The sequence below is a fragment of the Pedococcus sp. P2_A3 genome (assembly GCF_056405035.1).
In genome coordinates, this window is record NZ_JBFUCW010000009.1 from 57,098 (window position 1) to 114,349 (window position 57,252).

Below are 57,252 nucleotides of genomic sequence, written 5' to 3' on the forward strand. Positions count from 1 at the left end.
CTGTCCTCGAAATCGTGAGAGAACTGTATCGAGAGAACCCTCTCACAATTCCTGTGGCGCGTCATCCTCGAAAACCACGTGCACCGGGACCCTGCGCCCCGGCACGATTTCCGCCATGGAGCTTCCCGCCGGGCTGGTGGCCCGCCCCCTCTCCCCTGCCGACGCCCGTGCCGTCTTCGAGATCGTCGCCGCCGCAGAGACCCATGACGTGGGCGCGGCCGCCATCGAGGTCGAGGACATCGAGGGCGACTGGGCCCGCGGCAGCTTCGACCTCGCCACCGAGGCCATCGGCGTCTGGGACGGTGCGCGGCTCGTCGCCTCCGGAGAGGTCTTCAAAGGCCGTCGCGCCGACGCCTCGGTGCACCCGGAGTTCAGGGGTCGGGGCATCGGCACGTGGCTGGCCGACTGGCTCGAGGACTGTGCCCGCGCCCGCGGCTCCCGGCTCGTGGGGCAGACGGTGCCGGCCGACACGAACCCCGAGGCCTTCTTCCAGGCCCGCGGCTACCGGCTGGGGTGGACGTCCTGGGTGCTGCAGGTGCCGGCGGACCGGCCCATCGAGCCCCAGCCGCTGCCTGAGGGCTACTCCCTCCGGGAGTTCGCGGGACCTGCCGATGGCCGAGTCGCCTTCCAGCTCATCGAGGACGCCTTCAACGAGTGGCCGGACCGCGACCCGTCGACGTTCGAGGACTGGGCGCCTCGTGGCCCGCTGCGCCCCGGCTTCGAGCCCTGGCAGATCCGGTTCGTCGTTGACTCGCAGGGCACCGACGTGGGCGTCTGCTACACGATCCTGGCCGGTGGCACCGGGTACGTCGACGCCATCGCGGTCCGTCGCGACCAGCGCGGGCTCGGGTTGGCCAGGGCTCTGCTCGTCGACGCGTTCGAACGCGCCCGGGAGCACGGTGCCACGGTCAGCGAGCTCTCGACCGACTCACGGACCGGCGCCCTCGGCCTCTACGAGCACGTCGGCATGGGCGTCACGCAGACCTGGCGGCACTGGATGACCGACCTCTGAGCCGGTGACGGTCGGACGAACGTGCACGACACGCTGGTGACGAACGCGCGCCGTCAGCATGTCGTGCACTCTCGACCTGATCGGGTCAGGAGCAGGTGACGCTCATCTTGTCGAAGGACACGATCGGGTGCAGCGGATCAACCGCGTTGAACCCGACGTGGGCGACTTCGTGACCCACCTCCAGGTGCTGAACCCCAGCCGCGTCGGTCGCCGACAGGGTGAAGGTGGCCGTGAACGTGTCGTTGCTGTTCTTCTCGTTCACGTTGAAGTTCCCCCACACCGTCACGCGCCCGCTGAAGGTGAGACCACTGGAGGGCTGGACGAAGGACCCTGTGCCCTCGCTCGTGAAGGTCCCCCAGACCTCGTCGCCAGCCGGGAAGTAGGTCACGTGCTGGACCGAGTTCCCGGTGATGGTCGGCGAGATGAGCTCACCGGTGCAGAAGTCGTTGTCACCCGTCTCGGTCCAGGTCCCGTGCTGGTGCAGGGTCTCGGTGACGGTGTGCCCCGTCCCTCCCGTTGTCGCGAGCGCAGGCAGCGCCTGTACCCCCCACACGGCCACTCCGGCCGCGACCCCCGCCGCCGTGATCCGCCAGATTCGTCCCACCAGAACCTCCTCGTGTCCGACGGCGGCGCACCGAGCGTGCGCCCGTCCCGTTGCTCCACGGAACACCCGGTCGACACCAGGAGACACCCCCACAAGGGTCAGGAGCAGGGACGACACATCACGTAGGCCCGGGGTGCCATTTGTCATGGTCACGGGGTCGCGCCCCACCGGTCACCGACCCGGGCTACCGACGCTTGAGCAGCTCCTCGGCGATCTGCACCGCGTTGAGGGCCGCGCCCTTGCGCAGGTTGTCGCCGACGACGAACAGCACCAGGCCCTTGCCCGCCGGTGCCGACTGGTCCACGCGCACCCGGCCGACGTAGACCTCGTCGCGACCGGCTGCCTCGAGGGGGTTGGGCACGTCGGTCACGACGACACCCGGAGCCTTGCCCAACAGCTCGAGCGCACGCTCCGGCGTGATGTCGTCGGCGAACTCGGCGTGGATGGCCAGCGAGTGACCGGTGAAGACCGGCACCCGCACGCAGGTGCCTGACACCAGCAGGTCGGGGATGTGCAGGATCTTGCGCGACTCGTTGCGGAGCTTCTGCTCCTCGTCGGTCTCGAGCGAGCCGTCGTCGACGATCGAGCCGGCGAGGGGGATGACGTTGAAGCCCACCGGGACGGCGTAGACGGTCGGGACGGGGATCTCCACCGCGCGCCCGTCGAGCGCGAGTGCGGCAGGCTCGCCCGCGGCATACCCGCCACGCAGCTGGCCGTCGAGCTCCTGGACGCCCTTGCCTCCCGAGCCGGACACGGCCTGGTAGGACGCGACCGTGAGCCGGACGAGGCCGGCCTCGTCGTGCAGCGGCTTGAGCACCGGCATCGCAGCCATCGTGGTGCAGTTGGGGTTGGCGACGATGCCCTTGGGGATGGTGTCGAGGTCGTCGGCGTTGACCTCGCTGACCACCAGCGGCACGTCCGGGTCCTTGCGCCAGGCCGACGAGTTGTCCACCACGATCGCGCCGGCGGCGGCGACCTTGGGAGCCAGCTCCTTGGAGGCCGCTCCCCCGTTGGAGAACAGCGCGATGTCGAGGCCGGAGAAGTCAGCCGTGGCCGAGTCCTCGACGGTGACCTCGCCACCAGCCCACGGGAGCGTCGTGCCGGCAGACCGCGCCGACGCGAAGTAGCGGATCTCGTCGACCGGGAAGCCCCGCTCGGCGAGGAGTGCGCGCATGACCGAGCCGACCTGCCCGGTGGCCCCGAAGACACCAATTCTCATGGGACCAAGGATAGGTCGGCTCGGTCGTGCACCGGTTCAGCGGCTCACGATGTGGCAGGAGGGATGGGCTCGAGGGCTCGCGGAGTGTCAGAAGCCCAGGCGTTGGAGCTGCTTGGGGTCGCGCTGCCAGTCCTTGGCGATCTTCACGTGCAGGTCGAGGTAGACCTTCTGTCCGAGCAGCTTCTCGATGCCGATGCGGGCATTCGTGCCGACCTCACGCAGCCGCGAGCCGCCGCGCCCGATGATGATGGCCTTCTGGGACGAGCGCTCCACGAAGACGTTGACGCGGATGTCCAGCAACGGCTTGTCCGCGGGCCGGTCAGGACGCTGGACCATCTCCTCGACCACGACGGCCAGGGAGTGCGGCAGCTCGTCGCGGACGCCCTCGAGGGCGGCTTCGCGAACCAGCTCGGCGATCATGACGACGTCAGGCTCGTCGGTGAGCTGCCCCTCGGGGTAGAGCGGTCCGGGCGACGTCGGCAGGTAGGTGGCCAGCACCTGGGCGACGTCCTGCACCTGGCGGCCGTCGACGGCGGAGCAGGGCACGATCGCGTCCCAGTTGCCGAGCTGGTCGATGGCGATGAGGTGCTCGGCCAGGCGTTCGCGGTCGACCGTGTCGATCTTCGTCGCGATGGCGACGACGGGCCGTCGCCGGTCCTGCTGGATCTCCTTGAGCTCCCGGGCGATGAACCCGTCACCGGGTCCGATCCGCTGGTCCGCGGGCAGGCAGAACCCGATGACGTCGACCTCGAGGAGCGTCTCGCGCACGACGTCGTTGAGCCGCTCGCCCAGCAGGGTGCGGGGCTTGTGCAGCCCCGGGGTGTCGACCAGCACCAGCTGGGAGGTCGGGGTCGTGACGATGCCCCGGATCGTGTGCCGGGTGGTCTGCGGCTTCGACGAGGTGATCGCCACCTTGTGCCCCACGAGGGCGTTGGTCAGCGTCGACTTCCCGGCGTTGGGCCGGCCCACCAAGCAGGCGAACCCGGCCACGTAGCCGTCGGACGGGCCCGAACCACTCGCAGTCATGACACTCCCTCGCGCTCGGGCTCCACCGTAGTGCGCTCGCGGCTGTGGCCGCCCACCGCGGGTTCGGAGTCCCGCTCGGAGTCCCGCTCGGAGTCCCGCTCGGAGTCCCGCTCGGAGTCCCGCTCGTCGGCGGCAAGACGCTGCACGATGACGCTGGCGATGCGGTGGCGCCGTCCCGCCATGCGCTCGGCCACCAGGGAGAGGCCGGCGACCTCACACCTCGACCCGACGATCGGCACCCGGCCGATCGACTTGCCGATCAGGCCCCCGACGGTGTCGACCTCGTCCTCCTCGATGTCGACGTCGAAGAGGTCGGCGAGGTCGTCGATGTCCATCGTGGCGGGGACGCGGAAGGTGCCGTCCCCGAGGTCCTCCACGCCGGGCGCCTCACGGTCGTACTCGTCGGCGATCTCCCCCACGATCTCCTCGATGATGTCCTCGATCGTCACGAGCCCCGCAGTGCCGCCGTACTCGTCGACGACGACGGCGAAGTGGCTCTGGTCGCGCTGCATCTCGCGCAGGAGGTCGTCCACGGGCTTGCTCTCCGGGACATAGTGCATGGGACGCATCTGCGCGGTCACGGGCAGCGTGCCGGACTCCTGGTCGGCGTTGACCCGCCGCACGACGTCCTTGAAGTACAGCAGCCCGAGGATGTCGTCGGAGCCGTCACCCACGACGGGGATGCGCGAGAACCCGGACCGGAGGAACAACGACATCGCGGAGCGCAGCGACTTCTCGCTGTCGATGGTCACCATGTCGGTGCGGGGCACCATGACCTCGCGGGCCACGGTGTCACCGAGCTCGAAGACGGAGTGGATCATCTCCCGCTCGCCGTCCTCGATCACCGCGCTCTCGCCGGCGAGGTCGACGAGGTCGCGCAGCTCGGACTCGCTCTGGAACGGACCGTCACGGAAGCCGCGGCCCGGGGTGACGGCGTTGCCGAGGGCGATGAGCACCCGCGCCACGGGCCCGAGGAAGGTGCGCAGCCCGACGATGAGCGGAGAGGCGAACAGGGCCACGGAGTCCGAGTGCTGGCGTCCCAGCGTGCGCGGCGAGACGCCCACGACCACGAACGACACCAGGGCCATCACGCCGATCGCGAGCAGCAGCCGACTCCACAGGCCGTCGACCAGGTGGATGGCGCCGAGGGTGATGAGGACGGCCGTCGTCGACTCCGCGACGACCCGCAGGAACGCCGTCACCGACAGGTATGCCGCGCTGTCGGCGACGATGCGCGACAGCGCGTTGGCGCCGGGGCGCCGCTCCTCGAGCAGCTCCTGGGCCCGGATGCGGGACATCCGCCAGAGCGCGGCCTCGGCAGCCGACAGCAGGAACGCGGCGGCGATGCTGACGAGGGCGGCGAAGACGAGTCCGGTCATGACGACGCCATCAGGTCGTGGGACGCCCGCGACCCGCGAGGAAAGTCAGCAGCAGCTGACGCTGGAGCTCGAACATCTCGCGCTCCTCCTCGGGTTCCGCGTGGTCGTACCCGAGGAGGTGCAGGATCCCGTGCGTCGTCAGCAGCAGGAGCTCCTCCTCGGTCGCGTGACCCGCGTCGGACGCCTGCCGGGCTGCCACGGACGGGCAGAGCACGATGTCGCCGAGCACGCCCTCCTCGGGCTCCTCGCCCTCGCGGCCGGGCCGCAGCTCGTCCATCGGGAAGCTCATGACGTCGGTGGGACCCGGCAGGTCCATCCACTGCACGTGGAGGACCTCCATGGCGGCCTCGTCGACGAGCCGCAGGCACAGGTCAGCACCGGGGTGGACCCGCATCTCGCCCATGACGTAGCGGCTCAGCGCCACCAGCTCGAGCTCGTCGAGCTCGTAGTCGGTCTCATTGAGAACGTCGACGCTCACGCTGTCCTCGCCCTCCCTGCACCTGGTCGACCTGCGGGCGCTGGCCCTGGTCGTCCCACCGGCCGTAGGCATCGACGATGGCGCCGACGAGGCGGTGCCTCACGACGTCCTGCGGGGTCAGCACCGAGAAGTGGATGTCGTCGACGTCGGCGAGGATGTCGCGGACCACCCGCAACCCCGACTTGGTGCCGTCGGGCAGGTCGACCTGGGTGATGTCGCCGGTGACGACCATCTTGGACCCGAAGCCGAGCCGCGTGAGGAACATCTTCATCTGCTCGGGCGAGGTGTTCTGGGCCTCGTCGAGGATGATGAACGCGTCGTTGAGGGAGCGGCCACGCATGTAGGCCAAGGGCGCCACCTCGATGGTGCCGGCCGCCATCAGCCGGGGGATCGACTCGGGGTCGACCATGTCGTGCAGCGCGTCGTAGAGCGGCCGCAGGTAGGGGTCGATCTTGTCGTTGAGCGTGCCGGGCAGGAAGCCCAGGCGCTCGCCGGCCTCCACCGCAGGGCGGGTCAGGATGATCCGGTTGACCTGCTTGGCCTGCAGCGCAGCCACGGCCTTGGCCATCGCGAGGTAGGTCTTGCCGGTGCCGGCCGGGCCGATGCCGAAGACGATGGTGTGGGCGTCGATGGCGTCGACGTAGTGCTTCTGGTTCAGGGTCTTCGGGCGGATCGTGCGGCCCCGGTTGCTGACGATGTTCATCGTCAGCACGTCGGCGGGGCGCTCGGTCGTCTGCGCACGCAGCATGCTGATCGAGCGCTCGACGGCGTCGCGGTTCAGCGGCTGGCCGCCCTCGATGACCAGCAGGAGCTCGTCGATCGTGCGCTCGGCCAGGGCCACCTCGGCGCTCGGGCCGGACAGGTGGAACTCGTTGCCGCGGACGTGGATCTCCAGCTGCGGGAAGGCCCGCTCCATCGTGCGGAGCAGCTCGTCCCGCGGCCCGAGGAGCGTCACCATCTGCACCTGCGCCGGGATCTCGACGGTGTGGATGGGCACCGGGAGAGCACCCTCGGGCGCGCCCCCCAGCGTGGTCGGATGTTCAGGATCTGGCATGGTCTGCCCAGTCTACGGTGCCGCTCAGCCGGGAGGCCACGTCATTGACCGGCCCCCGAGCACGTGGACGTGGGCGTGGAAGACCGACTGCTGGGCGTCGACGCCGGTGTTGAAGACGGTCCGGTAACCGCCGCGTGCGATGCCCTCCTGCTCGGCCACCGCCTGCACTGCCTCGAGGAGGGAGACGGCGTCCTCGGGTCGCTCGACGGCCAGGCCCGCGACGTCGGCCACGTGGTGGCGTGGGATGACCAGCACGTGGGTCGGGGCCTGCGGGTCGATGTCGCGGAACGCCACCGTCGCCTCGTCCTCCCGCATCACCTCGGCCGGGACGGAACCGCTGACGATCTTGCAGAACAGGCAGTCAGGATCCATGGACCGAGGGTATCGGCGCGTCAACCGCCGGGTGGGGTTGCGCGTCAAGGTGGCGTGAGACTGTTGAGTGTGGCCGAGCGTGACCGTGGTGCTGAGGTGCGACCCAGCGCCGATGACGCCATCGCCGAGCTGTATGCCGCGCACTGGACGGGACTGGTGCGGCTCGCCTGGCTGCTGCTGCGCGACGACCTGGCCGCCGAGGAGGTGGTCCAGGACGCCTTCATCGCGGTGCACCGCCGCTGGGACACCCTCCGCGACCACCAGGCCGCAGCCGCATACCTGCGCCGGGCGGTGGTCAACGGAGCACGCTCCGGGCTCCGTCACCGTGGCGTCGAGGAGCGCTACGTGGCGCGCGAGCAGGGCGAGCCCACGGCATACGCACGGCACACCGAGGCGAGCGCCGAGGACCGCGCCCTCCAGTCCGAGAGCACCACCTCGATGATCGGCGCCTTGAGCCGACTCCCCCAACGCCAGAAAGAGGTCCTCACGATGCGCTACTACCTCGACCTGAGCGAGGCCGAGATCGCCGACGCGCTCGGCATCTCACCCGGCTCGGTCAAGGCCCACGCACACCGAGGGCTCGCCACCCTGCGCGACCGGATGGAGGCAGCGTCATGAGCGACCGCAGCGACTTCCTGCACCCGGACTACGAGCCGGGCGAGTTCGACCAGGTGGAGCGACGGCTGCGCCAGGCCCTGACCCGCGATGCGGAGCAGGTGCGGCCCTCCCCGCGGCTCGACACGATCCTGCACGAGGCCCACGAGCTCGGTCCGGTCACCGCCGCCGGTGGCTCGGGCGCGCGGCGCTGGCTCCTGCCCCTCGCGGCGGCAGCCGCTGTGGCCGCCATCATCGGCGGCGCCTGGTGGTCCGGGCAGGACGACCGCCACACCGTGACCCCGCCCCAGACGAACGGCCCCACGCTCTCGCCGTCACCCTCCCCGCCCGCGACGAGCTCGCCCACCACCAGCGCGCCGTCGGCGACGGAGTCGGTGACCCTGCCGGTGTACTTCGTCGGTCCCGTCGGGGGCGAGACGGCGAAGTACAAGCTGTTCCGCGAGTTCCTCCGCGGGAGCATCCCCACCGGCGGGGGCGAGGCCAACCGGGTCGAGGCCGCGCTTGGCCTGGCCATGAACGCCCAGCCGTTCAGCAACACCGACGGCTACCTGCAGCCCTGGAGCGGCACCCGCGTCCAGTCGGCGGCCATCACCCCCGAGGCCATCGAGGTGCAGCTGAGTGGCCCGGGCGCCGGTGGTTTCGACGCCGAGACCCAGCGGCTCGCGGTGCAGGAGCTCGTCTGGACGGCCCAGGCCGCGGCCCAGAAGACCCTCCCCGTGCGCTTCGTCGTCGCCGACGGGTCGACCACGCTCTTCGGGTCGATCTCCACGGACCAGGACTTCACCCGCCCGCCTGCGGACCGCACGTACGAGGACCTCGCGCCGATCTGGGTCTCCTCGCCGACCCGCGACCAGGTGCTGCCGTCGGCCAAGCCCGTGGTCGTCAAGGGCCTGGCCATCGTCTTCGAGGCCACCGTCAACTGGCAGCTCGAGCGCGGCACCACCGCGGTGGCGACGGGTCACGCCATGGCCTCGATCGGGGCGCCGATGCAGGGTTCCTACTCGTTCTCGCTCGGCACGCTCGCCCCTGGTGACTACACGATCCGCGTGCGCGAGCTCAGCGCCAAGGACGGCTCGGTGAGCGCCGAGAAGGTGGTGTCGTTCACGGTGAAGTGACCGCTCAGCGCCAGCGGCCGGCTGCACTCAGCACGGCGAGTGCTGCGGGCCCGGCGCTGGAGGACCGCAGCACGGTGGCACCCAGCCGGACAGGCACGGCGCCGGCCGCCTCGAAGGCCGCCACCTCCTCGGGGGTGATGCCGCCCTCCGGCCCGACCACGACGAGCACGTCGCCGGAGTCCGGGAGGACCTGCGTGGCCAGGCTCAGGGTCGCGTCCTCGTGGAGCACGTATGCCGCAGCGGCGCCACCGATGCGCCCGACCAGCCCCTTGGTGGTGGCGAGCTCCGCCACGACCGGGACACGGGCCCGGCGGGACTGCTTGGCGGCCGCCACCACGGTGGACTCCCACTTGCGGCGGGCCTTGTCGGCCCGCTCGCCACGCCACTGGACGATGCTGCGGGTCGCCTGCCAGGGCACCACCTCGTCGACGCCGAGCTCGGTCGCCGACTCGATCGCCTGGTCGTCGCGGTCCCCCTTCGCCAGCGCCTGGACGAGGACGAACCGGGGCTGACCCTCCGCCTCGTGGGCGACCTCGACGACGGCCAGGTCGAGCTCGGCCTTGCTGGCCGCGAGGACGTCACAGGTGAGCCGGAGGCCGGCGCCGTCCGCGAGGAGCAGCTGCTCCCCCACGCCGATCCGGCGAACGGTCGCGGCGTGCCGACCCTCGGGGCCGTCGAGCACCACCCGGCTGCCCACGGTGGCGCCGGCGACGACCGCAGGGTCGACGAGGAACAGGGGCAGGGTCACGACGGTCGGCTGCTACTTGGCCTTGAAGGCGTCGCGGAGCTTGCCGAACAGCCCCGGGTGAGCCGGGGACAACCGGCCCTCCGGCCGCTCCTCGCCACGCAGCGTCGCGAGCTCGCGGAGCAGGGCCTCCTGCTGCTCGTCGAGCCGGGTCGGGGTCTGCACGTTGGCGTGGATGATGAGGTCGCCGCGCCCGGTGCCCCGCAGGTGGGTGACCCCGAGGCCCCGCAGGGTCATCGCGTCACCGGCCTGTGTGCCCGCCTTGATCTCGAGCTCGTTGGTGCCGTCGAACGTCTCGAGCTTGACGGTCGTCCCGAGGGCCGCGGCCGTCATCGGCAGCTCGACGGTGCAGTGCAGGTCGTCACCACGGCGCTGGAACGTCTGGTGGGGACGGACCGCGACCTCGACGTAGAGGTCTCCGGCCGGGCCGCCACCCTGGCCGACCTCGCCCTCTCCGGCGAGCTGGATGCGGGTGCCCGTGTCGACGCCCGCGGGGACCTTGATCTTGAGCGTGCGACGGGTGCGCACGCGGCCGTCCCCGGAGCACTCGAAGCAGGGGCTCACGAGGACCTCGCCGTAGCCCTGGCAGGTCGCGCAGGGACGGGTCGTCATGACCTGCCCGAGGAACGACCGCTGGACCTGCTGGATCTCGCCGCGGCCTCCGCAGACGTCACACGTGCGTCGTGAGGTGCCCGGCTGGGCCCCGTCGCCGTGGCAGGTGGAGCACACCACCGCGGTCTCGATGGCGAGCTCCTTCTCGGCACCGAACACCGCGTCCGCGAGGTCGATGTCGAGCCGGATGAGGGCATCCTGGCCGCGACGCTGACGCGACCTGGGGCCGCGCTGCGCCTGACCGGCACCGGCGCCGAAGAAGGCGTCCATGATGTCGCTGAACGAGAAGCCCTGGCCGAAGCCGGCCGCTCCCCCGGCGYACGGGTCGGAGCCCATGTCGTACGACCGCCGCTTCTCGGCGTCGGACAGCACGTCGTAGGCCTGCGAGACCTTCTTGAACTGCTCCTCCGCCTCGGGGCTCGGGTTGACGTCAGGGTGCAGCGTCCGCGCCTTCTTGCGGTAGGCCCGCTTGATGTCCTCGGGGCTGGCGTCCCGGGCCACGCCCAGGTCCTGGTAGTAGTCGTTCAACGAGATGTCCTTGGTGTCACAGGGTTTGGTGGTGTCACAGGGTTTGGTGGTGTCACAGGGTTTGGTCGGGGGTGGGGGTCGCCGCGCGTCACTGCGCGAGGATCCGGGAGACGTACGTGGCGACGGCCCGCACCGACGCCATCGTCGTGGGGTAGTCCATCCGGGTGGGCCCGAGCACGCCGAGCCCCGCCACGAGCTCGGAGCCCGAGCCGTACTCCGTCGAGACGACCGAGGTGGACTGGAGCCCGGCGAACGGGTTCTCGTGCCCGATCCGGACCGACACGGCATCGGAGGTCTCCCTGGCCGTGCCGAGCAGCTTGAGCAGCACGACGTGCTGTTCGAGCGCCTCGAGCACCGGTCCGATGCTGAGCGGGAAGTCGGTGCCGACCCGGGCCAGGTTGGACGTGCCGGCCAGCACCACCCGCTCCTCGCGCTCCTCGACGAGGGCGTCGTCGAGCGACTGCACCACCGATCGGACCAGGTCGCGGTCCGCGGGGTCGAACTCGTCGGCGAGGCTCGCGAGGGACGACGCCGCGTCGACCAGCCGCTGGCCGACCGCCCGGGTGTTGACCTTCGCGCGGACCAGCCCGAGGGTGGCCTCGCCCTCCTGGGTGGAGAGGTCGTGGGTCGTCTCGATGACCCGCTGCTCGACCCGGCCGGTGTTGACGATGAGCACGACCATCAGCCGACTCGGACCCATCGGCACGAACTCGATGTGGCGCACCGTGGAGCGCGTGAGCGAGGGGTACTGCATGACGGCGACCTGCCGGGTCAGCGAGGCCAGCAGCCGCACCGTCCGGTCGACGACGTCATCGAGGTCGACCGCCCCCTCGAGGAACTGCGCGATGGCGGCCCGCTCGCCGGCGGTCATCGGCTTCACCGAGCTGAGCCGGTCGACGAACAGCCGGTAGCCGGCGTCGGTGGGCACGCGCCCGGCGCTGGTGTGCGGAGCGGCGATCAGCCCCTCCTCCTCCAGCGCGGCCATGTCGTTGCGCACCGTCGCGGCCGAGACCCCCAGCTGGTGGCGGTCCAGCAGCGACTTGGACCCCACGGGCTCGGAGGTCTGGACGTAGTCCTGCACGATCGCCCGCAGCACGGCGAGACGACGTTCTTCGCTCATCGGAGACCTCCCTCGACCGATTCGGGTCCAGCAACGGACAGTGCTGGCACTCAGGCTCAGCGAGTGCCAAGTCTACGTGGTTCCCGCGCCGGGAACAGCACGGGCGCCGCCCCGGCGGCGCGCCAGCCTCGCGACGGCGGGTCCGCGGCATACCCTGCCTCGGTGTCCGACCGCTATGGCTCCGATGTCCTGTCCGGTGACTGGAGGGTGCCCCCACGGGGGCGGTCGCGGGAGGTCGAGGCGGAGACCGGGCTCGTCGTCGAGGACGTCGAGACCGGCTGGTGCGGCGCCGTGGTGAGGGTCGAGAAGGCCGGCGGCCTGCGCGTCGTCCACCTCGAGGACCGCCAAGGACGCACCAAGGGCTTCCCCCTCGGACCGGGCTTCCTGCTCGACGGCGCACCGGTGGTGCTCACCCCGCCGACCGCCGCCGCCCGCGCCCAGCTGGCCGACGCGCGTGCCGCCGCCTCCCGCACGGCCTCGGGGTCGAGGGCGGTCGAGGGCGTGCGCGCCAAGGTGGCGAGCGGGTCGCGGATCTTCGTCGAGGGCCGCCACGACGCCGAGCTGGTCGAGAAGGTCTGGGGCGCGGACCTGCGGGTCGAGGGCGTGGTCGTGGAGATGCTCGACGGCGTCGACGACCTCGTCGGGGCGATCGCCGAGTTCCAGCCGGGGCCGGGGCGACGGATGGGGGTGCTCGTCGACCACCTCCTCCCGGGCACCAAGGAGCACCGGGTCGTGCAGGAGGCCGCCAAGGGCCGGTATGCCGCGCACGTGCGGGTGCTCGGTCACCCGTACGTCGACGTGTGGCAGAGCGTGCGTCCGGAACGGCTGGGTCTGTCGGCGTGGCCGGTGATCCCGCGTGGCCTGTCGTGGAAGGACGGCATCTGCGACCACCTCGGCTGGGCGCACGACAGCCAGGCCGACATCGCCCGGGCCTGGAAGCAGATCCTCGGCACGGTCCGGTCCTACGCCGACCTCGAGCCGAGCCTCCTCGCGAGCGTCGAGGAGCTCATCGACTTCGTGACCGAGCCGGGGCACTGAGGACGACCGGGTCGGGGTTGGCCCTGACCCGCCCCTGAGCGGACCCCCGAGTCCACCCCGAGTGAGGACTTTCGGGGGCCGCCATGCGTTTGACTGGGTGCAGACCCACGCAGACCACGGAGAGAGCCATGACCGACCAACCCCAGCCACAGCCGCACGTCCCACCCCAGCAGCCGCCACCGGGCTACGGCGTGGCTCCGCAGCCCATGTCCCAGCAGGACGAGAAGACCTGGGCCACCCTCGTGCACCTCGCGCCGTTCCTGGCGGCCGTGGTGGGCATCCCGTTCCTCGGCCCGCTGATCGTCTTCCTGATCTTCAAGGACAGGGGTCCGTTCGTGCGGTTCCACGCGGCACAGGCCCTCAACTTCCAGATCATCATCACGATCGCCTTCTGGGTCTTCGGGCTCCTGTCGCTCGTGCTGATCGGGATCCCGTTCCTCATCGCCACCGCCATCGCGTGGGTGATCCTGTCGATCGTGGCGGCGATCAAGGCCAGCAACGGTGAGTGGTACCGCTACCCGATGACGCCGGAGCTGGTGAAGTAGTCGTCCGGTGCAGTAGTCGTCCGGTGGAGTAGTCGTGCTCAGCGCAGGCCGAGCAGCCGGCGCACGACGGTGTCCGTGAGCAGCCGGCCCTGTCTCGTCAGCACCACCCGCTGACGGCGCAGGGCCGCTGTCGCGTCCACCAGCCCGTCCGCGACCAGCCCGGCGACCGCCACCCGGCCTTCGTCCCGCAGGTCAGCGATCGGGAGGCCGTCGACCAGCCGCACCCCGAGCAGCACCCGCTCGTCGTAGCGCTGCTCGTCGGTCAGGGTCTCGCGCCCGTGGGCGGGACTGAGCCCTGCGCCGACCCGGGAGGCGTAGGCGTTGGGGTGCTTGACGTTCCACCACCGCACTCCCCCGACGTGGCTGTGCGCCCCGGGGCCGATGCCCCACCAGTTGCCGTCGGCCCAGTAGCCCTCGTTGTGCCGGCAGCGTGCGTCGTCCCGCAGGGCCCAGTTGCTGACCTCGTACCAGCCGTACCCGGCCGACCCGAGGTGCTCGTCCGCGATCTCGTACTTCGCGGCCTCGTCGTCGTCCTCGGGCGCGGGCACCTGCCCCCGCCGCACCTGCGCCGCGAGCTTCGTGCCGTCCTCCACCACCAGCGCGTACGCCGAGACGTGGTCCGGAGCGAGCGCGGTGGCGGCGGCGAGGCTGGTGCGCCAGTCGTCCAGCGACTCCCCCGGCGTGCCGTAGATGAGGTCGAGGCTGACCTGGAGCCCCGCGGCCCGCGCGGCGTCGACGGCGAGGGCGACGTTGGCCGGGTCGTGGGTGCGCTCGAGGGTGCGCAACACGCGCGGCACGGCTGACTGCATACCCAGGGAGACCCGCGTGAAGCCGGCCTCGGCCAGCACCTCGAGGCCCTGGGGGGTGACCGAGTCGGGGTTGGCCTCGGTGGTCACCTCCGCGTCGGCCGCCAGCCCGAACGCCTCGCGTATGCCGTGCAGCATCCGGGCCAGGTCGGCGGCGGCGAGCATCGTCGGGGTGCCGCCGCCGACGAAGACGGTGTCGACCGGCGGGGGCGACCCGAGCACGGCGCGGGCTAAGGACAGCTCACTGAGCGCGGCGTCCGCAAAGGTGGCCACGCTGGCCCCGTCGACCCCGAGCTCGGTCAGCGTGTAGGTGTTGAAGTCGCAGTAACCGCAGCGSACCGAGCAGAACGGCACGTGCAGGTAGAGGCCGAACGGATGGGATCCGAGGGTGTCGAGTGACGCCGGTGACAGCCGCCCGTCGGACGGTGCCGGGTCACCGTCGGGCAGGGCGCTGGGCATGCCTCCATCCTCGCAGGCGGCCACCCCCGGCTCCGACACGGCGTGTCTCGGCGACACGCCGGAACGGGAGGAAATGGACCCGAGAACTTCGGTAAATCCACGCCGAACCCCTTGTGGCGGACGGGTCGCTCGATTAGAAATGACCTACGCAATCGCTTCGGCGAGAGCGTCGATCAGGACCTCGGTCTTGATCGTCGAGGGCCTCGGAAACTCATACTTTCCGAGGCCCTCACCTATTGCCCCGAGGCCCTCACCTCTTGCCCCGAGGCCCTTCTCACCCAGGGCGTTCACTTCCCCGGCCCGGCGCCACATAGGGTCGAGCGGTGACCACTCCCCGCTGGATCGAGCTCGACGGCGTCGTCAACATGCGCGATGTCGGGGGTTTGCCGACCACCGACGGCGGCGCCGTGGCCACCGGGCGGCTGCTGCGGTCGGACAACCTCCAGGACCTCAGCGACTCAGACGTCGAGGCCCTCGAGCAGCTCGGGGTCACCGACGTCGTCGACCTGCGCAGCAACGTCGAGCTGGCGCTCGAAGGTCCCGGACCCCTGCGGGCCCGTGACCTGACCCACCACCACCACTCGCTGTTCCGCGACGATGTCCGCGCGGTCAGCGCGCAGGACGCGCTGGTGCTGCCCTGGTCGAAGCAGGACCAGGAGAAGGCCGACGCGCAGCCCCGCCTCGACGACGACTACTGGGCCAGCCACTACCTCGGCTACCTGACCCACCGGCCCGACTCCGTGACTGCCGCCCTGGCCGTGGTCGCCCGGAGCCGGGGGGCGACGATCGTGCACTGCGCAGCCGGCAAGGACCGTACCGGGACCGTGGTCGGTCTGGCCCTCTCCGTGGCTGGGGTGAGCGATGACGACGTCGTCGCCGACTACGTCGCGACCGGCGAGCGCATCGAGCGCATCATGGACCGGCTGATGGCCCGCCCCGCCTACAGCGAGGCGCTCCAGGACCAGCCCGTCGACCACCACCGCCCCAGGCCCGAGACCATGCGGAGGATCCTCGACGTGCTGGCCGAGCGGCACGGCGGTGCGGCCGGGTGGCTGCGGGCGCAGGGGTGGTCCGCCGGGGACGTCGAGGCACTCCGGGCGAGCTTGCGCTAACGCGAGGGCTTGTCGGTCACCCACAGACGGATGGTGCCCTGCACCACCGGGGTGCCGTCGTCGCGAATCCCCTTGACCCGCACGGGTATCTCCACGTCACCCGCACGAGCCCAGTCGGCCGGGTCGGTCTCGGCGACGCAGGTGATGTCACTGGTCGCCTTGGCGGTGTATTCGACCTCCATGCCCTTCGGGATCCACCGCCGGCTGGTGGGGATGGTCGCTTCGGCCAGCGCACCCATGGCGGCCTCGAGCCCGTTGCAGATCGCGATGACGTGCACGGTGCCGAGGTGGTTCTGCACCCGGCGCCGCTTCGTGATCGTCAGCTCCGCGCGATTGGGGCCGAGCTCGACGAACCGCGGTCGGGCACTGCGGAAGTAGGGCGCCGCCTGTTCGAAGACGAGCGAGAACAGCCGCTTGCCCTGCGGGTATGCCGCGAGGCGCCGGTAGAGCGCGTAGGTGTCGACCATGCGGGAGACATTACCCGCCGGTAACCTCGTCGGCGCCGGTCCCCTACTTCTTGGTGGCGGCGTCGTTCGACAGCGCTGCGATGAAGGCCTCCGGGGGGACCTCGACGCTGCCGATGTTCTTCATCCGCTTCTTGCCGGCCTTCTGCTTCTCGAGCAGCTTGCGCTTGCGGCTGATGTCGCCGCCGTAGCACTTGGCGAGGACGTCCTTGCGGATCGCCCGGATGTTCTCTCGAGCGATGATGCGCGAGCCGATGGCAGCCTGGATCGGCACCTCGAACTGCTGGCGCGGGATGAGGTCCTTGAGCTTGCCGGCCATCATCACGCCGTAGGCGTAGGCCTTGTCCTTGTGGACGATCGAGCTGAACGCGTCGACGGTCTCGCCCTGCAGCATGATGTCGACCTTGACGAGGTCGGCCACCTGGTCGCCGTCGGGCTCGTAGTCGAGCGAGGCGTAGCCCCGGGTGCGCGACTTCAGCTGGTCGAAGAAGTCGAAGACGATCTCGGCGAGCGGCAGCGTGTAGCGCATCTCGACGCGCTCCTCGGAGAGGTAGTCCATGCCGCGCAGGGTGCCTCGCTTCTGCTGGCAGAGCTCCATGATCGCGCCGATGAACTCGCTGGGCGCGAGCACCGTGGCGCGCACGACCGGCTCGGTCACCGAGGTGATCTTGCCGTACGGGAACTCGCTGGGGTTGGTGACTGTGAGCTTCTTGCCGTCGTCCATGGTCACGTCGTAGACCACGTTGGGCAGCGTCGAGATGAGGTCGAGGTCGAACTCGCGCTCGAGCCGCTCGCGGACGATCTCGAGGTGGAGCATGCCGAGGAACCCGATGCGGAAGCCGAAGCCGAGCGCCGCCGATGTCTCCGGCTCGTAGACCAGCGCGGCGTCGTTGAGCTTCAGCTTGTCGAGGGCGTCACGCAGGTCGGGGTAGTCCGAGCCGTCGATCGGGTAGAGGCCGGAGAAGACCATCGGCTTGGGGTCGCGGTAGCCGCCGAGCGCCTCCTTGGCCGGCTTGGCGGCGTTCGTGACGGTGTCGCCCACCTTGGACTGCCGCACGTCCTTCACGCCGGTGATGAGGTAGCCCACCTCTCCGACGCCGAGGCCCTTGGCCGGCGTAGGCTCGGGCGAGCTGACCCCGATCTCGAGCAGCTCGTGCGTCGCCCGGGTCGACATCATCGCGATCTTCTCGCGCGGGTTGAGGTTGCCGTCGATCACGCGGACGTAGGTGACCACGCCGCGGTAGGTGTCGTACACCGAGTCGAAGATCATCGCGCGGGCCGGTGCGTCGGCATCACCGGTCGGCGGCGGCAGCTGCTTGACGATCTCGTTGAGCAGCGGCTCGACGCCCACGCCGGTCTTGCCGGACACCCGCAGGCAGTCCTCGGGCTCGCAGCCGATCAGGCCGGCCAGCTCTTCGGCGAACTTCTCCGGCTGGGCCGCGGGCAGGTCGATCTTGTTGAGCACCGGGATGATCGCGAGCTCGTTCTCCATGGCGAGGTAGAGGTTCGCCAGGGTCTGGGCCTCGATCCCCTGTGCCGCGTCAACCAGCAGCACGGCGCCCTCGCAGGCGGCCAGCGATCGCGACACCTCGTAGGTGAAGTCGACGTGCCCGGGGGTGTCGATCATGTTGAGGGCGTAGGTCGTGCCCTCGTGCTCCCACGGCATGCGGACGGCCTGGGACTTGATCGTGATCCCGCGTTCGCGCTCGATGTCCATCTTGTCCAGGTACTGCGCGCGCATGGCGCGCCCATCGACGACGCCGGTGATCTGGAGCATCCGGTCGGCCAGCGTCGACTTGCCGTGGTCGATGTGGGCGATGATGCAGAAGTTCCGGATCAGGTCCGGCGGCGTTGCGTGCGGCTGCAGCGCGGTGCGGGCCATCGGGGACACGGGTGCTTCAAACCTCACGGGCATCGGGGAAGAACGGAACGGCCCATCCTCCCATGCGACCGGGGGTGCCGGTGACGCACCGTCGGGTCAGGCCCTCCGGTTCGTCGATCGTTGGAGGAAGGCCGACCACAGGGCGATGCCGATCCCGGCCACGGCCAGCAGACCGCCGACCCTGGACGGCCATTCGTAGCCCAGTCCCGCCGACAGCACGATCGACCCGAGCCACGCGCCGAGGGCGTTGGCGATGTTGAGGGTCGAGTGGTTCAGGGCGGCCGCGAGAGCCTGTCCTTCGTGCGCCACGTCCATCAGGCGGGTCTGGAGCATCGGGACGAGGATGCTCGGCAGCAGGCCCAGCACGAAGACGGCGATCAGCCCCGACCACTTCGCGGTCTGCACGGCCGGGCCGAAGAGGAAGAGCATCACGGCGATCGCGCCCAGGAGGACGGTGATCCCCCTAAGGAGGCCGAGGCGGGACGCCGGTCCGGACAGGAGGGCTCCGACCGTCATCCCGACGCCGTAGAGCGCGAGGATGAGCGGGATGGTCGCGCTGCCGAACCCGCCAAGCTCGGTCATCGTCGGCGAGATGTAGGAGAACGTGGAGAACATGCCGCCGAAGCCGACGGTGCCGATCCCCAGCGCCAGCCAGACCTGGGGCCGCTTCAGGGCGGACAGCTCAGACCGCATGCTCACCCCGCCGTCGGGCGGACAGAACGGCACCCAGCGCCACACCGCGAGCACGGTCAGCAGCGCGATCCCTCCCACGGCGGCATACGGCCACTGCCACCCGTAGGTCTGGCCGATCCGCGTAGTGACGGGGACGCCGACGATGTTGGCGACGGTCAGGCCCGTGATCATCATGGAGACCGCCCAGGTGCGGCGGTGTGCGGGCACCATCGACGCCGCGACCAGCGAACCGACCCCGAAGTACGCCCCGTGCGGCAGACCCGACAGGAAACGGGCCCCTATGAGCAAGCCATAGCTGTTCGCGAACGCGGACAGGACGTTCGCCACGGCGAAGGCACCCATCAACCAGAGCAGCAGCTGCTTGCGCGGCATCTTGGTGCCCAGCGTCGCCAGGACGGGGGCACCCACCACCACGCCCGCGGCGTAGGCGGACACGATGTGACCCGCCGCCGGGATGTCGACACCGACACCGTCCGCCACCTCGGGGAGCAGCCCCATCGTCACGAACTCGGTGGTGCCGATCGCGAACCCCCCGACGGCCAGGGCCAGCAGGGCGAGGTTGACGTGCGTCGGGCGGATCGTGGGCTCGTCGAGGTCAGGCGTCTGCGCAGAGACGGTGGCGTCGGTCACGGCAGTGCAACGACGGCGGGTCGGCAGGTCATTCCTCCATGGTGCGCGCGTGGGGCGGGTTGGGTGCGGATCGCCCAGCCGCCGAGACATACCATCGGAGCCGACCGACAGAGCACCGAGGGGATCATGCCCGAACCCATCCAGTACGCCCAACCGCCCGCCGCAGTTCAGCCCGCAGGCGGAATGCTGCTGCCCCCGAGCCCGCCCGGCTACCGCAAGCAGGTGCGGTCGCACCTGCGCCACCCCCTGGAGAACCTCTGCCTGGTCGTCGTGATCCTGGGGTCGTTCCTGGTGTGGGCGATCTCGGGCTACGAGGTCGCCTCCGCGATCATCGACCGCCGACAGCCGGACCCGTACGCCGTGTTCTTCCTGGCCGCTCCCGTGATCATCTACTTCATCCGTGGCCAGCTGTACGCCGGGCTGCGACTGTCCGGGGTCAAGATCTCCCCGACGCAGTACCCGGAGGCGCACCGGATGCTCCTCGACGCCTGCGCCCACTACGGCCTGTCCAAGGTGCCTGACGCCTACGTGGTCCTCGGCAACGGGATGATCAACGCGGCGGCGTCGGGACACGGGTTCCGACGGTTCATCTTCATCTACAGCGACCTGTTCGAGATCGGTGGAGAGGCCCGCAACCCCGATGCGCTGCGCTTCATCCTGGGCCACGAGGTCGGCCACATCGCCGCCGGCCACACCAGCTACTGGCGGGTCCTCGGCATCAGCGGTGCCCAGTGGATCCCCTTCGTCGGGTCGACCCTCAGCCGCAGCCAGGAGTACACCGCCGACAACTTCGGCTACTCCCTCGTCCCGCACGGCAGCGCCGGCGCCATGTCGACGCTCGCCGCGGGCAAGTACCTCAACCGGACCGTCGACGTGAACGCGCTGGCCGACCGTGCCACCACCGAGAAGGGCTTCTTCGTGTGGGTCGTCAACGCCCTCGCGTCGCACCCCGTGCTGGTCTGGCGCTCCCACGCGCTGCGCGACCGCCGGCGCCCCGGCCGGTTGCTGTGGAGGCCGAAGGACCGCCCGTGACGGAGGGGCTCGACTACCGCCACACGACCACACGCCCGGCGTTCGCCGACCTCCCCTCGACGGTACGGGCCGGGATCGAGACCGCCGCCGGTGCCACGGTCGACGTCGCCTTCCCCTCGGTCACGACGGGCTTCACTGGCGCGTATGCCGGGTTGCTGGCGCTGCAGGACGGTCGCCGGGTGTTCGCCAAGGCTGCCGGACCAGCGGCTCCCTTTGCGCTGGAAGCCATTCCGCGCGAAGCACGGATCCTGCGGACCCTTCGTGGCCGCGTGACCGCACCCCTGCTGGTCGGGGCGGCTGCGGCCGACGACTGGCAGGTGCTCGTCCTGGAGGCCATCGACGGACACCTGCCCGGGATGCCGTGGACGGAGCCCGACGCCGAAGCGGCCCACGCTGCCTGCCTGGAGCTCGCAGAGCTCGACTCGTCCTCGGTGGATGAGCTGACCGACACCTCCCTGGCGGCAGACGTGGGCGGCGACCCCACGGCCCTGGCGTGCCTCGACGAGCTCGCGAGCGGTGCCCGGCCCTGGCCGTCCGGCATACCTCCGCTGCCGCCCGGACCCGCACGGGAGCTGGCGAGGCTCGGCGGACTGGCCGCTCGAGCCCTGGTCGGAGACCGGTTGGTCCACAGCGACCTGCGCCCCGACAACATGCTCGTCACCCCTGGCGGACGCGCACGGCTCGTCGACTGGAACTGGGTCACGCGCGGCCCGGCGTGGTGCGACTGGGTGGGCCTGCTGCCGGTGATGGCGCACCACGGGCTGGACGTCGAGCACCGGATGGCGCGCTCACCGCTGCTGGAGGGCGTCGACGACGACGCGGTCGACGCGTTCCTCGCGATCCTCGTGGGCTACTTCGTGGACGCCTGCGTGCAGCCCACGGTGACCGGGTCCCGCAGTGCCGTGCGAGCCCACCAGCGGCACCTGGCGGCCACGTTCACCGCGATGCTGACCCGACGACGCCGCTGGTCCACGACTAGCTGAGCGGAACTGCGCGCCGTCAGGAACAGTGCGGAACACTGGTCGTCGCCCGCCCCAGCAGCCCTCGCTGGGGTCGTGGTCCTTCGGGGGTCGCAGTCCGGCGGGAGTCATCGTCACGGTGGGTTGTCAGACCCTCGCCCTACGATCGAACACGTGTTCGAGTTTGCCGCCGTTGCCGAACCACTCCAGCAGGAGCTGGCTCGGTTGCGCGCGGACGGCAGGACCCGGTCGGTCTCGGAGCTGGTCGCCCTGGTCCAGGACTGCCAGGCCGTGGTGAACCAAGCCACCGCGATCCAGCTCCTGGCCATGGCCCACCTGGCCGCGATCGAGGACGTGGCACTCGAAGACGGCACCGTGGTGGAACAGCACCGTGGGCTGGGCCACCAGCGGCTCGACGCCCCCGCGCTGATCAGCGACCAGCTCGGCCTCAGCGATGCAGCCGCCTGCAGTCGCATGGCCATGGCTGTCGACGTCGTGACCCGGGTGCCGGCCGTCCACGACGCGATGGCGTCCGGCCGACTGGACGGTTACCGCGCCGGGGTCGTGGCCGACGAGCTGCGCGACGCTCCCCCGGAGGTCTGTCGTGAGGTCGTGGCGAGGATCGAGGGGTCGCTGGGCACCGAACCGCCCGCCACGCTCCGTCGCAGGGTGCGACGCGCGCTGGGTGCGGTGGACGCCGACCTCCTGCGGTCGAAGGCAGCGCGGGCACGGGCGGCACGCAGCCTCCGGCGGTGGCCCGGTGACGAGCCGGGCGTCGACACCTGGCTGGGGAGCTTCCCGGTGGAGCAGGCCCGCAGTGGTTGGGCGGTCGTCGACGGCCTGGCTCGTCAGTACGTGCTGGAAGGTCGCGCGAATGGCGTGGACGAGGCCCGCGCCGATGCCTTGATGGACCTGATCCACTCTCGGGCGACGGGCACCTTCGTGGTCCAGCTCGCCGTTCCCGCCGAGCAACTCGCCTCCGCCGAGCAGCCAGAGTCCCGTGGAAGCGACCCGACGACTCGCGACCGCAGCCTCGCCCCCGCCGCGGGGCCCCCGAGAACCACGGTCTCGGCACAGATCCGGGAGGGCGCGGTGGCGACCGTGGCGGGCCTGGGGATGGCCGGTGATGCCGTGGTCCGCCGAGAATGGCTCGAGGACCTTGCCGACCTTGGCCGCGGGAGTGACACCCCCTCGACCCGTGAGCCGGGCGCTGCCGGCACAGGGCGCACGACGCGTGACGCCAGGAGCGGCGCCGTCGCAGTCCACGCGAAGGTGATCGGCTGTCACCCCGACACCGGCGCCTTGGTCCCGACTGCGCCCGGCACGCGCTCGTCGGGGGTTCGCCTGCTCGAGACCGGGGCGTACCGGCCCCCTGCGGCGCTCGTCGATCTGGTCAAGGCCCGCGACGGCCGATGCCGGTTCCCGGGGTGCACCGTGAGCGCCGTGTTCTGCGACCTCGACCACGTCCGTCCATGGCCGTCCGGCGCGACTGAGGCCAACAACCTCATGTGCCTCTGTCGGCGCCACCATCGAGTCAAACAGTCCCTGCGCTGGAGTGCGCGCATCGAGCCGGACGCCACGGTCACCTGGACCGACCCCACGGGGCGGCTGCGCACCACGCTGCCCCTCGACTTCCTTCAGCTCGAGCAGCATCCCGACCACCCGAGTCTGGACCCGTCGCGCATCAACGAGAATCAGCTGGAGGACGGAGCCCCGCGCGGGGGCCACCCGACCGGTGCGTATGCCGGGTCGATGCCAGCCGACGAGGTCGGGGTGCTCTGGTCCACCTGGGAGGACGAGCTGGCCCACCACTTGCTCAGGGTGAAACGCGACCGACGACGAAGGCCGCGTCCGAGACTGACGGTGAGCCGCCCACTCCTCCATCGCCAGGAGCCGGGCCGGCAGGAGGGTCCGCGCCGTGGAGCGCATCCAGCAGGCCGCGACCAGCACGCGCCCAGCGACCAGCACGCGCCCGGCGGGCAGCGCGCGCCCAATGGGCAGCACGCACCCGGCGGCGAGCTGCCGCCGTTCTGACCCAGCGCACCCACGTCCAGGGGCCGCACCCGGAGCCTCACCCGCGACGGCGCAGTCGAGGACCATCAGTGCCACCGACCCGGCTAGCGTGACGGTCATGGCCTCCCTTCGTTCGCGACTGACCCGGCTCTGGCGGCGTGGCGCCCCGCCGGTGCCGCCACTTGCTCCGGCACCGAGGAGGAGCCAGCAGCCCCAGCGCCAGCCCCAGAACCAGCCCCAGAACCAGCCCCAGCGCGACTCGCAGGAGCAGGCCCGGCCCCCTTACCCGGGCGACTTCACCGGGACCCCCGACCTGACGTATGCGCCCACCCCGGACGGGCGACCCGATCCCGGCGAGATCGTGTGGACCTGGGTGCCGTTCGAGGAGGACCACCGCCAGGGCAAGGACCGTCCGGTGCTGCTCATCGCGCGCGACGGGGAGTGGCTACTGGCGCTGATGCTCACCAGCAAGGACCATGACCGCGACCAGGCCCAGGAAGCCAGACAGGGTCGGCACTGGCAGGACATCGGGTCAGGCGACTGGGACAGCAAGGGCCGCCCCAGCGAGGTGCGGGTGGACCGCATCGTGCGGGTGGACCCTCGCGCGGTACGACGCGAGGGCGCGGTGCTCGACCGCGAGCGGTTCGAGGAGGTGGCCGCGGCGGTCCGTGCGGCGAGGTGAGAGCCGGGGGCGAGCTGGGGACGAGTCGGGGACGAGCCAGAGGCCGAGCCGGCGCATACCGACCCGAGCCGGCGGCACACCGACCCGAGCCGGCGGCATACCGACTCGGTATGGCCCCGCAACGCGAAGGGCCGGTCACCCCGTGGGGTGACCGGCCCTTGCTGCCGTGGAGGCGACTCGCGTCAGAGCGAGGCGGCCTTCTTCGCCATGGCCGACTTCTTGTTGGCGGCCTGGTTGGCGTGGATGACGCCCTTGCCAGCGGCCTTGTCGAGCTTCTTGCTGGCGGTCGCGAGGGCATCCTTCGCCGCCGCTGCGTCGCCGGCGTCGACGGCCTTCTGGAACTTGCGGATCCAGGTCTTGAGCTCGCTCTTGACGGCCTTGTTGCGCTCGGTCGCCGTGCGGTTCGTCTTGATCCGCTTGAGCTGGGACTTGATGTTTGCCACAGGTGTGTCTCTCTTGGTTGGTCGGTGGTTGCCGTTAGAGGGCGGCAGAAGCCTCTCGGGACCAGGCGTGGGGCACCTGTGGTTGAGGGGCTCTGGATGAAGCTGCATGCGCGCACGACCATGCGCGCACGCGACGGGTAAATCTACCAGCGAGGAGCCCACTCCCCCAAAACGCCATCGGCTGACGTCACCGACCGGTGCGCGCCCGGGTGATCGTGAGCACCGCGCGCTCGACGGCGTAGACCGGGTCGCGGCCACCGCCCTTGACCTCGAAGTCGGCGTGGGCGACGGCCTGGATGGCCTCGGCCAGACCCTCGGGACCCCATCCGGACAGGCCACGACGCGCCTTGTCGACCTGCCACGGCGCCATCCCGAGCTCGCGGGCGACGTCGGCCGACCGGCCACGGCCCGCTGCCCCGACCTTGACGAGCTGGCGCAGCTGCTGGGCGAGCACCGCGACGATGGGCACCGGGTCGACCCCGGTCGCGATGGCGTGCCGCAGCAGCCGCAGCGCCTCGCCGGCGTTGCCCGCCACCGCCGCGTCGGCCACCTTGAAGCCTGTCGCCTCGACCTTGCCCCCGTGGTAGCGGGTGACGAGGTCCTCGTCGATCGTGCCGGTCGTGTCGGCCACCAGCTGCTGGCAGGCGGAGGCGAGCTCGCGCACGTCCTTGCCGACCGCCTCGATGAGGGCGCGCACCGCATCCGGGGTGGCTCGTCGCCCCGCCGCACGGAACTCGTGCGCGGCGAAGTCGGTCTTGTCACGGTCGGTCTTGATGGCCGGGGCCTCGATGACGCGCGCCTGCGACTTCTTGAGGGTGTCGAGCACCTTCTTGCCACGCTGACCGGACTTGTGGGTGACGACCAGCGTGACCTCGGGATCGGGCGCAGCCAGGAAGGCGAGCAGGTCCTCTTGGAGCTCGTCGGGCGCCTCGTCGAGGTCGGCGACCACGATGCACTTCGACCCCCCGAACAGGGACGGGCTCGCGTGCATGCCCAGCGCGCCGGCCTCGTAGGTCTCCGCGGCCAGGCGGATCACCTCGACGTCCGGGGCAGTGGCCCTCAGGTCGTCGAGGGTGGCGCTCAGGGCGCGGTCGGCGATGACGGCCTCAGGCCCCGAGATCAACACGAGGGGCGGGACGGTTCGCGTCGCGGTGGCGGTCACGGCGCACAGCCTCCCATGACCCACCGACGCCGCCGGGACTGCCGTCCCTCCAGCGGGTCAGCCACCGGGGCAGTACGCGTCACCGGCGGGTAGGTCGGGGTGGATCGCCCCTTCCCGGTCGGCCACCGATCCCGCGGCGGTCCGGCCGGCCCGGACGGCGATGACCTCGGCCAGGATCGCCACCGCGATCTCCCCCGGGGCGTTGGCGCCGATGTCGAGCCCGATCGGCGCGTGCACGGTGGCGAGCGCCTCCTCTGCCACGCCGTGCTCGAGCAACCAGCTCCGTCGGCGTTCCTGGGTGCGGCGCGACCCCATGCCGCCGATGTATGCCGTCCCAGCCTCCAGCCCAGCGCGGATGGCTGGGCCGTCCACGCCGTCATGGTGGCTCGTCACCACGAGGGCGTCGACGTCCGCAGGGACGCTGGGGTCGTCGGTCGAGGTCGTGACCGCCCACCCGAGGGGCGCGGCCAGGGCGACGAGGGCCGCTGCCACCGGTCCGTCGCCGATGACGTGGAGGGCACAGGGTTCGGTCATCCGCCCAGTATCGACCACGGGCCCCCGGCTCGGGTGCCTACTCGAACGCGAGCGTGGCCGCCCCGGTCGCCTCGAGCCCGAGCCCCTTGAGCCGGGCCGCGACCACATCGGCCGGCAGCTCCAGGCTCTCGGCGAGCTCGTCGACCGACAGACCGAGCTCGACTCCGTCGCGCAGCTCCTCGTCGGACTCGGCCGTCCAGGCGTGACCGGCCGTGACCGCCGTTCGAGCCGACTCGGCGGGCGGCGGGGCGTCGGCCACCGGGCGCGGGTGCTCCACCGCGTCCTCGCCGGTGCCGCCGGACGACGTGCCGCCCAAGCTCGCGCCCCCCATGCTCGTGCCGACCAACGCGCCGGTGATCCCCCGCAGCGCCGGCTCGTGCACCTCGACCGGCGGGGCGGCCGTCTCGTCGAGCCGCTGGAGGGCGGCGAGCACCCGCTCGCGGTCAGTGGTCGGCCAGAACGGTGGCAGCGAACGCTGGAGGAACCCGGCATACCGCGCCGTCATCATGCGGGAGTCGAGGAAGGCGACCACACCGCGGTCGTCGGCGCGACGGATGAGCCGGCCGGCGCCCTGCGCCAGCCGGAGCGCGGCATGCGTGGCGGAGACGGCCATGAAGCCGTTGCCGCCCATCCGGGCGATCGCCTGCGAGCGCGCGGAGGACAGCGGGTCATCGGGTCGGGGGAAGGGGATCCGGTCGATGATCACCAGCTGGCAGGCCGAGCCCGGGACGTCGACGCCCTGCCACAGCGTGAGGGTGCCGAAGAGACAGGTGCGGGGGTCACGGGCGAACTGGCGCACCAGGGTCGTGATCTGGTCCTCGCCCTGGCAGAGGAAGCCGATGTCGCCGTCGAACCTCTCCCGCATCGCCTCGGTGGCCTCCTTGGCCGCGCGCATGGACGAGAACAGCCCGAGGGTGCGGCCACCGGCCGCCCGCACCAACGCCTCGATCTCGTCGAGGGTCTGCTCGCTCAGGCCGTCCCGCCCCGGCGCGGGCAGGTGCTGCGCGACGTACGCGATCGCCTGCTGGGGGTAGTCGAACGGACTGCCCACGTCGAGGCCGCGCCACTCCGGCGCCCCCTCGCCGCGCAGCCCCATCGTGCCGGCCACGGCGTCGAACGTGCCGCCCAGCTCGAGCGTCGCGGACGTCATGACCACGGTGCGGTCGCCGAAAACCTTGTCGCGCAACAACATCGCCACGCTCATCGGGGCCACCCGCAACACGGAGCCGCGCCGCTGGTCGCGGCTGACCCACACGACGTCGAGGTCGCGCTGCTCGAGGATGCGTGACGAGTTCTCGAACATCTCGTCGATGGCGGCCTGGGCCACCTTGCGGGCTCCGTCGGGCTCGACGCCCTTCTCCGGCTTCAGCTCGGACTGCACCAGTCGCGTCGTGTCCCTCACCCGCGCGAGGGCGAGCGAGAGCGCGTCGGGTATGCCGTTGAGCTTGCCCTCGGGGAGCTCGTCCAGGACGGACTGGAGGAAGACCGACGCGTCGTCGACGGCCTCGGTGGACTCGGCGAGCCGGCTGGCCCGCTTCGCCGCGGCCGCGACCATCGAGGGGGTGATCTCGTCGGTGATGGTGGACGTCACGCGGTCGACCAGCTCGTGCGCCTCGTCGACGACCAGCAGGTCGTGCTCCGGCAGCATCTGGCGTCCCTCGAACGAGTCGATCGCCATGAACGAGTGGTTGGTGACGATGACGTCGCACTCCTTCGCAGCCTCACGGGACCGCTCGACGAAGCAGTCGGCGAAGGCGGGGCACTTGCTCCCCATGCACTCGTGGGCGCTGACCGACACCTGCCGCCAGGCACGCTCGCTGACCCCGGGCACCAGCTCGTCGCGGTCGCCCGACTCGGTGGTCTCGGCCCACGCACGCAGGCGCACCACCTCCTGGCCGAGCCGGGACGCCGCCCGGTCCACCTCGCCCACCTCGAACAGCCCGTCCTCGTCGTCGGGGAAACCGCCCTCGAGCTTGTGGGCGCACAGGTAGTTGCGACGCCCCTTCACCAGGCCATAGGTCGGCCGCTTCCCGAGCAGCGGGGCGATCGACTCGGCCAGTCGCGGCATGTCGCGGTCGACGATCTGGGCCTGGAGGGCCAGCGTCGCGGTCGCGATGACCGCTGGCTTGCCCGTCTTCTGGGCGTGCATGACCGCCGGGATGAGGTAGGCCAGCGACTTGCCGGTGCCCGTGCCGGCCTGCACCAGCAGGTGCTCGTCCGCGGCCACGGCGTCCTCGACGGCGTGGGCCATCTCGACCTGGCCCGGTCGCTCGACTCCCCCGACTCCCTGGACGGCGGCGTGCAACAGGTCGTCGAGTGAAGCCATTGGGTCAGCGTATGCCGTGACGCGGGTGGGGTGGTCGACCGTCCCCACCGTGCCGCGCACGACCGTGACCCCGGCACCTTCGGAGGGGCCGGGGTCACGCGGGGGCCGCGTCATGTCACCTCTCGTGCACCCAACGGGGTGCCGGCACCCCGTTCCCCGTCAGGTTGTCGCACGCGACGAACTGGGTGCCGACGCGCTCCAGCGTGCAGAAGTAGGTGGCGGTGGATGACGTCGCTGGGGCGTCGATCTTGCCGGGGTCCTGCCGCGCTGCGGCCGGCAGCGCACCGAGCCCCACGACGAGGGCGGTGGCGGCGAGGACCGGCATGACGCGCCAGGCGCGCCGGGTCGAGGTGGTGGCGCCGTGCCGGACGGTGCGGCCCGCGTTCTGGCTTGCGTTCACGGTGTGCTCCTGGTGCTTCGAGAGGTGATCCCTGCTGACACCTCCACGGTCCGGCGAGCGGCACCTGAGCCACATCGGGAGGACCCCCTGAGAAGCGCGGCCGAGCCCCCTCGATTTCCGCTGTCGCCGGCAGTCCGACCGCGACACACTGGAAGACGTGTCACCACCGGAGTCGGCACAGCGCGACGTCTTCGTAGGCCGAGCCGAGGCCCTCGACGAGCTCGCCGCGGCCCTCGCCTCGGCGCGCGCCGGCGAGGGCCGGGCCGTCCTGGTCCTGGGTGACGCCGGAGTGGGCAAGACCCGGCTGGCCCAACACGCGTGCTCCCTGGCCCCGGACTTCCTGGTGCTGAGCGGCGCGTGCCTGGCGATGACCTCGGTGACCGTCCCACTGCTCCCGCTGCGCGCGGCGGTGTCGGCGGTGCTCCCGGGCGAGCGACCGGTGCTGAGCGGGGCGGACGGCGCGCGCACCGCCGAGGAGTTCGACGGGTGGGTGGAGAGCCGCTGTGCCGAACGACCGGTGGCCCTCGTGGTCGACGACCTGCAGTGGGCCGACCCGGGCACCCTCGACATCCTGATGTGGGTCCTGGCCGGGCTGACCCCTCGCCGTCTCGCGCTGATCATGACCGTCCGCCGTGGGGAGCTGGTGGCGGGTCACCCGTTGCACCGCTGGCTGGCCGATGTGCGGCGGCTGCCCGGCTTCGCGGAGATGTCGCTGGGCCCGTTGGGGCTCGAGGAGACCCGCGAGCAGCTCAAGGGCGTGCTCGGCGACGTGCCTCACGAGAGCCTGGTCCGCGAGGTCTTCGGCCGCACCGGCGGCAACGCGTACCTCAACCGGCTGCTGGTGCGAGGCGTGGACCCGGCAGCCACGGTCCTCGGCCCCGGGGTGCCTGACGACCTCGCCTCGGCAGTGCTCAGGGCCTGGCACCGCCTCGACCTGCCCGCCCGCGAGCTGTCGCGGGTGCTGGCGGTCGGCGGGAGGGTCGCCCGCGGGAGGATGCTCGACCACGCCGCGGACCTCGCCGGGGTGAGCGACCTGCGGTCGGCGTTGCGGGACTGCGTGGAGGCCGACCTGCTGGAGGTCGACCGCCACGGTGGGTACTGGTTCCACCACCCGCTCCAGGCCGAGGCCCTCGAGGGCAGCCTCGACGGGCCCGAGCGGCAACGGCTGCACGCCGCCTTCGCCGCCTCCCTGGAGGTGGAGCTGGAGGCGGAGCATCCCGGGTCGTCGCCGGCGGCCGTGCCGTCCGACGACGTCCACCTCGAGACGCTCAGCCTGATCGCCGAGCACCACCACCGAGCCGGCCAGACTGCGCAGGCCCATGACTGGGCGCTGCGGGCCGCTGACCGGGCCGCGGCCACCGGCGCCCGTGAGACCGAGCTGCGCCTGCTCCTGCGCGCGCTGGCCGTCCAGGGCGAGCCGCGGCCGCCGGCCTCGCTGTGGCAGCGGCTCCGCCAGGCCGCCGAGGACGTCGGCGACGTCAAGGAGGAGCTGCTGGCCGTGGAAGCGCTCCTGGCCGATCTCGCGCCCGAGCAGGACCCCGTGGTGGTGAGCGAGCTCCTGGTCCGTCGCCAGCACCTGCGCTTCTCGACGGGACAGGGCTTCCTCGACCCCGTGGAGCTGGGGCGCGCCGTCGAGCTGGCCGCACCTGAGCCCGCCTCGTGGCAGTACGCAGTCGCGCTGGCCGAGCTGGCGCACGCCAGCCTGTGGCAGGACGACCCCGCTGCCCCCGAGTTCGCCACCCGCTCCCTCGAGCGCGCCAGGGCCTGCGCCCACCCCCGGGCACTGGCCTACGCGCTGGCCGCGAACTCGATGCTGGCCGTCTTCGAAGACCGCTTCGACGACGGCCGACGCCTGGGGGGCGAGGCCGTCGCAGCAGCAGCCACGGCACGTGACGGCTGGGCGTTCGTGCACGCCAGCCTCTGGGAGGCCAACTCCGTCGATGGTCCGATCACCCCGCAGTGGCGGTCCATGGTGGGCCGCCGCCGAGTCGAGCTGACCGCCCTGGGCCTGCCGTCCACTTACGTCGCCTGGCTCACGGCCAACGAGGCCTTCGGGCACCTGCACGCCGGGGAGCTCGAGACGTCGGCCCAGCTGATCCGTGAGGCCCTCGGTGCCAGACCGAGCGCGCTCGTCGATGTGCAGAGCCGACTGAATGCCGCGTGGCTGGCAGCGGTACAGGGCCGCATCCACGAGGCGGAAGGGCACCTGGCCCGCGCCGACGAGCTCTTCGCAGAGACGTCGACCTTCCTCGCCTTCGAGTTCGACGCCGTGCGGGCGATGGTGCTCCTGTGCGGCGGTCACCTCCGCGAGGCCGTCGAGGCCGCGGTGTCCGGGACTGCCACACCGGGCGCCCCACCCACCATGTGCGAATGGCTGGTCCCCATCGCGGCGCGAGCCCTGGCCGAGCAGGTGCAGCAGGCCCGTGATGCCGGTCGGGACCCTGCTCCGGAGCTGGCTGAGGTCGACGCACTGACCCGCGCGTTCCCCCACGTGCTGGCCGACAAGGGCGGCCTGACGTCCGGCTATCGCGGCCAGCTGGACGGCCTGCAGGCGATGTACCAGGGAGAGGTGGCTCGGGCGCGACGCGACGTGGCGGCCCCCCGGCGATGGGCCGAGGCGGCCACCGCCCTCCACGGTGTCCTGGCGTGGGAGGAGTGCTACTCACTGTGGCGTCTCGCGGAGTCACTCCTGAGCTCGGGACAGCCACACCGGGACGGTGCGGCGGACGCCCTCAGACGGGGCCACGGGCTGGCCCGCAGGCTCCGTGTTCAGCCGATCGTGGACGAGCTGGAGGCCCTCGCCCGCGGCGCGCGCATCCCGCTGGCGGAGCCACCAGGTGCCGGCGCGGCACCCGCCGTCCCGGCCACCGCGGGCATCACCCCGCGTGAGTCCGAGATCCTCGGCCACATCGTCGCTGGCCGGACGTACGGCGAGATCGCGCGTGCCCTCGTGCTGAGCGAGAAGACCGTCAGCTCGCACGTCAGCCACCTCCTCACCAAGACCGGCACCTCCAACCGGGTCGACCTGGCGCGCTGGGCGACCCGGCGCCACGGCTCCCCGTCACCGACTGACCCCGAGACCGACTGACCCGTCAGTCGCCGCCGTGGACGTGCAGCGGGCCGCCGTCGAGTCGGCGAGCCATCAGCACCTCGTCACGGTCATCTCCGGGAGCGACGCGGATCACGCCCGGCACCCGGCCAACCTCCTGGTAGCCGTGCCGGGCGTAGAACCTCGTCACTCCCGCGCCGCTGCGCGTACTCAGCAGCAGCTGCTCCGCGCCGGCCTCGCGAGCCAGCCGGTGCAGCCCCGCGAGCAGGAGCCCGCCCTGTCCGGAGCCCTGCCGGCCCGGCTCCACCATCACGCGGTAGAGCCAGGGCGCGTGGCGCCGCAACGGGTTCGGACCGACCACGCACCACCCCCACCCGACCAAGGCGCCGTCGGGGTCCCGCAAGGCCCCGGCAAAGCCGTCCCCGTCGGCCATCTGCCGTTCGTGCACCGCGAGGAGCTCGGCGACGGCCGAACGTGGCGCGCCCGGCAGGAACCCGACCGCTCCCCCGGCATCGTTGACGCGCTGCCAGAGGTCGAGCAGCTCCTCACGACCGGTGTCGTCGAGGTCGTCGACGCGGGTCACGCGCGGGGCCTCGAAGACCACGGAGTGGGGCTCGTCGGGGAGGTCATCGGGGAGCACCCGGGTGAGACCGGTTCGCACCAACCCGCTGGCGAGTGCCGTCCGGACCGAGGGGGTGTTGCGCTCCTTCACCAGGGCGCGYACGACCCGACCGGGGTGCCACTCGGTGGCCATCGCGACGGCTGCACGGGCGGCTTCGCGAGCCAGTCCCCGCCCTTGGGCCTCGGCGACGAACCGGTAGTAGAGGTTGAGGTACTCGTCGCGGCGCTGCACGCCCACCCAGCCCAGCGGCATACCGGAGTCGAGGTCACGCGCCACCCAGTAACCGAACCCATGGGTCGCCCAGTGGTCGAGGATCGCGTCGAAGAACTGCGCGTTCGTCTCCGGCGTGCCGAGGACGTGCGGTGCGTGCGTGTAGAGGCGCGGGTCGCTGTGCACCGCCGTGTGGAAGGCGCGATCGTGTTCGGTGGGCCGCGTCAGCGCCAGGCGGGCGGTGCGGGGTTCGGTCTGGTCCTGGGTCACGGTGAGGACGCTATCGAGGGCCAGGCTCGCGAGGGTGCCCCCGGGTGGGAGGATGGCCGGCGATGCCTTCCGCCCCGCCGCTGCCCCTCGACGCCCTGCTGCCCGAGGGGGCCGGGCCCGACGAGGTGTATGCCGCGTTCGAGGGCTGGGCGCGCGACCAGGGCACACCGCTGTACCCCCACCAGGAGGAGGCGCTGATCTCCCTCCTCGCCGGGGAGAACGTCGTCCTCTCGACCCCCACGGGGTCCGGCAAGTCGCTGGTCGCCACCGGTGCCCACCTGGCTGCGCTGGCCAGTGACCGCGTCAGCTTCTACACCGCGCCGATCAAGGCCCTGGTGAGCGAGAAGTTCTTTGCGCTGTGCGAGCTCTTCGGAGCGTCCGAGGTCGGGATGCTGACCGGCGACGCGTCGGTGAACCCGGACGCCCCGATCATCTGCTGCACGGCCGAGATCCTGGCCAACATCGCGCTGCGCGAGGGCGCCGACGCCGATGTGGGGCTGGTGATCATGGACGAGTTCCACTTCTACGCCGAGCCCGACCGCGGGTGGGCCTGGCAGGTCCCGCTGCTCGAGCTGCCCCAGGCGCAGTTCATCCTGATGTCCGCCACGCTCGGCGACCTGACCGAGCTGTCCGAGGACCTGAGTCGTCGCACGGGCCGACCCACCGCCCTCGTGACCGGCACCGAGCGACCCGTGCCGCTGAGCTTCAGCTGGGCCCTCACTCCCCTGCCGGAGACCATCGAGGAGCTGCTGACGACCCACCAGTCCCCGGTGTACGTCGTGCACTTCACCCAGGCGGCGGCGCTGGAACAGGCTCAGGCGCTCCTGTCGCTCAAGGGCACCGTCAAGGCGGACCGGGCCGCCATCGCGGAGCGGATCGGCGGCTTCCGGTTCACTGCGGGATTCGGGCGCACGCTGTCGACCCTGGTCCGCTCCGGCATCGGGGTGCACCACGCCGGCATGCTCCCGCGCTACCGCAGGCTGGTCGAGCAGCTCGCCCAGGACGGGCTGCTCAAGGTCATCTGCGGCACCGACACCCTCGGCGTCGGCATCAACGTGCCGATCCGCACCGTCCTGTTCACCGGCCTGGTGAAGTTCGACGGGTCACGACAGCGGATCCTCAAGGCCCGTGAGTTCCACCAGATCGCCGGGCGCGCGGGCCGCGCCGGGTTCGACACCAGCGGTTCGGTGGTCGTGCAGGCGCCCGAGCACGTCATCGACAACGCCCGGGCCATCGCCAAGGCGGGCGACGACCCGAAGAAGCTCAAGAAGGTGCAGCGCCGCAAGCCCGCCGACGGCGAGGTCTCCTGGACCGAGCAGACCTACGACAAGCTCGTCGCGGCCGACCCCGAGCCGCTGGTGTCCCGCATGCGGGTCGACCACTCGATGATCCTCAACGTCGTGCAGCGCCCGGGTGACCCCGTGCGCGCCCTGAGCCACCTGCTGCGCGACAACCACGAGACGCCTCGCAACCAGGCCCGGCTGTGCCGGCGGGCCATCACCCTCGGCAAGAGCATGCTGGACACCGGGGTCCTGCAACGGGTCTCGCCGCTCGACGCCGACGGTCGCGGGGTGCGCCTCAGCCCCGACGTCTCGGACGACTTCGCCCTCAACCAACCGCTTGCTCCTCTTGCCCTCGCGGCCTTCGACGTCCTCGACCCGGAGTCGCCGACCCACGCGCTCGACGTGGTCTCGGTCATCGAGGCGATCCTCGACGACCCGCGCCAGGTGCTCATGGCCCAGCTCCACAAGGCCAAGGGTGAGGCCGTCGCCGAGATGAAGGCCGACGGCGTGGAGTACGAGGAGCGGATGGCCCTGCTCGAGGACGTGACCTGGCCACGCCCGCTGGCCGACCTCCTCGAGGCGACCTTCGAGATCTTCCGGCAGAGCCACCCCTGGGTGTCCGAGTCCGCCCTGTCCCCCAAGTCCGTCGTCCGTGACATGTACGAGCGGGCGATGACCTTCACCGAGTTCGTCTCCACCTACCAGCTGGCGCGGTCCGAGGGACTCGTGCTCCGCTACCTGACCGACGCCTACCGCACGCTCCGCCAGACGGTGCCTGCCGCCCACCGCAGCGAGCAGTTCGACGACCTCTTCGAGTGGCTCGGCGAGACCGTCCGCCAGACCGACTCATCGCTGCTCGACGAGTGGGAGGCGTTGTCGGACCCCGACGCCAACGAGCGGCTCGAGGAGCTCGAGGGCCTGGCCGCGCACGGTGGCACCCGTCCGACCCGCCCGATCACGGCGAACGAGCGCGCCTTCCGGGTGATGGTCCGCAACGCCATGTTCCGCCGGGTGGAGCTGGCCAGCCGCGACAGGTTCGAGGAGCTGGCCGCCCTCGACGAGGGAGACCTGGACGAGGCCGCGTGGGACGAGGCCCTCGGCGCGTACTACGCCGACCACGACAGCATCGCCACCGACTCCGAGGCGCGCGGTCCGCAGCTCTTCGCGGTCACCGCCGCGCCCGCTGGGCGCCGCTGGGAGGTGCGCCAGACACTGCACGACCCCTCGGGCGACCACGACTGGGTGATCGAGGCGTGGGTCGACCTCGACGCCTCCGACGAGGCCGGCGAACCGGTGGTGCTCACCCAGGCGATGCGGCGCCTCTGACCCCACTCGTGGTCAGGGGTGTCGGGTCAGCAGCTCCCTGAGGCTGGTGGCCGGCCGCCCGGTCAGCCGCGGCACGGCATCGGAGACGGCCGCGACCTCACCCGCCGCGATCGCCGTGTAGGTGGACACCCACGCCTCCACCTGCCAGTCGGGTGCGCCGTACGACGCGCGGGAGGCGTAGGCCTCCGGCAGCGTCTCGTCGAGGAAGCGGGTCGGCCGGCCCGTGACCTCCTCGATGACCGCGGCCGCCTCGGCCAGGGTGAGGGCCTCCGGACCGGTGAGGTCGTATGCCGCGTCGGCGTGCGCACCGGGGTCGGCGAGGACCACCGCCGCGACGGCCGCGACGTCGTCGCGCGCGACGGCTGCCACCCGCCCCTCGCCGGCGGGGCCGCAGATCACGCCGTCCTGGGCCATCAGCGGCAGGAAGTCTGCGTAGAAGCTGTCGCGCAGGAACGTGAAGTCGAGCCCCGCCTCGCGAATGGCCTGCTCGGTCGCCCAGTGGTCGCGTCCGAGTGTGAAGGTGCAGTCCGCCGCCGCACCCTGGAACGACGTGTAGACGACGTGCCGGACCCCCGCCGTCGCTGCGGCGCGCACCAGGGCCCGGTGCTGGTCGAGCCGGTCGACCGCCTCGGACGCCGAGACCATGAGCAGCGTGTCGACCCCCGCCAGGGCGCGGGCGGCACCCTCGGGGTCGGCGAAGTCGCAGGCGCGCACCTCGTCCCGCGGACCGGCGGTCACCTTGGCCGGTGTCCGAGCCAACAGCACGAGCGGGCCGGCGTCTGGTGCGGTCTCGGCCAGCAGTGCCCGCACCCGGCTCCCCACGTGGCCGGTCACTCCGGTCAGTCCGATCGTCATGGTTCGAGCGTAGACACCGACCCCTGGTCGTGCGCGCCCAGCTCGAGGGTCATGAACACACTGAACTCGTCCTCGACGTAGGGACCGAAGGGACCGGACGGCGTGAACCCGTACGCGGCATACATGGCCCGGGCCGGGGCGAACTCCTCCGGCGAGCCGGTCTCGAGGCTCAGCCGGGTGTAGCCCCGTCGGCGGGCCTCGGCCACGACGTGCTCGAGGAGCGCCGCGGCGACACCACGACGGCGGTGCGCCGCAGCCGTGCGCATCGACTTGAGCTCGCCGTGGGCGGGGTCCAGCTCGCGCAGCGCGGCGCAGCCCAGCACCGCGTCACCCTCCCAGAGGCTCCAGAACGAGAGGTCGGGCGTCCGCAGCCGGTCGAGGTCGAGGGCGTGCACGCTCTCGGGTGGGGAGTAGCGACGCATCTCCTCGAGGTGCTCGGCGAGCAGGGCGGCGACCTGAGGCGTGTCGAGCCCGCCCGGGCGGAGGTCCACGGCGACCGGGCGGGCTCAGGCGGCGAACGCCGCGAGCTCGCCGGCCAGGTCGGGGTGCACCCGGGCCTTGAGCAGGGTGCCGTGGCCGGTGTGCTCGCTCGAGATGACCTCGGCCTCCTGGTGGAGTCGACTCACGAGGTCTCCACGGTCGTAGGGCACCAGCACCTCGACGTCGATGGTCGGCCGCGGCAGCTCGTCGGCGATGAGGGCGCGCAGCTCGTCGATCCCGGCGCCGGTGCGGGCCGAGACCACGATCGAGTGCTTCTCGTGGCGCTGGATCCGGTCGAGCACCTCGGGGTCGGCGGCGTCGGCCTTGTTGACGACGATCACCTCACGCACCGACGCCGCGTCGACATCGGCGAGCACGGCGCGGACCGCGCTGATCTGGCCCTCGGGGTCGGGGTGCGAGCCGTCGACGACGTGCAGCAGCAGGTCGGCGCCGCCCACCTCTTCGAGGGTCGAGCGGAAGGCCTCGACCAGCTGGGTCGGCAGCTGGCGCACGAAGCCGACGGTGTCGGCGAGCGTGTAGAGACGACCGTCCTCGGTCTCGGCGCGACGGACGGTCGGGTCGAGGGTCGCGAACAGCTGGTTCTCGACGAGCACGCCCGCCCCGGTCAGCCGGTTGAGCAGCGAGGACTTGCCCGCGTTGGTGTAGCCGGCGATCGCCACGCTCGGCACCTCGTTCGCCTTGCGGGAGAGCCGACGGGTGTCGCGGCTCGTCTTCATCTCCTTGATCTCGCGACGGAGCTTGGCCATGCGCGTGTTGATCCGTCGACGGTCGAGCTCGATCTTCGTCTCACCCGGACCACGCGAACCCATGCCCTGGCCACCGGCGGCCTGGCCACCGGCCTGCCGTGACATCGACTCACCCCAACCACGCAGGCGCGGCAGGAGGTACTGCAGCTGGGCCAGCTCCACCTGCGCCTTGCCCTCCTTCGACTTCGCGTGCTGGGCGAAGATGTCGAGGATCAGGGCGGTGCGGTCGATGACCTTGACCTTGACGACGTCCTCGAGCGCGCGGCGCTGGCTGGGGGTCAGCTCGGTGTCGCAGATGACGGTGTCGGCGCCCTCCGCGATGACGATGTCGCGCAGCTCGATGGCCTTGCCGGAGCCCAGGTAGGTGCCGGTGTCGGGCTTCGCGCGGCGCTGCACCAGCCCGGCGAGCACGGTCGAGCCCGCGGTCTCGGCGAGGGCGGCGAGCTCGCGCAGGGAGTTGTCGGCGTCCTCCGCCGTCCCCTCGGTCCAGACCGCGGCGAGCACCACGCGCTCGAGGCGCAGCTGGCGGTACTCGACTTCGGTGATGTCCTCCAGCTCGGTGGACAGCCCCGCGACCCGGCGCAACGCCGCTCGGTCCTCGCGGTCGTACTGGTCGCCGTCGTAGCCAGCCCCGTCACCGGTGAGGACCTCGTCCTCGGTCGCCAGCGCGGTGGCCTTCAGGTCAAAGATGTCTGATCGCTTCAGTGTCATGTCCCCTCAAGAATCTCACCATGCCAACAACCACGGCGACTGCTTTATGTCCTCGTCACCTCGCTGGGCACGGATCAAGTATCGACCACTGCGACCCGTTGCCGTCCGGCCGTCTACCGTTGGCCCCGATGAGCACGCAGGATCACTACTTCACGGCCGAGCCGGCCAGCCCCGCCCAGCAGCGCACGATCACCGTGCGGCTCGCGGGGCGCACCGTCGAGGTGCGCTCGGCCGCGGGGATCTTCAGCCCCGCCGGAGTCGACCAGGGCACTGCCGTGCTGCTGCGCCACGCCCCCGCACCGCCGACCCAGGGCAGCCTGCTCGACCTGGGCTGTGGTTGGGGCCCGATCGCCCTCACCCTCGCGCTCCGGTCGCCCGAGGCGACCGTGTATGCCGTGGACGTCAACGAGCGTGCGCTCGACCTGCTCCGCAGCACGGCGGCGTCGCTGGGACTCGACCGGCTGCACGCGAGCCAGCCGGACGGCATACCCGAGGACGTGCGGTTCGACGCGATCTGGTCGAACCCTCCCATCCGGGTGGGCAAGGCGGTGCTCCACGAGCTGATGCTCACCTGGCTCCCCCGGCTGGCCCCGGGAGGGGTGGCTCACCTCGTGGTGCAGAAGAACCTGGGCTCCGACTCGCTGCAGCGCTGGCTGGGCGAGCACCTCGACCCGAGTGAGTACACGGTGTCCCGGTTCACCTCGGACAAGGGCTTCCGGATCCTCGAGGTCCGCCGCGCCGCGGGTTAGAGCAGGTCGGTCGTGCCGTCGGCCACGAGGGCGGCCGGCCCGGCCAGCTCGACCTCCTGGCCCGGCAGCGCGCGCACCCGCAGCCGCCCGCCCGGCACGTCGACGGTCCAGGTGTCGGTGACGTCACCGGCCCAGAACCGGGTCGCCAGCGCGGCGGCGGCCGCACCGGTGCCACACGAGCGGGTCTCCCCCACGCCCCGCTCGTGGACGCGCATGCGCAGGTGACCGGCGCCCATCGGGCGGACGAACTCGACGTTGGTGCCGTGCTCGGGCAGCGGGTTCACCACCGGCGGCAGGTGGAGGTCGAGGGCGTCGAGGTCGACGGTCTCCGGCAGGGCCACCACGGTGTGGGGGTTGCCGAGGTCGAGCGACAGGGCGGAGAGGGGCTCGTGGCGCTCGAGGTGGACCAAGGCGTCGAAGCCCTCCTCGTCGGCGATGACCGGCTGCGCCAGCCGCCAGGGCCCGAGGTTCACCGCGATCAGCTCGGGCGTCTCGAACCGCACCACCTTGGTGCCGGCCCGCGTCGCGATGGCGAACTCGTCGGCGGTCTCGAGGCCCTCGCGACGCAGGTAGGCGGCGAACACCCGGGTGCCGTTGCCGCACATCTCCGCCACGCTGCCGTCGGCGTTGCGGTAGTCCATGAACCAGCGCGCCCCCGCCGCCTGCGACAGCACCCCGGCCTCGGTCGCCAGGGCCGTCGGGACGACGCGGATGACGCCGTCGCCCCCGATCCCGGCGCGGCGATCGGCGAGCCTGGCCGCCTGCTGCGCCGTCAGGTCGCGGACGCCCTCGAGGTCCGGGACGAGGACGAAGTCGTTCTCGGTGCCGTGGCCCTTGGTGAAGGCGGTCTGGTCAGCCATGCGCACCATTGTCGCTGATCGCGGCCCGCACCAGCGCCACCGCCCGGTCGGCGAGGTCCGGCGCCCGGGCGTCGAGCCAGGTGATCCGGGGGTCGGGGTTGAACCACGACTCCTGCCGCCGCACGAGCCGCCGGGTCAGCCTGGTGGTCTCCTCCTGCGCCTCGTCGGTCGTCAGCCGGCCGTCGAGCTCGGCCAGCGCCTGGGCGTAACCCAGCGCTCGCGAGGCCGTCCTGCCCGCACGCAGCCCCACCGCCTCCAGGCGCCGCACCTCCTCGAGAAGCCCCTGCTCCCACATCCGCCGCACCCGCATGGCCACCCTCTGGTCGAGTTCCTCGCGCGGCATCCGCAGGCCCACCAGCACGGTCGGCTGCAGGAAGGTGCGAGCCGGCAGGGTCGCCGAGAACGGCCGGCCGGTCAGCTCGATGACCTCCAGGGCGCGCACGATGCGCCGCGTGTTGCCCGGCTCGATGGCCGCGGCCGCGCGCGGGTCGAGGTCGCGCAGTCGCGCGCGCAGCACCGCGGGACCGACCTCGTCGGCCTCGCGCTCGAGTCGGGTCCGGATCTCGGCATCGGTCGGCGGGATGTCGAGCACGTCGAGTGCGGCGCGCACGTAGAGGCCGGACCCGCCGGCGAGCACCGGGTGGAGCCCCCGACCCCGGATCGCCGCGATGTCCTCGCGGGCCGCCGCCTGGTAGGCGGCGACGCTGGCCTCCTGCACGACGTCGAGCACGTCCAGCTGGTGGTGCGGTATGCCGCGTCGCTCGGCGAGCGGCAGCTTGGCGGTGCCGATGTCCATGCCGCGGTAGAGCTGGCTGGCATCCGCACCGACCACTTCTCCGCCGAGCGATTCCGCGAGGTCGAGCGCCAGGTCGGACTTGCCCGTCGCAGTGGGGCCGACGACGCCGATGACCAGTGGCATCGTCATGGGTTGGCGGTCATCGGGTCACAGGTCGTGCTCGTGGTCGTGGTCCTCGTCGTGGCCGAACGGGTCGGGGTCCACCCCGGGGTGCCAGGTGAAGCCGGGCTTGCCCCACCCCTGCTTCTTGACGGCCTTGCGGGCCTTCCTGCCCCACCGCTCGTTGAGCCGGTCGACGTAGAGGAAGCCGTTGAGGTGGTCGTACTCGTGCTGCATGCAGCGGGCGAACCAGCCGCTCGCCTCGAAGGACAGCTCTGTGCCGTCGACGTCGTACCCGGTCACGGTCGCCCGATCCCCCCGCTTGAGGGGGAAGCTCTCGCCCGGCACCGAGAGGCAGCCCTCGGCCTCGTCGTGCGGGTCGGGCTCGTCGAGCGAGGGCTTCGTCGAGGTGACGTAGGGGTTGACGATGGCGCCACGCGCCGGCACGCCGTCGTCGTTGTCCATCTGCCAGGTGAAGACCCGCAGCCCGACCCCGATCTGGGGGGCGGCCAGGCCCACGCCGTGGGCCGCGTCCATGGTCTCGAACATGTCAGCGACCAGCTCGCGCAGGTCGTCGTCGAACCTCTCCACGGGTTCGGCACGACGATGGAGCACCGGCTCACCGGTGATGACGATGGGGCGAACTGTCATGCGCGGGAGTCTCTCAGATCACCCGCAGGAGTGGTTCACCCGCACGTGACCGGCGCGGTGCCCGGTCGCCCCACGCCCGGCATACCCAGGGAGACGGCCGGCTTGCCGGGGACCGGAGCGTCCTGCAGGGCCGCCCACGCATCGCCCCCGGAGGTGCGGCGGAGCGAGTAGCTGCCGCCCTCGAGCGCCGCGTCGGCCACCAGGTGGTGCGGTGCGCCGTAGGTCACCCCCACGGTCACCATGTCGCCGGGCCGCGGTCGCTCGGCTCCCTCGGGCACCGCGAAGTGCACCAGCCGGTTGTCGCGAGCCCGGCCGGACAGACGGTGCGTCGCGGTGTCCTTGCGGCCTTCGCCGGTGGCCACCAGCACCTCGACGTCTCGACCCTCGACCCTGCGGTTCTCGGCCCAGGAGATCTCCTCCTGGGCCGCGAGGAGCCGCTCGTAGCGCTCCTGCACGACGGCCTTGGGCAGCTGGTCGGGCATCGTCGCGGCGGGGGTGCCGGGGCGGATGGAGTACTGGAAGGTGAACGCGCTCGCGAACCGCGACTCACGGACCACTCGCAGGGTCTCCTCGAAGTCGGCCTCCGTCTCGCCCGGGAAGCCGACGATGATGTCGGTCGTGATCGCGGCGTCCGGGATCTGCTCGCGCACCCGGTCGATGATCCCGAGGAACTTGTCGCTGCGGTAGGACCGCCGCATCGCCTTCAGCACCCGGTCCGAGCCCGACTGGAGCGGCATGTGCAGGCTCGGCATGACGTTGGGCGTCTCGGCCATCGCGGTGATGACATCGTCGGTGAAGGCGGCCGGGTGGGGGCTCGTGAAGCGCACCCGCTCGAGCCCCTCGATGTCGCCACAGGCCCGCAGCAGCTTGCCGAAGGCCAACCGGTCACCGAACTCGACGCCGTAGGTGTTGACGTTCTGGCCGAGCAACGTCACCTCGACGACGCCCTGCTGGACCAGCGCCTCGACCTCCGCGAGCACGTCGCCGGGGCGTCGGTCGGCCTCCTTGCCGCGCAGGCTGGGGACGATGCAGAACGTGCAGGTGTTGTTGCACCCCACCGAGATCGACACCCACCCGGCGTAGGCCGAGTCGCGTCGGGTCGGCAGCGTGCTCGGGAAGACCTCGAGGCTCTCGAGGATCTCGACCTCCGCGCGCTTGTTGTGGCGGGCCCGGTCGAGCAGGGCCGGCAGGCTGCCGATGTTGTTGGTGCCGAAGACGACGTCCACCCAGGGCGCCCTCTGCACGATGGTCGCGCGGTCCTTCTGGGCCATGCAGCCCCCGACCGCGATCTGCATGTCGGGGTTCTTCGTCTTGGCGGGGCGCAGCTGCCCGAGGTTGCCGTAGAGCTTGTTGTCGGCGTTCTCGCGGACGGCGCAGGTGTTGAAGACCACGACATCGGCGGCCTCGGGCCGAGCGCTCGCAGGCAGGCTGTTGACGTCGACGTAGCCGGCCGTCTCCAGCAGCCCGGCGAGGCGCTCGGAGTCGTGCACGTTCATCTGGCACCCGTGGGTGCGGACGTCGTAGGTCTTGGCTGCGCTCAGGGGCGCGGTGGCGTGCGTGGGCGTGGCAGTCATGGCACGGACAAGGGTACGTGCTCCGCACGACGAGGTATGCCGCGTTGGCACGTTGGCACGCTGGCACGCTGGCACGCTGGCACGCTGGCGCGTTGACGCGCTGGGCATCCGCCCAGCCGCAGCCGCTCGGTCGCCCGGGCCGGTCAGCGGGTGCGCAGGTCGGCGACGAGCGGAGGCGCCGCCACGAGGAGCAACACGAGTGCGGGGGCGATCAGGACCGGGAAGCCGACAGCGAGGTAGCCGGCTGCGCCGAGCAGTCCGCCGAGGAAGAACAAGCCGACCAGACCCGCGAGCATGCCGAGCTTGCCGAGGTCGGCTCGCACCGGCGGCTCGCCTGTCCGGCGACTGCGGTAGACGAGCTTGCCGAGCTCGATCCCGATGTCCGTCACCATTCCCGTGACGTGGGTCGTGCGGATCTGGGCCGCTGAGATCTTGGTGATGATGGCGTTCTGCAGACCCATCGTGAAGCAGAGCACCGCCACGAACACGTGGTCACGGTGTTCCCACACCAGCCGATCGGCCAGTGCGCCGAAGGCCAGGATCAGCAGCGCCTCGACGACGAGCACGTTCGCGTAGCGCCCGTGCAGGCCACGACGTCGCCCCCAGTTGAACAGCAGGGCGCAGGTCATCGCCCCGAGCACAAAGGCTCCGATGGCCTCGACGCCCACCCACACGAGGGCGAACGACCCCAGGACGAGGTGGTCCGCGACGGACGCCGTCAGGCCGGTCATGTGTGAGGTGTACACCGACACCGCGACGAACCCGACCGAGTTGAGGGTTCCCGCGATGAGGGCGAGCAAGGCGGCGAGGTACTGGTTGCGGCGCAGGGTGCGCTCGGCGCCGGTCAGGGTGGCCAGCCGGCCCGCGACCAGCGTTCCCCGCCCGAGGGAAGCTGGGGGCACGTCGCGAGCAGTCACAGCCGGAGAGTACGCCTGCCCGGTTTCAGTCGGGCTGGTGCTCAGTCGCGCTGGTGCTCGGGCGCGGCCGCGATGGCCTCACGGATGACGGCCATGGACAGCTCGGCCGGGTAGCCCTTGCGGGCGAGCAGGCCCGCCAGTCGCCTCTTCTGCACCAGAGGCTCGAGCCCGTGCATGGACCGGAGCTTCTTGGCCACCAGCTGGGCGGCCCGGTCACGCTCGGCCTCCGGGTCGATCTGGTCGAGGGTCGCCTGCGCCGTCTCGTCGTCCACGCCCTTGGTGCGCAGCTCGCGCGCCAGGGCTCGTCTGGCCAGTCCCCGCCCGGCCTGCTGGGACCGGACGAGCATCCCGGCGTACGCCACGTCGTCGACCAGGCCGACGTCGGTCATCCGGTCGAGCACGGCCTCGGCCACGTCGTCGGGACAGTTGCGAGCCCGCAGCTTGTCACGCAGCTGCTGGCGGCTCTTGGGTGACAGGGCGAGCTGACGCAACACGATCTGGCGGGCCACGTCGTAGGCATCCGGTTCCCCGTCACGGGTCTGCAGGTCGGCTTCGGGGTCGCCCGGGATCGGCTGCCACGCCCGGGGTCGCCGACTCGCCGGCTCTCCCGTGGACGGTGGCGAGGGTTCGCGCGTCGCGGCCAGGGCTGCCTCGAAGGCTGCCCTGGCCGCACTGCGCCGATCCGTCATGTGCGTCGATCCGTCATGTGCGTCGATCGGTCATGTCAGTCGGTCAGTCGGGGTGGCTCAGAACTCGACCGGCACCTCGGGGACCGCCGCCTCGGCCGGCTTGTCGACCTGCGGGCCGATGCCGAGCTTCTCCTTGATCTTCTTCTCGATCTCGTTGCCGAGGTCGGGGTTGTCCTTGAGGAACTGCCGGGCGTTCTCCTTACCCTGTCCGAGCTGGTCGCCCTCGTAGGTGTACCAGGCGCCGGCCTTGCGGACGAAGCCCTGCTCGACCCCCATGTCGATCAGGCCGCCCTCACGCGAGATGCCCTGGCCGTAGAGGATGTCGAACTCCGCCTGCTTGAACGGCGGGGCCACCTTGTTCTTGACGACCTTGACCCTGGTGCGGTTGCCGACCGGGTCGCTGCCGTCCTTGAGGGTCTCGATCCGCCGCACGTCGAGGCGCACCGAGGCGTAGAACTTCAGCGCCTTGCCACCGGTGGTGGTCTCCGGGGAGCCGAACATGACGCCGATCTTCTCGCGGAGCTGGTTGATGAAGATGGCCGTCGTGCCGGTGGTGTTGAGGGCGCCGGTGAGCTTGCGCAGGGCCTGTGACATCAGGCGGGCCTGCAGACCCACGTGGCTGTCGCCCATCTCGCCCTCGATCTCGGCGCGGGGCACGAGCGCGGCCACCGAGTCGATCACGATGATGTCGATGGCACCGGACCGGATCAGCATGTCGGCGATCTCGAGCGCCTGCTCCCCCGTGTCGGGCTGGCTGACCAGCAGGGCGTCGGTGTCGACCCCCAGCTTCTTGGCGTAGTCGGGGTCGAGGGCGTGCTCGGCGTCGATGAACGCCGCGATGCCGCCGGCCCGCTGGGCACTGGCCACGGCGTGGAGCGCCACCGTCGTCTTGCCCGAGGACTCCGGGCCGTAGATCTCGACGACGCGACCGCGCGGGAGACCGCCGATGCCGAGCGCCACGTCGAGCGCGATCGAGCCGGTCGGGATCACGTCGATCGGGGGACGGACGTCGTCGCCGAGGCGCATGACCGCGCCCTTGCCGAACGACTTCTCGATCTGCCCCATCACGCTGTCGAGGGACTTGGACTTCTGGTCCAGGGTTGCGGAGTTCGCTCCAGACATCTTGGCCACCATTCCTTCTTTCATTTCGAGTCGGGCGCGCCTGCCTTCGACCCTCGGGCAGCTGCTCTGCTTGGGTCAGACGCTAGGTGTCGGCACCGACAGCCGTCCGAGTCGCTCGCACGACCTGTGGACGGTGGCTCTGTGGCGGTTCCACCTGGGGACGAAGGTACCGAACACCTGTTCGAAATCCAGCATCCGACACGCGACACGCCGCGAACGGCTCCCGGTCAGGACGCCCGGCCCGCTCGACGCATCGGCGTGTGCGGGATCCCGTCCTCGAGGAACCCCCGCCCGCTGGGAGCGAAGCCGAACCCGGCATACCAGTCCACGAGGTGGGACTGGGCGTCGAGCACCACCGTGCGCTCCCCCGCCACGTCCAGCGCTGCGCGCACGAGGCGGGCTGCCAGCCCCTGGCCCCGGGCCGACGCGACCGTGGCGACCCGACCGATCCGCAGCGCCTCCCCGTCGTCGAGGAGCCGCAGGGTGGCCACCGGCTGGCCGTCCTGCTCCACCCACAGGTGACGCGTGAGGGGTTCGAGGTCACGGCCGTCGAGGTCGAGGTAGGGACAATCCTGTTCCACCACGAAGACCGCTGACCGCAGCGCCCAGAGCCGGTAGGCGGTCAGGCCGTCGAGGTCGGCGAAGCCCGCCGACCGCACCTCGGGGTCGGCGCCGCTCACGAGAGCAGCAGCTTCTCGAGTCGCCGTGCCGTGCCGACGACCCCGATCGCGCCGAGCACCACGAGGTAGCCGACGTGGGCGAGCACGCCCCACCCGACCTCCCCCAGCATCAGCGCGCGCTCCAGCGCGACCCCGTGGTAGAGCGGAGTCAGGCGCACCACCCACTGCAGCGCCTCGGGGTAGGTGGACAGCGGGAAGAAGGTCGCGGAGAACAGGAACATCGGCTGGATCGCCAGGGTGATGTAGTCGAAGTGCACCCAGGACGTCATGAAGGTCGTGGCGAACATCCCCAGGGCGGCGAACGCGAACCCGATGAACACCGCCGCGGGAAGGGCCAGGACCGCCCACCACGAGCCCACGGCCCCGGCCAGCAGGGCGACGACGAGGAAGGCCGCGGAGTACAGCGCACCGCGGATCAGCGACCAGGCGATCTCGCCGACCGCGATGTCACGCGGACCCATGGGAGTCGCGAGCACCGCGTCATACAGCTTGGCGTGGCGCAGCTTGAAGAAGACGTTGAAGGTGGAGTCGAAGACGGCACCGTTCATGGCGGAGGCCGCCAGCAGGGCCGGGGCGACGAACTGGGGGTAGGAGACCTCGGCGCCGGAGTCGGTCGTGACGGTCTGCACCAGCGCACCGATGCCGATGCCGAGCGAGAAGAGGTAGAAGACCGGCTCGGCGAACCCGGTCACCAGGGCGATCCAGCCGTGGCGGAACGAGGTGATGTTGCGCTCGACGAGCATGCGGGCCAGACCCGCCCCGGCAGGCATGGGCACGAGCCCCGCCAGCCTGGTGGAGACCGCGCGGCCCGGGCGCGGTGGGGCCTGGGCGCTCACGGGACCAGCCTCCTGGCGAAGGAGCGTTCGGCCAGCCACCAGCCGACCGCGACGTAGGCCCCGAGCACCACGACGTGCCCGACGAAGGGGCCGACCGCCACCGAGCCCGTCGCCACGTCTCGGCACGCCTCGACCCCGTGCCACAGTGGCGTCACCCAGGCGATCGGCTGCATCCAGCCGGGCAGCTGGTCGATGGGGAAGAACGTGCCGGAGAAGAGCATCAGCGGGGTGACCACCCAGCGGAAGAGGATGTTGAAGCCGTCGTCACCCTCCTGCCGCGCGGTGAACGCGAAGATCGGCGTGACGAACGCCAGGCCCGTGAGGATCGCGATCGGCAGGCAGAAGACCGCCGCCACCGACCGGAACCCGCCGAAGAGGGCCGCCACCCCCATGAAGATCGTCGTGGCGGTGGTGAGGTGGGCGACGACCGCGAGGAAGTGGCCGCGCAGCACGTCGCGCACCGTCAGCGGCGACGCGAGCATCGCGTGGTAGCCCATGTTCCACTTGATGTAGCCCAGCACCTGGTAGGTGGACTCGCCCATCGCGACCCACATCGTCTGGGTCGCGACGATGGCCGGCACCACGAACTGCAGGTAGGGCAGCCCGTCGACACCACCCACCCGGTCGTTGACCAGCGACCCGAGCCCGACCCCCATCGCCAGCAGGAAGAACAGCGGCGAGAGGAACCGGCCGATGATGCTGCCGCGCCAGGTGCGCCGGTAGACCGTGAGGAAGTAGGCGAACACCGCGAGCACCCGCTCGGAGGTCGACAGCGGCGCCCGTGGACCGGGTGCGGCCCGGCTGTGGGTGTCCGTGGGCATGGGCGTGCCGGCCGCGGGAGGGGTGTGGGGCGCCATCAGTCGACCAGGGTCCGACCGGTGAGGTGCAGGAACACGTCTTCCAGCGTGGAGCGTCGCACGAGCGACGACAACGGCTCGATGCCGCGCGCGTGGACGACCGCGGCCGCCTCGTCGCCGTCGTCGGCGTAGACGAGGAGCCGGTCGGGCAGCACCTCGACGCGCTCTCCGATGCCCGCGACCAGGCCCGCGACGTCCTGGTGGTCCTCGGCGTCGAACCGCAGCTCCAGCACCTCACGCGTCGAGTACTCGTCGATCAGCGACCGGGGTGAGCCCTCGGCGACGATCTTGCCGTGGTCCATCACGACCAGTCGGTCACAGAGCTGCTCGGCCTCGTCCATGTAGTGGGTCGTGAGGACGAGGGTCACGCCCGACCGCTTGAGCCGGAAGAGCCTGTCCCACAACACGTGCCGGGCCTGCGGGTCGAGACCGGTGGTCGGTTCGTCGAGCAGGAGGAGCTCTGGGGAGTTGATCAGCGACCGCGCGATGGTGAGGCGCCGCTTCATGCCCCCAGACAGGGGCTCCACCTTGTCACCGGCGCGATCGGTCAGCTGGGCGAAGTCGAGCAGCTCGGCAGCGCGGCTGCGGACCTCCTTGCGGGACAGGCCGAAGTAGCGGCCGTAGACCCAGAGGTTCTCCTCGACGGTGAGCTCCTCGTCGAGGGTGTCGCGCTGCGGGCAGCTGCCGATCCTGGCGCGGATCGCCGGACCGTCCGTGGCGGGGTCGAGACCGAACAACCGCAGCTCGCCACTGGTCACCGGTGACACGCAGCCCACCATCCTCATGGTGGACGACTTGCCCGCCCCGTTGGGACCGAGGAACCCGAAGCACTCGCCCTTGCGCACCGCGAAGTCGATGCCGTCGACGGCGGTGAAGTCGGCGAACGTCTTGGTCAACCCGGTGGCGGTCAACAGGATCTCGTCGGTCACTGGCCCCACGCTAGCGAGGGCCACCGACGCCGATCATCTCCTTTTGGCGTCGGCCAGCTCGTCGACGAGCGTCCGCGCCAGCGCGGCGGCGGGGAGCGACCGCAGGCGCTCGTGCCCGGTGCCCGCCCACAGGTGGACCAGCTCGGCCTCGCCGGTCGCCTTCCCGTGGGCGCGCAACGGAGCCGTGACGTGGTGGACGTGGGGGTATGCCGCGGGGGCGGCTTCGGCGAACAGCTCGGTCCACGTCGTGGTCAGGGCGCGGGCACTGCGGCCGGTGAAGGCCCGGGTCACCGTCGTCCCGCTGCGGTGGGTGAGCTCGTGCCGGTGCACGGGAGCGGTCCCCGCTTCGGGGCAGCCCAGGAAGGCGGTGCCCAGGGCGACGGCGGTGGCGCCCGCCCGCATGACCTCGGCCGCGTCGGCGCCGGTCATCACGCCACCGGCGCCCATGATCGGCAGGTGGGTGCGCTCCGCGAGGGCCCGCACCAGCGGGAGGAGCTCGAGCTGGGGACCCCCGGTGTCGACGGGGCCGCCACGGTGGCCGCCCGCCTCCCACCCCTGCGCCACGAGGCCGTCGACGGCGAGCGCCTCGGCCCACTCGACCTCGGACGGCTCGTTGACCGTCACCCACACGTCCGTCCCCGCCGCCTGCAGCCGGCTGACCACGTCTGCCGGGGGCCACCCGAACGCGAAGCTCACCAGGGCCGGGGCCGCCTCGACCAGCAGGTCGACCTTGGCCGCGAAGAAGTCGTCGTCATACCGCGGGGTCCCCAGCTCGACCCCTGCCGCGGCGGCCCAGGGAGCCAGCGACGCGGCATACGCGAGGGCATCCGCCTGCATGGACGGGAGGTCAGGGGACGGCGCGAACACGTTGACGCCGAACGGGACGGACGTGACGGAACGCAGCTCGTCGAGGTCGGTGCGGAGCCGTTCGGGGGTGAGGTAGGCGCCGGCCAGGAACGGGACCAGGCCACCCTCGGCGGCGGCAGCGGCCAGGGCGACGGTCGACGGACCGCCTGCCATCGGCGCGAGGACGAGGGGGTGGGCGGACCAGTCGACCGAGGTCACCGGGCGGGCCGTCGCTCGATGCCGAGCCGGCGCGACTCGGGCACGTCCATCGCGTCACACAGGGCGAGCCAGACCCGTCGCGGGCTCTCCCCCGCCTCGAGGGCCTGGGCCACCGTGCGGTCGCCGAGGACGCCCAGCACGTGGTGCTGGGCGAGCGAGCTGGCATAGGTCTCGCCGAACTCGTCGTTCATCAGGTTCCAGAAGTGGCTCAGCCGCACGGGGCGAGTGTAAGCCGGGCCGGAGGTCGGGACGCGCGGGTGTCGGTGGCGGGTGAGAGGCTGTCACCCTCATGGCAACGGATGTCCTCGACCGGTTCTCCCCCGCGACCGCCGCGTGGTTCAGGGGCTCGTTCAGCGAGCCGACAGCGGCCCAGGCCGGTGCGTGGGAGGCCATCTCCTCGGGGCAGCACGCGCTGGTCGTCGCCCCCACCGGTTCGGGCAAGACCCTGTCGGCCTTCCTGTGGGCACTCGACCGGCTGGCCGCCGAGCCTCCCCCGGCCGAGAAGCTCAAGCGCTGTCGCGTCCTCTATGTCTCCCCCATGAAGGCGCTGGCCGTCGACGTCGAGCGCAACCTGCGCTCTCCCCTTGTGGGCATCGGTCACGCCGCCACCCGGCTGGGCGTGACGCCGCCCGACATCACGGTGTCGGTGCGGTCCGGCGACACCCCGGCCGGTGAACGACGCGCGTTCGCGCGCACGCCCACCGACGTGCTCATCACGACCCCGGAGTCGCTCTTCCTCATCCTCACCTCGCAGGCCCGTGAGGCGCTCGCGGGTGTCGAGACCGTCATCCTCGACGAGGTGCACGCCGTCGCCGGCACCAAGCGCGGCGCCCACCTCGCCCTCTCCCTCGAGCGGCTCGACGCCCTGCTCGACCGGCCGGCCCAGCGGATCGGGCTCTCGGCCACCGTCGAGCCGGTCTCCGAGGTGGCCCGCTACCTCGCCGGGGGCCGACCCGTCGAGATCGTGCGACCGCCGTCCACGAAGGAGTGGGACCTCGAGGTCGTTGTCCCCATTGCCGACATGTCGGCACTCGGCGAGGTCATCGAGGACGACCTGTCCGGCCCGGCCGCGGGGGCCGAGCGCCGGGCCTCGATCTGGCCGCACGTCGAGGAGCGCATCGTCGACCTCATCGCCTCGCACCGCTCCACCCTCGTCTTCGCCAACTCGCGCCGCCTGGCCGAGCGGCTCACCGCCCGGCTCAACGAGATCTGGGACGAGCGGCTCGAGACCATGCGCGAGGCACAGGGCGACGACCCACCTCAGCCGCCGCCCCGGCCCGCCGGCACCCGCACCCCGGCCCAGCTGATGGCACAGTCCGGCGCCTCGTCCGGTGCCCCCGCGGTGCTGGCCCGCGCCCACCACGGATCGGTGAGCAAGGAGCACCGACAGCTGATCGAGGAGGACCTCAAGGCAGGGCGGCTCCCGGCGGTGGTGGCGACCAGCTCGCTCGAGCTCGGCATCGACATGGGCGCCGTCGACCTCGTCATCCAGGTCGAGTCCCCGCCGTCGGTCGCGTCCGGCCTGCAACGCGTCGGCCGCGCCGGTCACCAGGTCGGGGCGGTGTCGAGGGGCGTGTTGTTCCCGAAGTTCCGCGGTGACCTCGTGCAGACGGCTGTCGTGGTGGAGCGCATGCGCGCCGGCGCCATCGAGTCGCTGCGGGTGCCCGCCAACCCGGTCGACGTGCTCGCCCAGCAGGTCGTGGCCATGTGTGCGCTCGACGACTGGACCGTCGACGACCTCGAGTCCGTGGTCCGCAAGGCGACCCCGTTCGCCGCACTGCCCCGCTCGATCCTCGAGTCGGTGCTCGACATGCTCTCGGGGCGCTACCCGAGCGACGAGTTCGCCGAGCTCCGCCCGCGGATCGTCTGGGACCGCGTCACCGGGGTCCTCACCGGGCGTCCGGGCGCGCAGCGCCTCGCCGTCACCTCGGGCGGCACCATCCCCGACCGTGGCTTGTATGCCGTGTTCCTGGCGTCCAGCGAGGGCGCCGGCCGTCGCGTGGGCGAGCTCGACGAGGAGATGGTCTACGAGTCACGGGTCGGCGACGTCTTCACCCTCGGCACCTCCACCTGGCGGATCGAGGACATCACCCACGACCGCGTCCTCGTGACCCCGGCCCCGGGCCTCCCCGGACGGCTGCCGTTCTGGAAGGGCGACCAGCAGGGCCGACCCGCGGAGCTGGGCCGGGCGGTCGGGGCGTTCGTCCGGGAGGTCGTGGGCCTGTCACCGGCCAAGGCGCGGGCCCGGGTCGAGGCGGCCGGGCTCGACGAGTGGGCCGCCGACAACCTCCTCGGCTACCTCGCGGAGCAGCAGGAGGCCACCCGGCACGTGCCCGACGACCRCACGATCGTCGTCGAGCGGTTCCGTGACGAGATCGGCGACTGGCGGGTCGCGGTGCACTCCCCGTTCGGCGGGCAGGTGCATGCCCCGTGGGCCTTGTGCGTGTCGGCCCGCATGCGTGAGCGCTACGGCGTCGACGTCCAGGCGATGCACGGCGACGACGGGATCGTCTTCCGGTTGCCCGACCTCGAGTTCGAGGACGACGGGGGCCCAGGTCGGGGAGTGGGCGCCGAGCTGCTCGAGCTGGTACGGCTCGACGCCGACGACGTGCACGACCTCGTCACCTCCGAGATCGGGGGGTCCGCCCTGTTCGCGGCCCGGTTCCGGGAGTGCGCGTCACGCGCCCTGCTGCTGCCCCGGCGCCGGCCCGACCGGCGGCAACCCCTGTGGCAGCAACGCCAACGGGCCGCCCAGCTGCTCGAGGTGGCCAGCCAGTACGCATCCTTCCCCATCGTCCTGGAGACGGTGCGCGAGTGCGTCCAGGACGTGTTCGACGTCCCTGGCCTGACCGCGCTGATGCGCTCGATCGAGTCACGCGAGGTCACCCTCGTCGACGTCGAGTCGTCGCAGCCCTCGCCGTTCGCCCGCTCCCTCATGTTCGGGTACGTCGCCCAGTTCCTCTACGAGGGTGACTCACCGCTCGCCGAGAAGCGTGCCGCCGCGCTCGCGCTCGACCCGACGCTGCTGGCCGAGCTGCTCGGTCGCGGTGAGGGGCTCTCGCTGCGAGACCTGCTCGACCCGGCGGAGGTGACGCGCACCGAGTCCGAGCTCCAGCGCCTGGTGCCCGAGCGGGCCGCCCGCGACGCCGAGGACATCGCCGACCTCCTGAGGGTGCTCGGGCCCCTGCCGCTCGACGCGATCCAGGCGCGCTCGAGGGACGAGCTGACCCACCAGGAGATCGGGGGCTGGCTGGTCGAGCTCGAGGGCGCCCGTCGGGTGATCCGGGTCCGCGTCGCCGGGCAGGAGCGATGGGCTGCCATCGAGGACGCCGGCCGGTTGCGTGACGCGCTCGGCGCCTCGCTCCCGGTCGGCATCCCGCAGACCTTCCTCGAGTCGGTCCCCGACCCGCTCGGCGACCTGGTGCGCCGCTACGCGCGCACCCACGGGCCCTTCCCCGCCGCCGCGGTGGCCGCGTGGTGGGGGATCGGTCCCGCCGTCGCCCTCGACGCCCTGCGCCGGCTGGTGTCCTCCGGACGCGTGGTCGAGGGAGAGCTGCTCCCGACCGAGAACGGTGGCGGCATCCACGGCCTCGACTACTGCGACGCCGAGGTGCTGCGGCTGCTCCGGCGTCGTTCGCTGGCCGCGCTGCGCGCTGAGGTGGAGCCCGTCCCGGCCGTCGAGCTCGCGCGGTTCCTGCCCCAGTGGCAGTCCGTCGGTGGCGGCCTGCGCGGACGCGAAGGGCTGGTGCGCGCGATCGAGCAGCTCGCCGGCGCGGTGCTCCCGGCCAGCGCGCTCGAGAGTCTGGTCCTGCCCTCCCGCGTCGTCGACTACTCCCCCGCCCTGCTCGACGACCTGACCAGCAGCGGCGAGGTGCTCTGGCGTGGCCACGGCTCGCTGCCGGGCGATGACGGCTGGGTCTCGCTGCACCTCGCCGACACGGCCCACCTCACGCTCGCCCCGCTCACCGACCGTGCCCTGGGTGAGACCGAACAGGCCGTGGTCGACGCCCTGGCCGGCGGCGGCGCCTACTTCTTCCGCACCCTGGCCGACGCCGTGGGCAGCACCGACGACGAGCAGCTCCTCGCCGACCTCTGGTCGCTCGCGTGGGACGGCCGGGTCAGCAACGACACGCTGACCCCGCTGCGGGCCCTCCTCTCCGGGGGTCGTACCACGCACAAGCGGAGCCGACCCGGCCCCCGCACGACCCGGTATGCCGGGCGGCGGGGTTCGCTGGGCACGCTGTCCGGTCAGCGCGGGCTGGGACGACCGTCCCTGCCCACCCGGAGCGGGCCGGCAGCGGGCGCGGGTCGCTGGTCGTTGCTACCCGACGTCGAACAGGACGCCACCGTGCGGGCCTACGCGACGGCTGAGGTGCTGCTCGACCGCTACGGCGTGGTCACCCGCGGGTCGGTCGTGGCCGAGGACGTGCCCGGGGGGTTCGCCGGCGTCTACCGCGTGCTGGCGGCCGCCGAGGAGTCCGGACGGGTGCGCCGCGGCTACTTCGTCGAGTCCCTCGGGGCCTCGCAGTTCTCCACCACCGGGGCCGTCGACCGGCTCCGGGCCGGTGCCCGACCCGTCGGCGACGAGGCCGACCGGGGCGTGCCCGCCATGGTGCTGGCCGCGACCGACCCGGCGAACGCCTACGGGGCTGCCCTCCCCTGGCCGGACCGCGGCGTCAGCCCGCACGACGCCGACGAGTCCAAAGCCGTTTCGGGCCAGGCCGGGACGGTCAAGGCCGCGACGGTCAAGGCCGCGGCGGGCCAGGCCGTGACGGTCCAGCGCGGCCACCAGGCCGCGGCGGGCAAGCGCGGCCACCAGCCCGCGCGCAAGGCCGGCGCCCTCGTCGTCCTCGTCGACGGCGAGCTCGTGCTCTACGTCGAGCGTGGCGGCAAGACCTTGCTCTCGTGGACCGATGACGGACAGTCCCTCCAGGGAGCGGCTGACGCCCTGGCCCTCGCCGTGCGCGAGGGCGCCCTCGGCAGGCTCACGGTCGAGAAGGCCGACGGCGACGCGGTCCTCGGGTCCGACCACCCCCTCGCGTCGGCGCTCGCGCAGGCCGGGTTCCACGCCACGCCGCGCGGGCTGCGGCTGCGCCGGTGACCGCCGCGCCGAGCCCTCGGCCGACGCCGCGCGGGCTGGACCGCCGTGCCTGAGGGTGACACCGTCTGGCGCACCGCCCAGCGGCTGCACAAGGCGCTGGCCGGCGCCCCGGTGGTGCTGTCCGACCTGCGGTTCCCCGACCTCGCGACCGTCGACCTGCGCGGCAGCACGACGCTCGAGGTGGTCAGCCGCGGGAAGCACCTGCTGCACCGGTTCGACAGCGGGGTGACGCTGCACTCCCACCTGAAGATGGAGGGTCAGTGGCGCGTCGAGTCTCCCGAGGACACCGCGCGGTGGTTGCGCCGTGACGACCTGCGCGCCGCGATCGGCACGACCAGCTGGAGTGGCTTGGGCCTGCGTCTGGGGATGCTCGAGCTCGTCGCCACGAGCGACGAGGCCTCCGTGGTGGGGCACCTCGGGCCCGACCTGCTCGGCCCCGACTGGCACCTGCCCACCGCCCTGGCCAACCTGGCCGCCAGCCGCGACACCATCGGCGCCGCCCTCCTCGACCAGCGCAACCTGGCGGGCATCGGCACGCTCTGGGCGAGCGAGTCCCTCTTCCTGTCCCGCGTCGGTCCGTGGACCCCGGCCGCCGACCTCGCGGAGGCAGACCTCGAACGCGTGGTCACCCGGGCCCACGCCCTGCTCGACCAGTCCCGCCACCACGCGGTGCAGTCCAGCACCGGCAACCGCAGGAGGGGTGAGGAGCACTACGTCCACGCCAGGTCCGGGCGGCCGTGTCGGCGCTGCGGCACGACGATCCGGGTGGCCATGATCGGGCCGGCCKGGCGGGAGCGGACCATGTTCTACTGCCCTGGCTGCCAGCACGGGCTGGGTCCCACCGACGACGGCCGGCCCCAGCGACCCCTGGGGTCGACCCCCGGGCGCGGGACGTCCTACCGGCGCGTCTGAGCGACCCGAGCCAGGATCTCCTCGACCACCTCGGTCTTCGCGTCGGCGTAGTCCTGCACGGAGCGCCAGCGGCGGGTGGCCAGCTCGCGCTTGACGGTGGCGTAGTGGTCACGGTCGTCGGCGTGGGTGCGCAGCCAGTCGCGGAAGCCGAGCATCCTGGCGATCTCGCCCGCCCCGTGGCGGGGCGACAGGACGTGCACGTTGACGCTGTGCGGGTCGCCGTCGGTGACCCGGCGGGACAGCACGCGGTGTTCCAGCCACTGCGGCTCACGAACCCGAACGCGGTAGCCGAGGCCGAGGAGGGCGGGCACGTACGACGGTTCGTCGGCGGAGTCGGGCACCTGCAGCAGGATGTCGATGATGGGTTTGGCCGCCAGACCCGGCACCGACGTCGACCCCACGTGGTCGACCGCGAGGGCGGTGCCGCCCAGGACGGTCGCGAGGTCGCGCCGGTCCGCCTCGAAGTCGAGGGCCCATCGTGGATCGTGGTCGACGATGACGACCAGGGGTTCCGCAGGGCCGGACACGACGGGCCGAAGGTCGGGCGGCCGCTGGTCAGGCAGCGGAGGCGGACACCATCGCCGACGCGGGCAGCGGCAGCGACACCGGCGCGGTGAGCGCCTCGGTCTCGGCGACCCGCTCCGACACCTGGCCGAGGACCTCGGACAAGGGCAGGTGGAGGGCGCCGCAGATCGATGCCAGCAGCTCGGAGGAGGCTTCCTTCTCGCCACGCTCGACCTCGCTGAGGTAGCCGAGCGAGACGGAGGCGGCGGCCGAGACCTC

General features: G+C 71.7%; 53 protein-coding genes (1 of these 53 running past the window's edge). 15 read left to right on the forward strand and 38 right to left on the reverse strand.

Annotated features, from left to right (window positions below):
- Nucleotides 1–115: 115 nt before the first annotated feature.
- Nucleotides 116–1,012 carry a GNAT family N-acetyltransferase gene (locus AC1DX8_RS09445; protein WP_477629667.1) on the forward strand — a complete coding sequence of 299 codons (897 nt, stop codon included), beginning with the start codon at nt 116–118 and terminating at the stop codon, nt 1,010–1,012.
- An 85-nt stretch (nt 1,013–1,097) separates the two neighbouring features.
- Here the strand turns inward: AC1DX8_RS09445 and AC1DX8_RS09450 are convergent, their stop codons facing one another.
- From AC1DX8_RS09450 to AC1DX8_RS09480, 7 genes are all read right to left on the reverse strand, one after another.
- Complete coding sequence (locus AC1DX8_RS09450; protein WP_477629668.1) at nt 1,098–1,616, reverse strand: hypothetical protein; 519 nt, start codon at nt 1,614–1,616, stop codon at nt 1,098–1,100.
- A 184-nt stretch (nt 1,617–1,800) separates the two neighbouring features.
- A complete protein-coding gene (locus AC1DX8_RS09455) occupies nt 1,801–2,835 on the reverse strand; it encodes an aspartate-semialdehyde dehydrogenase (RefSeq protein ID WP_477629669.1) in 1,035 nt (344 codons plus the stop codon).
- 87 nt (nt 2,836–2,922) lie between these two features.
- Entirely contained in the window at nt 2,923–3,861 is a 939-nt protein-coding gene (gene era / locus AC1DX8_RS09460; RefSeq protein ID WP_477629670.1) for a GTPase Era, read from the reverse strand.
- Nucleotides 3,858–5,240, reverse strand: coding sequence for a hemolysin family protein (locus AC1DX8_RS09465; protein ID WP_477629671.1), 1,383 nt, complete (start codon nt 5,238–5,240; stop codon nt 3,858–3,860). The genes era and AC1DX8_RS09465 overlap by 4 nt, the downstream gene beginning before the upstream one ends.
- Before the next feature lie 10 nt (nt 5,241–5,250).
- Nucleotides 5,251–5,718, reverse strand: a complete 468-nt coding sequence (ybeY, locus tag AC1DX8_RS09470; RefSeq protein WP_477629672.1) for an rRNA maturation RNase YbeY — start codon at nt 5,716–5,718, stop codon at nt 5,251–5,253.
- Nucleotides 5,696–6,772 (reverse strand): PhoH family protein, encoded by a 1,077-nt coding sequence (locus AC1DX8_RS09475; protein WP_477629673.1) that lies wholly within the window; start codon nt 6,770–6,772, stop codon nt 5,696–5,698. Before AC1DX8_RS09475 ends, ybeY begins: the two co-directional genes overlap by 23 nt.
- Before the next feature lie 24 nt (nt 6,773–6,796).
- On the reverse strand, nt 6,797–7,144 hold the full coding sequence (locus AC1DX8_RS09480) for a histidine triad nucleotide-binding protein (RefSeq protein ID WP_477629674.1): 348 nt from the start codon (nt 7,142–7,144) through the stop codon (nt 6,797–6,799).
- A 69-nt stretch (nt 7,145–7,213) separates the two neighbouring features.
- Between AC1DX8_RS09480 and AC1DX8_RS09485 the strand changes: the two genes are divergently transcribed.
- Together AC1DX8_RS09485 and AC1DX8_RS09490 are read left to right on the forward strand one after the other, a co-directional pair.
- Entirely contained in the window at nt 7,214–7,762 is a 549-nt protein-coding gene (locus AC1DX8_RS09485) for a SigE family RNA polymerase sigma factor (protein ID WP_477629675.1), read from the forward strand.
- Nucleotides 7,759–8,874, forward strand: coding sequence for a Gmad2 immunoglobulin-like domain-containing protein (locus AC1DX8_RS09490; RefSeq protein ID WP_477629676.1), 1,116 nt, complete (start codon nt 7,759–7,761; stop codon nt 8,872–8,874). The genes AC1DX8_RS09485 and AC1DX8_RS09490 overlap by 4 nt, the downstream gene beginning before the upstream one ends.
- Nucleotides 8,875–8,878: 4 nt before the next feature.
- Here AC1DX8_RS09490 and AC1DX8_RS09495 read toward each other — a convergent pair whose 3' ends face one another.
- The 3 genes from AC1DX8_RS09495 to hrcA all read right to left on the reverse strand — a co-directional run bounded on the left by AC1DX8_RS09495 (nt 8,879) and on the right by hrcA (nt 11,879).
- Nucleotides 8,879–9,622, reverse strand: a complete 744-nt coding sequence (locus AC1DX8_RS09495; RefSeq protein ID WP_477629677.1) for a 16S rRNA (uracil(1498)-N(3))-methyltransferase — start codon at nt 9,620–9,622, stop codon at nt 8,879–8,881.
- Between the two features lie 12 nt (nt 9,623–9,634).
- A complete protein-coding gene (dnaJ, locus tag AC1DX8_RS09500) occupies nt 9,635–10,759 on the reverse strand; it encodes a molecular chaperone DnaJ (RefSeq protein WP_477629678.1) in 1,125 nt (374 codons plus the stop codon).
- Nucleotides 10,760–10,847: 88 nt separating this feature from the next.
- The gene (gene hrcA / locus AC1DX8_RS09505; protein ID WP_477629679.1) at nt 10,848–11,879 is read right to left on the reverse strand and encodes a heat-inducible transcriptional repressor HrcA; all 1,032 of its coding nucleotides are present in this window, start codon (nt 11,877–11,879) and stop codon (nt 10,848–10,850) included.
- A gap of 162 nt (nt 11,880–12,041) precedes the next feature.
- Here hrcA and AC1DX8_RS09510 point away from each other — a divergent pair, with 162 nt between their 5' ends.
- Together AC1DX8_RS09510 and AC1DX8_RS09515 are read left to right on the forward strand one after the other, a co-directional pair.
- Nucleotides 12,042–12,917 (forward strand): DUF3097 domain-containing protein, encoded by an 876-nt coding sequence (locus tag AC1DX8_RS09510; RefSeq protein ID WP_477629680.1) that lies wholly within the window; start codon nt 12,042–12,044, stop codon nt 12,915–12,917.
- 128 nt (nt 12,918–13,045) lie between these two features.
- Complete coding sequence (locus AC1DX8_RS09515) at nt 13,046–13,462, forward strand: DUF4870 domain-containing protein (RefSeq protein ID WP_477629681.1); 417 nt, start codon at nt 13,046–13,048, stop codon at nt 13,460–13,462.
- 38 nt (nt 13,463–13,500) lie between these two features.
- Here AC1DX8_RS09515 and hemW read toward each other — a convergent pair whose 3' ends face one another.
- Nucleotides 13,501–14,727 carry a radical SAM family heme chaperone HemW gene (gene hemW / locus AC1DX8_RS09520; protein WP_477629682.1) on the reverse strand — a complete coding sequence of 409 codons (1,227 nt, stop codon included), beginning with the start codon at nt 14,725–14,727 and terminating at the stop codon, nt 13,501–13,503.
- A gap of 323 nt (nt 14,728–15,050) precedes the next feature.
- Here hemW and AC1DX8_RS09525 point away from each other — a divergent pair, with 323 nt between their 5' ends.
- Nucleotides 15,051–15,839 (forward strand): tyrosine-protein phosphatase, encoded by a 789-nt coding sequence (locus AC1DX8_RS09525; RefSeq protein WP_477629683.1) that lies wholly within the window; start codon nt 15,051–15,053, stop codon nt 15,837–15,839.
- Here AC1DX8_RS09525 and AC1DX8_RS09530 read toward each other — a convergent pair.
- The 3 genes from AC1DX8_RS09530 to AC1DX8_RS09540 all read right to left on the reverse strand — a co-directional run bounded on the left by AC1DX8_RS09530 (nt 15,836) and on the right by AC1DX8_RS09540 (nt 19,508).
- Complete coding sequence (locus tag AC1DX8_RS09530) at nt 15,836–16,306, reverse strand: hotdog fold domain-containing protein (protein ID WP_477629684.1); 471 nt, start codon at nt 16,304–16,306, stop codon at nt 15,836–15,838. The genes AC1DX8_RS09525 and AC1DX8_RS09530 overlap by 4 nt on opposite strands.
- 43 nt (nt 16,307–16,349) lie before the next feature.
- The gene (lepA, locus tag AC1DX8_RS09535; protein WP_477629742.1) at nt 16,350–18,185 is read right to left on the reverse strand and encodes a translation elongation factor 4; all 1,836 of its coding nucleotides are present in this window, start codon (nt 18,183–18,185) and stop codon (nt 16,350–16,352) included.
- Nucleotides 18,186–18,281: 96 nt separating this feature from the next.
- Nucleotides 18,282–19,508 (reverse strand): MFS transporter, encoded by a 1,227-nt coding sequence (locus tag AC1DX8_RS09540; RefSeq protein WP_477629685.1) that lies wholly within the window; start codon nt 19,506–19,508, stop codon nt 18,282–18,284.
- Nucleotides 19,509–19,634: 126 nt separating this feature from the next.
- Here AC1DX8_RS09540 and AC1DX8_RS09545 point away from each other — a divergent pair, with 126 nt between their 5' ends.
- The 4 genes from AC1DX8_RS09545 (at nt 19,635) to AC1DX8_RS09560 (ending at nt 24,194) form a co-directional block, all read left to right on the forward strand.
- Entirely contained in the window at nt 19,635–20,540 is a 906-nt protein-coding gene (locus tag AC1DX8_RS09545; protein WP_477629686.1) for a M48 family metallopeptidase, read from the forward strand.
- Nucleotides 20,537–21,523 carry a phosphotransferase family protein gene (locus AC1DX8_RS09550; protein ID WP_477629687.1) on the forward strand — a complete coding sequence of 329 codons (987 nt, stop codon included), beginning with the start codon at nt 20,537–20,539 and terminating at the stop codon, nt 21,521–21,523. The genes AC1DX8_RS09545 and AC1DX8_RS09550 overlap by 4 nt, the downstream gene beginning before the upstream one ends.
- Nucleotides 21,524–21,673: 150 nt before the next feature.
- Nucleotides 21,674–23,533: an HNH endonuclease signature motif containing protein gene (locus AC1DX8_RS09555; RefSeq protein ID WP_477629688.1), complete on the forward strand. Its 1,860-nt coding sequence runs from the start codon at nt 21,674–21,676 to the stop codon at nt 23,531–23,533.
- Between the two features lie 97 nt (nt 23,534–23,630).
- Complete coding sequence (locus AC1DX8_RS09560) at nt 23,631–24,194, forward strand: type II toxin-antitoxin system PemK/MazF family toxin (protein WP_477629689.1); 564 nt, start codon at nt 23,631–23,633, stop codon at nt 24,192–24,194.
- A 182-nt stretch (nt 24,195–24,376) separates the two neighbouring features.
- Here AC1DX8_RS09560 and rpsT read toward each other — a convergent pair whose 3' ends face one another.
- The 5 genes from rpsT to AC1DX8_RS09585 all read right to left on the reverse strand — a co-directional run bounded on the left by rpsT (nt 24,377) and on the right by AC1DX8_RS09585 (nt 29,059).
- The gene (gene rpsT, locus AC1DX8_RS09565; protein WP_056923530.1) at nt 24,377–24,637 is read right to left on the reverse strand and encodes a 30S ribosomal protein S20; all 261 of its coding nucleotides are present in this window, start codon (nt 24,635–24,637) and stop codon (nt 24,377–24,379) included.
- Between the two features lie 187 nt (nt 24,638–24,824).
- A complete protein-coding gene (holA, locus tag AC1DX8_RS09570; RefSeq protein WP_477629690.1) occupies nt 24,825–25,799 on the reverse strand; it encodes a DNA polymerase III subunit delta in 975 nt (324 codons plus the stop codon).
- Nucleotides 25,800–25,856: 57 nt separating this feature from the next.
- Complete coding sequence (locus AC1DX8_RS09575; protein ID WP_477629691.1) at nt 25,857–26,333, reverse strand: XdhC family protein; 477 nt, start codon at nt 26,331–26,333, stop codon at nt 25,857–25,859.
- A gap of 37 nt (nt 26,334–26,370) precedes the next feature.
- A complete protein-coding gene (locus AC1DX8_RS09580) occupies nt 26,371–28,659 on the reverse strand; it encodes an ATP-dependent DNA helicase (RefSeq protein ID WP_477629743.1) in 2,289 nt (762 codons plus the stop codon).
- A 115-nt stretch (nt 28,660–28,774) separates the two neighbouring features.
- The gene (locus tag AC1DX8_RS09585; RefSeq protein WP_477629692.1) at nt 28,775–29,059 is read right to left on the reverse strand and encodes a hypothetical protein; all 285 of its coding nucleotides are present in this window, start codon (nt 29,057–29,059) and stop codon (nt 28,775–28,777) included.
- Between the two features lie 157 nt (nt 29,060–29,216).
- Here AC1DX8_RS09585 and AC1DX8_RS09590 point away from each other — a divergent pair, with 157 nt between their 5' ends.
- Nucleotides 29,217–32,147 carry a helix-turn-helix transcriptional regulator gene (locus AC1DX8_RS09590; protein WP_477629693.1) on the forward strand — a complete coding sequence of 977 codons (2,931 nt, stop codon included), beginning with the start codon at nt 29,217–29,219 and terminating at the stop codon, nt 32,145–32,147.
- 4 nt (nt 32,148–32,151) lie between these two features.
- Here the strand turns inward: AC1DX8_RS09590 and AC1DX8_RS09595 are convergent, their stop codons facing one another.
- The gene (locus tag AC1DX8_RS09595) at nt 32,152–33,210 is read right to left on the reverse strand and encodes a GNAT family N-acetyltransferase (RefSeq protein ID WP_477629694.1); all 1,059 of its coding nucleotides are present in this window, start codon (nt 33,208–33,210) and stop codon (nt 32,152–32,154) included.
- A 62-nt stretch (nt 33,211–33,272) separates the two neighbouring features.
- Between AC1DX8_RS09595 and AC1DX8_RS09600 the strand changes: the two genes are divergently transcribed.
- Nucleotides 33,273–35,819 (forward strand): DEAD/DEAH box helicase, encoded by a 2,547-nt coding sequence (locus AC1DX8_RS09600; RefSeq protein WP_477629695.1) that lies wholly within the window; start codon nt 33,273–33,275, stop codon nt 35,817–35,819.
- A gap of 12 nt (nt 35,820–35,831) precedes the next feature.
- On the opposite strand, the gene AC1DX8_RS09605 is transcribed toward AC1DX8_RS09600, so the two are convergent.
- From AC1DX8_RS09605 to hflX, 3 genes are read right to left on the reverse strand one after another with little or no spacing between them, the layout of a single operon-like run.
- Nucleotides 35,832–36,674 carry an NAD(P)H-binding protein gene (locus AC1DX8_RS09605; protein ID WP_477629696.1) on the reverse strand — a complete coding sequence of 281 codons (843 nt, stop codon included), beginning with the start codon at nt 36,672–36,674 and terminating at the stop codon, nt 35,832–35,834.
- A complete protein-coding gene (locus AC1DX8_RS09610) occupies nt 36,671–37,165 on the reverse strand; it encodes a GNAT family N-acetyltransferase (protein WP_477629697.1) in 495 nt (164 codons plus the stop codon). Before AC1DX8_RS09610 ends, AC1DX8_RS09605 begins: the two co-directional genes overlap by 4 nt.
- A gap of 15 nt (nt 37,166–37,180) precedes the next feature.
- Nucleotides 37,181–38,632, reverse strand: a complete 1,452-nt coding sequence (gene hflX / locus AC1DX8_RS09615; RefSeq protein WP_477629698.1) for a GTPase HflX — start codon at nt 38,630–38,632, stop codon at nt 37,181–37,183.
- A gap of 128 nt (nt 38,633–38,760) precedes the next feature.
- Here hflX and AC1DX8_RS09620 point away from each other — a divergent pair, with 128 nt between their 5' ends.
- The gene (locus tag AC1DX8_RS09620) at nt 38,761–39,381 is read left to right on the forward strand and encodes a class I SAM-dependent methyltransferase (RefSeq protein ID WP_477629699.1); all 621 of its coding nucleotides are present in this window, start codon (nt 38,761–38,763) and stop codon (nt 39,379–39,381) included.
- On the opposite strand, the gene dapF is transcribed toward AC1DX8_RS09620, so the two are convergent.
- The 13 genes from dapF to AC1DX8_RS09685 all read right to left on the reverse strand — a co-directional run bounded on the left by dapF (nt 39,378) and on the right by AC1DX8_RS09685 (nt 50,674).
- Nucleotides 39,378–40,241 carry a diaminopimelate epimerase gene (dapF, locus tag AC1DX8_RS09625; RefSeq protein WP_477629700.1) on the reverse strand — a complete coding sequence of 288 codons (864 nt, stop codon included), beginning with the start codon at nt 40,239–40,241 and terminating at the stop codon, nt 39,378–39,380. The genes AC1DX8_RS09620 and dapF overlap by 4 nt on opposite strands.
- Nucleotides 40,234–41,166 (reverse strand): tRNA (adenosine(37)-N6)-dimethylallyltransferase MiaA, encoded by a 933-nt coding sequence (gene miaA / locus AC1DX8_RS09630; protein WP_477629701.1) that lies wholly within the window; start codon nt 41,164–41,166, stop codon nt 40,234–40,236. Before miaA ends, dapF begins: the two co-directional genes overlap by 8 nt.
- An 18-nt stretch (nt 41,167–41,184) precedes the next feature.
- Entirely contained in the window at nt 41,185–41,787 is a 603-nt protein-coding gene (gene def / locus AC1DX8_RS09635; RefSeq protein ID WP_477629702.1) for a peptide deformylase, read from the reverse strand.
- A 35-nt stretch (nt 41,788–41,822) separates the two neighbouring features.
- Nucleotides 41,823–43,361 (reverse strand): tRNA (N6-isopentenyl adenosine(37)-C2)-methylthiotransferase MiaB, encoded by a 1,539-nt coding sequence (gene miaB / locus AC1DX8_RS09640; RefSeq protein WP_477629703.1) that lies wholly within the window; start codon nt 43,359–43,361, stop codon nt 41,823–41,825.
- A 143-nt stretch (nt 43,362–43,504) separates the two neighbouring features.
- The gene (locus tag AC1DX8_RS09645) at nt 43,505–44,278 is read right to left on the reverse strand and encodes a YoaK family protein (RefSeq protein ID WP_477629704.1); all 774 of its coding nucleotides are present in this window, start codon (nt 44,276–44,278) and stop codon (nt 43,505–43,507) included.
- Nucleotides 44,279–44,319: 41 nt separating this feature from the next.
- Nucleotides 44,320–44,967 (reverse strand): regulatory protein RecX, encoded by a 648-nt coding sequence (locus tag AC1DX8_RS09650; RefSeq protein WP_477629705.1) that lies wholly within the window; start codon nt 44,965–44,967, stop codon nt 44,320–44,322.
- A 57-nt stretch (nt 44,968–45,024) separates the two neighbouring features.
- The gene (gene recA / locus AC1DX8_RS09655) at nt 45,025–46,089 is read right to left on the reverse strand and encodes a recombinase RecA (RefSeq protein WP_477629706.1); all 1,065 of its coding nucleotides are present in this window, start codon (nt 46,087–46,089) and stop codon (nt 45,025–45,027) included.
- Nucleotides 46,090–46,316: 227 nt separating this feature from the next.
- Complete coding sequence (locus tag AC1DX8_RS09660; RefSeq protein WP_477629707.1) at nt 46,317–46,769, reverse strand: GNAT family N-acetyltransferase; 453 nt, start codon at nt 46,767–46,769, stop codon at nt 46,317–46,319.
- Entirely contained in the window at nt 46,766–47,605 is an 840-nt protein-coding gene (locus AC1DX8_RS09665; RefSeq protein WP_477629708.1) for an ABC transporter permease, read from the reverse strand. The genes AC1DX8_RS09660 and AC1DX8_RS09665 overlap by 4 nt, the downstream gene beginning before the upstream one ends.
- Nucleotides 47,602–48,462: an ABC transporter permease gene (locus AC1DX8_RS09670; protein ID WP_477629709.1), complete on the reverse strand. Its 861-nt coding sequence runs from the start codon at nt 48,460–48,462 to the stop codon at nt 47,602–47,604. The genes AC1DX8_RS09665 and AC1DX8_RS09670 overlap by 4 nt, the downstream gene beginning before the upstream one ends.
- Complete coding sequence (locus tag AC1DX8_RS09675; protein WP_477629710.1) at nt 48,462–49,391, reverse strand: ABC transporter ATP-binding protein; 930 nt, start codon at nt 49,389–49,391, stop codon at nt 48,462–48,464. Before AC1DX8_RS09675 ends, AC1DX8_RS09670 begins: the two co-directional genes overlap by 1 nt.
- Nucleotides 49,392–49,424: 33 nt before the next feature.
- Nucleotides 49,425–50,456: a nitronate monooxygenase gene (locus tag AC1DX8_RS09680; protein ID WP_477629711.1), complete on the reverse strand. Its 1,032-nt coding sequence runs from the start codon at nt 50,454–50,456 to the stop codon at nt 49,425–49,427.
- Nucleotides 50,453–50,674, reverse strand: a complete 222-nt coding sequence (locus AC1DX8_RS09685) for a DUF3046 domain-containing protein (protein ID WP_457255718.1) — start codon at nt 50,672–50,674, stop codon at nt 50,453–50,455. Before AC1DX8_RS09685 ends, AC1DX8_RS09680 begins: the two co-directional genes overlap by 4 nt.
- A 71-nt stretch (nt 50,675–50,745) precedes the next feature.
- Here AC1DX8_RS09685 and AC1DX8_RS09690 point away from each other — a divergent pair, with 71 nt between their 5' ends.
- Nucleotides 50,746–55,557 (forward strand): ATP-dependent helicase, encoded by a 4,812-nt coding sequence (locus AC1DX8_RS09690; protein WP_477629712.1) that lies wholly within the window; start codon nt 50,746–50,748, stop codon nt 55,555–55,557.
- Between the two features lie 45 nt (nt 55,558–55,602).
- Entirely contained in the window at nt 55,603–56,469 is an 867-nt protein-coding gene (locus AC1DX8_RS09695) for an Fpg/Nei family DNA glycosylase (RefSeq protein ID WP_477629713.1), read from the forward strand.
- On the opposite strand, the gene AC1DX8_RS09700 is transcribed toward AC1DX8_RS09695, so the two are convergent.
- Complete coding sequence (locus AC1DX8_RS09700; protein WP_477629714.1) at nt 56,454–56,996, reverse strand: GrpB family protein; 543 nt, start codon at nt 56,994–56,996, stop codon at nt 56,454–56,456. The two genes, AC1DX8_RS09695 and AC1DX8_RS09700, sit on opposite strands and share 16 nt — an antisense overlap.
- Before the next feature lie 28 nt (nt 56,997–57,024).
- Nucleotides 57,025–57,252, reverse strand: the 3' portion of a protein-coding gene (locus AC1DX8_RS09705; protein ID WP_056923552.1) for a helix-turn-helix domain-containing protein. The gene runs 72 nt beyond the window's last position; 228 of the gene's 300 nt are visible here — the last part of the coding sequence; the start codon falls outside the window, past its right edge; it ends in the stop codon at nt 57,025–57,027.

Coding starts and splice junctions, on each gene's coding strand:
- AC1DX8_RS09445 (WP_477629667.1), top strand. CDS start 116: ATGGAGCTTCCCGCCGGGCTGGTGGCCCGCCCCCTCTCCCCTGCCGAC.
- AC1DX8_RS09455 (WP_477629669.1), bottom strand. CDS start 2,835: ATGAGAATTGGTGTCTTCGGGGCCACCGGGCAGGTCGGCTCGGTCATG.
- era (WP_477629670.1), bottom strand. CDS start 3,861: ATGACTGCGAGTGGTTCGGGCCCGTCCGACGGCTACGTGGCCGGGTTC.
- AC1DX8_RS09465 (WP_477629671.1), bottom strand. CDS start 5,240: ATGACCGGACTCGTCTTCGCCGCCCTCGTCAGCATCGCCGCCGCGTTC.
- AC1DX8_RS09475 (WP_477629673.1), bottom strand. CDS start 6,772: ATGCCAGATCCTGAACATCCGACCACGCTGGGGGGCGCGCCCGAGGGT.
- AC1DX8_RS09480 (WP_477629674.1), bottom strand. CDS start 7,144: ATGGATCCTGACTGCCTGTTCTGCAAGATCGTCAGCGGTTCCGTCCCG.
- AC1DX8_RS09490 (WP_477629676.1), top strand. CDS start 7,759: ATGAGCGACCGCAGCGACTTCCTGCACCCGGACTACGAGCCGGGCGAG.
- hrcA (WP_477629679.1), bottom strand. CDS start 11,879: ATGAGCGAAGAACGTCGTCTCGCCGTGCTGCGGGCGATCGTGCAGGAC.
- AC1DX8_RS09515 (WP_477629681.1), top strand. CDS start 13,046: ATGACCGACCAACCCCAGCCACAGCCGCACGTCCCACCCCAGCAGCCG.
- AC1DX8_RS09530 (WP_477629684.1), bottom strand. CDS start 16,306: ATGGTCGACACCTACGCGCTCTACCGGCGCCTCGCGGCATACCCGCAG.
- lepA (WP_477629742.1), bottom strand. CDS start 18,185: ATGGCCCGCACCGCGCTGCAGCCGCACGCAACGCCGCCGGACCTGATC.
- AC1DX8_RS09545 (WP_477629686.1), top strand. CDS start 19,635: ATGCCCGAACCCATCCAGTACGCCCAACCGCCCGCCGCAGTTCAGCCC.
- AC1DX8_RS09560 (WP_477629689.1), top strand. CDS start 23,631: ATGGCCTCCCTTCGTTCGCGACTGACCCGGCTCTGGCGGCGTGGCGCC.
- AC1DX8_RS09575 (WP_477629691.1), bottom strand. CDS start 26,333: ATGACCGAACCCTGTGCCCTCCACGTCATCGGCGACGGACCGGTGGCA.
- AC1DX8_RS09580 (WP_477629743.1), bottom strand. CDS start 28,659: ATGGCTTCACTCGACGACCTGTTGCACGCCGCCGTCCAGGGAGTCGGG.
- AC1DX8_RS09600 (WP_477629695.1), top strand. CDS start 33,273: ATGCCTTCCGCCCCGCCGCTGCCCCTCGACGCCCTGCTGCCCGAGGGG.
- AC1DX8_RS09605 (WP_477629696.1), bottom strand. CDS start 36,674: ATGACGATCGGACTGACCGGAGTGACCGGCCACGTGGGGAGCCGGGTG.
- hflX (WP_477629698.1), bottom strand. CDS start 38,632: ATGACACTGAAGCGATCAGACATCTTTGACCTGAAGGCCACCGCGCTG.
- AC1DX8_RS09620 (WP_477629699.1), top strand. CDS start 38,761: ATGAGCACGCAGGATCACTACTTCACGGCCGAGCCGGCCAGCCCCGCC.
- dapF (WP_477629700.1), bottom strand. CDS start 40,241: ATGGCTGACCAGACCGCCTTCACCAAGGGCCACGGCACCGAGAACGAC.
- miaA (WP_477629701.1), bottom strand. CDS start 41,166: ATGACGATGCCACTGGTCATCGGCGTCGTCGGCCCCACTGCGACGGGC.
- def (WP_477629702.1), bottom strand. CDS start 41,787: ATGACAGTTCGCCCCATCGTCATCACCGGTGAGCCGGTGCTCCATCGT.
- miaB (WP_477629703.1), bottom strand. CDS start 43,361: ATGACTGCCACGCCCACGCACGCCACCGCGCCCCTGAGCGCAGCCAAG.
- AC1DX8_RS09650 (WP_477629705.1), bottom strand. CDS start 44,967: ATGACGGATCGGCGCAGTGCGGCCAGGGCAGCCTTCGAGGCAGCCCTG.
- recA (WP_477629706.1), bottom strand. CDS start 46,089: ATGTCTGGAGCGAACTCCGCAACCCTGGACCAGAAGTCCAAGTCCCTC.
- AC1DX8_RS09670 (WP_477629709.1), bottom strand. CDS start 48,462: ATGGCGCCCCACACCCCTCCCGCGGCCGGCACGCCCATGCCCACGGAC.